Source organism: Acidobacteriaceae bacterium (assembly GCA_028283655.1).
GTDB lineage: Bacteria > Acidobacteriota > Terriglobia > Terriglobales > Acidobacteriaceae > Granulicella.
Map to the genome: position 1 here is coordinate 115,047 of JAPWKE010000001.1, position 57,671 is coordinate 172,717.

52 protein-coding genes and 1 tRNA gene (1 of these 53 only partly in view) are annotated in these 57,671 nt (G+C 60.5%); 16 read left to right on the forward strand and 37 right to left on the reverse strand.

Features of this window, described 5'->3' with window-relative positions; all coding sequences use genetic code 11:
• On the forward strand, positions 1–600 hold the 3' portion of the coding sequence (locus PW792_00505) for a carboxypeptidase regulatory-like domain-containing protein (protein MDE1160405.1). It extends 2,628 nt beyond the left edge of the window; only the last 600 of its 3,228 coding nucleotides appear in the window; the start codon falls outside the window, past its left edge; the stop codon is at positions 598–600.
• A gap of 37 nt (positions 601–637) precedes the next feature.
• Positions 638–2,143, forward strand: a complete 1,506-nt coding sequence (locus PW792_00510) for a sulfatase (protein MDE1160406.1) — start codon at positions 638–640, stop codon at positions 2,141–2,143.
• 213 nt (positions 2,144–2,356) lie between these two features.
• Here the strand turns inward: PW792_00510 and PW792_00515 are convergent.
• Positions 2,357–2,433 (reverse strand) — tRNA-Arg (locus PW792_00515).
• Between the two features lie 88 nt (positions 2,434–2,521).
• Between PW792_00515 and PW792_00520 the strand changes: the two genes are divergently transcribed.
• Positions 2,522–3,121 carry a DUF2911 domain-containing protein gene (locus PW792_00520; protein MDE1160407.1) on the forward strand — a complete coding sequence of 200 codons (600 nt, stop codon included), beginning with the start codon at positions 2,522–2,524 and terminating at the stop codon, positions 3,119–3,121.
• 138 nt (positions 3,122–3,259) lie between these two features.
• Here the strand turns inward: PW792_00520 and PW792_00525 are convergent, their stop codons facing one another.
• On the reverse strand, positions 3,260–3,667 hold the full coding sequence (locus tag PW792_00525) for a GxxExxY protein (protein ID MDE1160408.1): 408 nt from the start codon (positions 3,665–3,667) through the stop codon (positions 3,260–3,262).
• 10 nt (positions 3,668–3,677) lie between these two features.
• A complete protein-coding gene (gcvPB, locus tag PW792_00530; GenBank protein ID MDE1160409.1) occupies positions 3,678–5,222 on the reverse strand; it encodes an aminomethyl-transferring glycine dehydrogenase subunit GcvPB in 1,545 nt (514 codons plus the stop codon).
• A 362-nt stretch (positions 5,223–5,584) separates the two neighbouring features.
• On the opposite strand from gcvPB, the gene PW792_00535 reads away from it, so the two are divergent.
• Together PW792_00535 and PW792_00540 are read left to right on the forward strand one after the other, a co-directional pair.
• On the forward strand, positions 5,585–6,514 hold the full coding sequence (locus PW792_00535; GenBank protein MDE1160410.1) for a hypothetical protein: 930 nt from the start codon (positions 5,585–5,587) through the stop codon (positions 6,512–6,514).
• Positions 6,486–6,971 carry an SPOR domain-containing protein gene (locus PW792_00540; GenBank protein ID MDE1160411.1) on the forward strand — a complete coding sequence of 162 codons (486 nt, stop codon included), beginning with the start codon at positions 6,486–6,488 and terminating at the stop codon, positions 6,969–6,971. The genes PW792_00535 and PW792_00540 overlap by 29 nt, the downstream gene beginning before the upstream one ends.
• 278 nt (positions 6,972–7,249) lie before the next feature.
• Here PW792_00540 and PW792_00545 read toward each other — a convergent pair whose 3' ends face one another.
• From PW792_00545 to gcvH, 6 genes are read right to left on the reverse strand one after another with little or no spacing between them, the layout of a single operon-like run.
• Positions 7,250–7,471 (reverse strand): hypothetical protein, encoded by a 222-nt coding sequence (locus tag PW792_00545; protein ID MDE1160412.1) that lies wholly within the window; start codon positions 7,469–7,471, stop codon positions 7,250–7,252.
• Positions 7,472–7,834, reverse strand: a complete 363-nt coding sequence (locus PW792_00550; GenBank protein MDE1160413.1) for a hypothetical protein — start codon at positions 7,832–7,834, stop codon at positions 7,472–7,474. It abuts the gene before it with no gap.
• Positions 7,835–8,350, reverse strand: a complete 516-nt coding sequence (locus tag PW792_00555; protein MDE1160414.1) for a hypothetical protein — start codon at positions 8,348–8,350, stop codon at positions 7,835–7,837.
• Positions 8,350–9,705 (reverse strand): aminomethyl-transferring glycine dehydrogenase subunit GcvPA, encoded by a 1,356-nt coding sequence (gene gcvPA / locus PW792_00560; GenBank protein MDE1160415.1) that lies wholly within the window; start codon positions 9,703–9,705, stop codon positions 8,350–8,352. The genes PW792_00555 and gcvPA overlap by 1 nt, the downstream gene beginning before the upstream one ends.
• Positions 9,706–9,735: 30 nt before the next feature.
• Positions 9,736–9,948: a hypothetical protein gene (locus PW792_00565; GenBank protein MDE1160416.1), complete on the reverse strand. Its 213-nt coding sequence runs from the start codon at positions 9,946–9,948 to the stop codon at positions 9,736–9,738.
• A 9-nt stretch (positions 9,949–9,957) separates the two neighbouring features.
• Positions 9,958–10,347 (reverse strand): glycine cleavage system protein GcvH, encoded by a 390-nt coding sequence (gcvH, locus tag PW792_00570; GenBank protein MDE1160417.1) that lies wholly within the window; start codon positions 10,345–10,347, stop codon positions 9,958–9,960.
• A gap of 134 nt (positions 10,348–10,481) precedes the next feature.
• Between gcvH and PW792_00575 the strand changes: the two genes are divergently transcribed.
• From PW792_00575 to PW792_00590, 4 genes are read left to right on the forward strand one after another with little or no spacing between them, the layout of a single operon-like run.
• The gene (locus PW792_00575) at positions 10,482–11,459 is read left to right on the forward strand and encodes a ring-cleaving dioxygenase (protein ID MDE1160418.1); all 978 of its coding nucleotides are present in this window, start codon (positions 10,482–10,484) and stop codon (positions 11,457–11,459) included.
• Positions 11,459–12,103 (forward strand): dienelactone hydrolase family protein, encoded by a 645-nt coding sequence (locus PW792_00580; GenBank protein MDE1160419.1) that lies wholly within the window; start codon positions 11,459–11,461, stop codon positions 12,101–12,103. The genes PW792_00575 and PW792_00580 overlap by 1 nt, the downstream gene beginning before the upstream one ends.
• A gap of 20 nt (positions 12,104–12,123) precedes the next feature.
• A complete protein-coding gene (locus PW792_00585) occupies positions 12,124–12,588 on the forward strand; it encodes a MarR family transcriptional regulator (GenBank protein MDE1160420.1) in 465 nt (154 codons plus the stop codon).
• 15 nt (positions 12,589–12,603) lie between these two features.
• Positions 12,604–13,314 (forward strand): M17 family peptidase N-terminal domain-containing protein, encoded by a 711-nt coding sequence (locus PW792_00590; GenBank protein ID MDE1160421.1) that lies wholly within the window; start codon positions 12,604–12,606, stop codon positions 13,312–13,314.
• Positions 13,315–13,335: 21 nt separating this feature from the next.
• Here PW792_00590 and PW792_00595 read toward each other — a convergent pair whose 3' ends face one another.
• From PW792_00595 to tatA, 5 genes are all read right to left on the reverse strand, one after another.
• Positions 13,336–13,797: a hypothetical protein gene (locus PW792_00595; GenBank protein ID MDE1160422.1), complete on the reverse strand. Its 462-nt coding sequence runs from the start codon at positions 13,795–13,797 to the stop codon at positions 13,336–13,338.
• 12 nt (positions 13,798–13,809) lie between these two features.
• The gene (gene gcvT / locus PW792_00600; protein ID MDE1160423.1) at positions 13,810–14,982 is read right to left on the reverse strand and encodes a glycine cleavage system aminomethyltransferase GcvT; all 1,173 of its coding nucleotides are present in this window, start codon (positions 14,980–14,982) and stop codon (positions 13,810–13,812) included.
• A gap of 150 nt (positions 14,983–15,132) precedes the next feature.
• Positions 15,133–15,594, reverse strand: a complete 462-nt coding sequence (locus PW792_00605) for a hypothetical protein (GenBank protein MDE1160424.1) — start codon at positions 15,592–15,594, stop codon at positions 15,133–15,135.
• 24 nt (positions 15,595–15,618) lie between these two features.
• Complete coding sequence (locus PW792_00610; protein ID MDE1160425.1) at positions 15,619–16,494, reverse strand: polyphosphate kinase 2 family protein; 876 nt, start codon at positions 16,492–16,494, stop codon at positions 15,619–15,621.
• Between the two features lie 173 nt (positions 16,495–16,667).
• The gene (gene tatA, locus PW792_00615) at positions 16,668–16,895 is read right to left on the reverse strand and encodes a twin-arginine translocase TatA/TatE family subunit (GenBank protein ID MDE1160426.1); all 228 of its coding nucleotides are present in this window, start codon (positions 16,893–16,895) and stop codon (positions 16,668–16,670) included.
• Between the two features lie 153 nt (positions 16,896–17,048).
• Between tatA and PW792_00620 the strand changes: the two genes are divergently transcribed.
• Positions 17,049–17,828, forward strand: a complete 780-nt coding sequence (locus PW792_00620) for a hypothetical protein (protein MDE1160427.1) — start codon at positions 17,049–17,051, stop codon at positions 17,826–17,828.
• Positions 17,829–17,944: 116 nt separating this feature from the next.
• Here PW792_00620 and glgC read toward each other — a convergent pair whose 3' ends face one another.
• The 5 genes from glgC to PW792_00645 form a co-directional block, all read right to left on the reverse strand.
• Positions 17,945–19,201 (reverse strand): glucose-1-phosphate adenylyltransferase, encoded by a 1,257-nt coding sequence (gene glgC / locus PW792_00625; GenBank protein MDE1160428.1) that lies wholly within the window; start codon positions 19,199–19,201, stop codon positions 17,945–17,947.
• A 248-nt stretch (positions 19,202–19,449) separates the two neighbouring features.
• Positions 19,450–19,785 (reverse strand): hypothetical protein, encoded by a 336-nt coding sequence (locus PW792_00630; protein ID MDE1160429.1) that lies wholly within the window; start codon positions 19,783–19,785, stop codon positions 19,450–19,452.
• A gap of 249 nt (positions 19,786–20,034) precedes the next feature.
• Entirely contained in the window at positions 20,035–20,172 is a 138-nt protein-coding gene (locus tag PW792_00635) for a hypothetical protein (protein ID MDE1160430.1), read from the reverse strand.
• 109 nt (positions 20,173–20,281) lie between these two features.
• Complete coding sequence (locus tag PW792_00640; GenBank protein ID MDE1160431.1) at positions 20,282–21,142, reverse strand: EamA family transporter; 861 nt, start codon at positions 21,140–21,142, stop codon at positions 20,282–20,284.
• Positions 21,143–21,159: 17 nt separating this feature from the next.
• On the reverse strand, positions 21,160–22,581 hold the full coding sequence (locus PW792_00645; protein MDE1160432.1) for a VWA domain-containing protein: 1,422 nt from the start codon (positions 22,579–22,581) through the stop codon (positions 21,160–21,162).
• A 187-nt stretch (positions 22,582–22,768) separates the two neighbouring features.
• Between PW792_00645 and PW792_00650 the strand changes: the two genes are divergently transcribed.
• The gene (locus tag PW792_00650; protein MDE1160433.1) at positions 22,769–23,821 is read left to right on the forward strand and encodes a VWA domain-containing protein; all 1,053 of its coding nucleotides are present in this window, start codon (positions 22,769–22,771) and stop codon (positions 23,819–23,821) included.
• Positions 23,822–23,986: 165 nt separating this feature from the next.
• Here the strand turns inward: PW792_00650 and PW792_00655 are convergent, their stop codons facing one another.
• The 13 genes from PW792_00655 to PW792_00715 form a co-directional block, all read right to left on the reverse strand.
• The gene (locus PW792_00655) at positions 23,987–25,312 is read right to left on the reverse strand and encodes an ectonucleotide pyrophosphatase/phosphodiesterase (protein MDE1160434.1); all 1,326 of its coding nucleotides are present in this window, start codon (positions 25,310–25,312) and stop codon (positions 23,987–23,989) included.
• 146 nt (positions 25,313–25,458) lie between these two features.
• Positions 25,459–26,160, reverse strand: a complete 702-nt coding sequence (locus tag PW792_00660) for a HisA/HisF-related TIM barrel protein (GenBank protein ID MDE1160435.1) — start codon at positions 26,158–26,160, stop codon at positions 25,459–25,461.
• 153 nt (positions 26,161–26,313) lie between these two features.
• Positions 26,314–27,084 carry an imidazole glycerol phosphate synthase subunit HisF gene (hisF, locus tag PW792_00665; protein ID MDE1160436.1) on the reverse strand — a complete coding sequence of 257 codons (771 nt, stop codon included), beginning with the start codon at positions 27,082–27,084 and terminating at the stop codon, positions 26,314–26,316.
• Positions 27,085–27,196: 112 nt separating this feature from the next.
• Positions 27,197–27,808 (reverse strand): imidazole glycerol phosphate synthase subunit HisH, encoded by a 612-nt coding sequence (hisH, locus tag PW792_00670; GenBank protein MDE1160437.1) that lies wholly within the window; start codon positions 27,806–27,808, stop codon positions 27,197–27,199.
• A complete protein-coding gene (locus PW792_00675) occupies positions 27,809–28,078 on the reverse strand; it encodes a DUF2164 domain-containing protein (protein MDE1160438.1) in 270 nt (89 codons plus the stop codon).
• Positions 28,079–28,102: 24 nt separating this feature from the next.
• Positions 28,103–28,729 carry an imidazoleglycerol-phosphate dehydratase HisB gene (gene hisB / locus PW792_00680; protein MDE1160439.1) on the reverse strand — a complete coding sequence of 209 codons (627 nt, stop codon included), beginning with the start codon at positions 28,727–28,729 and terminating at the stop codon, positions 28,103–28,105.
• Positions 28,730–28,734: 5 nt separating this feature from the next.
• Positions 28,735–28,923, reverse strand: a complete 189-nt coding sequence (locus PW792_00685) for a hypothetical protein (protein MDE1160440.1) — start codon at positions 28,921–28,923, stop codon at positions 28,735–28,737.
• Positions 28,916–30,151, reverse strand: a complete 1,236-nt coding sequence (locus PW792_00690; GenBank protein ID MDE1160441.1) for a histidinol-phosphate transaminase — start codon at positions 30,149–30,151, stop codon at positions 28,916–28,918. The genes PW792_00685 and PW792_00690 overlap by 8 nt, the downstream gene beginning before the upstream one ends.
• A 2-nt stretch (positions 30,152–30,153) precedes the next feature.
• On the reverse strand, positions 30,154–31,416 hold the full coding sequence (hisD, locus tag PW792_00695; GenBank protein ID MDE1160442.1) for a histidinol dehydrogenase: 1,263 nt from the start codon (positions 31,414–31,416) through the stop codon (positions 30,154–30,156).
• Between the two features lie 18 nt (positions 31,417–31,434).
• Positions 31,435–31,932: a hypothetical protein gene (locus PW792_00700; GenBank protein ID MDE1160443.1), complete on the reverse strand. Its 498-nt coding sequence runs from the start codon at positions 31,930–31,932 to the stop codon at positions 31,435–31,437.
• A gap of 102 nt (positions 31,933–32,034) precedes the next feature.
• Entirely contained in the window at positions 32,035–32,913 is an 879-nt protein-coding gene (hisG, locus tag PW792_00705; GenBank protein ID MDE1160444.1) for an ATP phosphoribosyltransferase, read from the reverse strand.
• Between the two features lie 44 nt (positions 32,914–32,957).
• Positions 32,958–33,293 (reverse strand): phosphoribosyl-AMP cyclohydrolase, encoded by a 336-nt coding sequence (gene hisI, locus PW792_00710; GenBank protein MDE1160445.1) that lies wholly within the window; start codon positions 33,291–33,293, stop codon positions 32,958–32,960.
• Positions 33,294–33,593: 300 nt separating this feature from the next.
• Complete coding sequence (locus PW792_00715; protein ID MDE1160446.1) at positions 33,594–36,119, reverse strand: phospholipase C, phosphocholine-specific; 2,526 nt, start codon at positions 36,117–36,119, stop codon at positions 33,594–33,596.
• A 421-nt stretch (positions 36,120–36,540) separates the two neighbouring features.
• Between PW792_00715 and PW792_00720 the strand changes: the two genes are divergently transcribed.
• From PW792_00720 to PW792_00730, 3 genes are read left to right on the forward strand one after another with little or no spacing between them, the layout of a single operon-like run.
• Positions 36,541–39,189, forward strand: coding sequence for a lamin tail domain-containing protein (locus PW792_00720; GenBank protein ID MDE1160447.1), 2,649 nt, complete (start codon positions 36,541–36,543; stop codon positions 39,187–39,189).
• A 53-nt stretch (positions 39,190–39,242) separates the two neighbouring features.
• Positions 39,243–41,387: a hypothetical protein gene (locus PW792_00725; GenBank protein ID MDE1160448.1), complete on the forward strand. Its 2,145-nt coding sequence runs from the start codon at positions 39,243–39,245 to the stop codon at positions 41,385–41,387.
• A 23-nt stretch (positions 41,388–41,410) separates the two neighbouring features.
• The gene (locus PW792_00730; protein MDE1160449.1) at positions 41,411–44,893 is read left to right on the forward strand and encodes a TonB-dependent receptor; all 3,483 of its coding nucleotides are present in this window, start codon (positions 41,411–41,413) and stop codon (positions 44,891–44,893) included.
• Between the two features lie 377 nt (positions 44,894–45,270).
• Here PW792_00730 and PW792_00735 read toward each other — a convergent pair whose 3' ends face one another.
• From PW792_00735 to PW792_00755, 5 genes are all read right to left on the reverse strand, one after another.
• A complete protein-coding gene (locus PW792_00735) occupies positions 45,271–46,185 on the reverse strand; it encodes a bestrophin family ion channel (protein MDE1160450.1) in 915 nt (304 codons plus the stop codon).
• Positions 46,182–46,829, reverse strand: coding sequence for a carbonic anhydrase (locus PW792_00740; GenBank protein ID MDE1160451.1), 648 nt, complete (start codon positions 46,827–46,829; stop codon positions 46,182–46,184). The genes PW792_00735 and PW792_00740 overlap by 4 nt, the downstream gene beginning before the upstream one ends.
• Before the next feature lie 252 nt (positions 46,830–47,081).
• Positions 47,082–48,266, reverse strand: coding sequence for a DUF481 domain-containing protein (locus PW792_00745; protein ID MDE1160452.1), 1,185 nt, complete (start codon positions 48,264–48,266; stop codon positions 47,082–47,084).
• Positions 48,267–48,466: 200 nt separating this feature from the next.
• Positions 48,467–49,591, reverse strand: a complete 1,125-nt coding sequence (locus PW792_00750; GenBank protein MDE1160453.1) for a hypothetical protein — start codon at positions 49,589–49,591, stop codon at positions 48,467–48,469.
• Between the two features lie 171 nt (positions 49,592–49,762).
• Positions 49,763–50,368: a thioredoxin family protein gene (locus PW792_00755; GenBank protein MDE1160454.1), complete on the reverse strand. Its 606-nt coding sequence runs from the start codon at positions 50,366–50,368 to the stop codon at positions 49,763–49,765.
• Positions 50,369–50,504: 136 nt separating this feature from the next.
• On the opposite strand from PW792_00755, the gene PW792_00760 reads away from it, so the two are divergent.
• Together PW792_00760 and PW792_00765 are read left to right on the forward strand one after the other, a co-directional pair.
• Complete coding sequence (locus PW792_00760; protein MDE1160455.1) at positions 50,505–53,687, forward strand: protease pro-enzyme activation domain-containing protein; 3,183 nt, start codon at positions 50,505–50,507, stop codon at positions 53,685–53,687.
• 642 nt (positions 53,688–54,329) lie between these two features.
• Entirely contained in the window at positions 54,330–57,596 is a 3,267-nt protein-coding gene (locus PW792_00765) for a vitamin B12-dependent ribonucleotide reductase (GenBank protein ID MDE1160456.1), read from the forward strand.
• Positions 57,597–57,671: the final 75 nt, after the last annotated feature.

The window sequence follows — 57,671 nt, forward strand, 5'->3', positions numbered from 1 at the left end:
TGGTCGAAATCTCTGGGTGCTCTGGTCGGTCAGAACCAGTTCGTTAACGAAAGCGGACCGACAAGCTACGACCGTCGACACAGCTTCACAGCGAACTATATCTACGATCTTCCGTTCTTCCGCGGCCGTCGAGATTTGCTTGCCTACGCACTCGGTGGCTGGGAGGTAAGTGGTGTCACAAGCCTTCAGAGCGGCCTTCCCGTTACGGCAACTATCTCCGCTGATCGTGCCGGTGTTGGAAACACAAGCCAGCGCCCCAACGTTGCGGGAACGGTGACCTACAAGCATGGCAACGTGAACAATTACTTCTCCACGACAAACTTTACGCAACCCACGCTCGGCACATTTGGAAATTTAGGACTCAACACGATTCGCCTTCCAGGCCTCGATAGTACTCAGTTCAGCGTGGCGAAGAAAGGTTCTTTCAACATCACGAGCCAGCACGTGGTTACGGCGAAGTTTGAAGCGCAGCTCTTCAATGCGTTCAATCACCCGTCGTTCAACGGCGCTGGAACAACGGTTGGAGCCACTACCTTCGGCACGCTTACCTCGGCGTTGGACCCGCGCAACATTACCTTCCGTCTCAAGTTCTCTTTTTAACTCCGGCAAGCGCTGTCACCACAAGGAGAAATATCTGATGTCTAAGTTGAACGACCTTTCCCTCTCTTCCATCGAATCCTCCACGCCTACGCGACGTGAGTTTCTGCAAGGTTCACTTGCTGCAGTCGGTTCCACGCTGGCTTCGGGCAGCAGTCTTGCCGCGCTTGCTCCGCAGAGTAAGCGTAAGCGACCGAACCTCGTCTTTTTTCTCGGAGAAGGACAGCGTGCCGATGCGCTCTCCATCGCTGGCAATAAGATTCTTCAGACACCGCATCACGATCGCATCGGTCACGAGGGCATTCGTTTTGAGAATGCTTTCTGCACCAATGCGCTATGCGCTCCGGCGCGGGCTACGGCCCTCACGGGGCTCTACTCTCGCACCAACGGTGCACTCGACAACACGCGCCCGCAAGAGCCAATGGACAAGGACATTCCACTCTTTACTGAGCTTCTGCACGAAGTAGGTTACGAGGTCGCAATCCTTGGCAAGATCCACGTCCGCAATGGTGTTGAAGATCGCTACTGGGATTACTACTTCGGTCACAACAGCCCCGGTAATGACTACGCCAATCCTGTCTTCAAAGAGGGGCGCAAAGGGCAAATCGGTGAGCCGCGACGTTACAAGGGCGTCTACCCTGACGACCTTACCGTCGATCGCGCCCTCTCGTGGCTGGAAGAAGATCGCGGAGACAAACCCTTCTGCCTTCTCGTCTGGTTTGTCGCCCCGCATGAGCCGTTCTTCCGCGCACGTCGTCACTTCGATCTCTACCGCAATACCGTGATTCCTAAGCCTGCAACATTTGATGACGACCTCAAGGGATATCCCGGCAAGCCAAAGGGCTTTGTTGACGCCGAGAATAAACTCGGCACGACGTCGTCACATGTTGCCTGCGGATCACACGAGGGAGTGGTGAAGGATTACTACGCAGGCCTTGTTGCCGTGGACGAAAACATCGGACGCATCACGTCGTATCTGGAGAAGAAGAATATTCTCGACGAGACGGCGATCGTACAAACTTCGGACCACGGATACTTCCTCGGCGAGTTTCGTCTCTTTGACAAGCGCCTCATGCATGAACCGTCGATTCGTGTTCCGCTACAGATTCGTTACCCGGAGCGCATCCCTGCAGGCACGGTGCGCAGCGAGCAGGTGCTCGATATCGACCTCGCTCCTACCTTCCTCGACCTCGCAGGTGTTCCCATCCCCGCACACATGCAGGGCAAGAGCGTTTTGCCCTTGGCGAAGAGGGCAGACCCCGAGTTTCGCAAGGAGTGGTACTACGAGTACTTTGAGTGGCCTAATCCTGAGGCTGTTCGCCCTCATCGCGGCCTGCGCACAGAGCGTTACAAGCTCATCCACTACGTCTCTGACCCGCAGGAGTTTGAGCTTTACGATCTGCAGGCCGACCCGGGCGAAACCACAAACCTTTACGGAAGACCTGAACTCGCGGATCTGCAAAAGGATTTGTTCGCGCGTCTCGATGCACTGCAGAAGAAGATTCCTGCTTCCTCCAGCGTCGAGGCGCAGAAGACATCCGCATGAGCATAAACAAAGGCTGTTGCAGTCCTACGCGTATCTAGGATGGAGCGGCAAAGCCTGTCGCTCCATCCACCGTGTCTTCTTCTGTTGCCTCCACCACCGGCATGCTTTCGCTCGCCGGTGGTTCTTTTCGCATGGGGGCGATCTGACAGTGGCTCTGCTTGAAACGCAGGCTTCAGCGGCGTCTTGCTCTTTTTTGATTGTTAAAGAGGGAGATGGTGCACCCGAGAAGATTCGAACTTCTGACCTACAGCTTCGGAGGCTGCCGCTCTATCCAGCTGAGCTACGGGTGCACTTTGCAAAAATCCAGCGTCTGGCCACCTGCTACTGCGCCACACACTCAGTCTTTAGCGTAGCATGAGCCTGATGTCAGGAGCCTGTATGACCCTTCGCACGTCCCGCCTCCTTACCGTCCTCGCGACGGCCGCCCTCACCGCAACCGCCGCCGCGTACGCTCAAGATGCGGCAAAGCCTTGTCCGAATGCGCTTGTCGCTGACCATGGCAAGGCTGCTCCCGGAAAGCCGCTCGCCTCACCCGCTGGTGCGGCTGTGACGATGCTTGGCGGCAAGAAGCTGCTGATCAAGTACAACTCCCCCAGCGTGCGCTGCCGCACGGTCATGGGCGGACTTGTCCCCTACGGCAAGCCCTGGCGTCTGGGTGCGAACGCCGCGACGACCCTTGTTGCCGATGGTCCGTTGAAGATCGGTACGCTTTCGGTTCCAGCAGGAACGTACACTCTCTACGCTCTGCCCGAAGCTCCTGGCACACCGTGGCAGCTCATCGTGAACAAGCAGACCGGCCAGTGGGGAACGGTTTACGACGAGAAGCAGGACCTGGGACGTACGCCGATGAAGTACAAGGCACTTCCTGCTCCGCAGGAAGTCATGACGCTCAGCTTCGAAGGCGTCAAAGGCAAGAAGGCTGAACTCCACATGAAGTGGGAAGGTACGGATGTCTCCGTGCCGGTTGTGGCTGAGTAAGAAGTAAAAGCGAACACAGAGATCACGGTGCAGCACAGAGATACACGGAGACGTCCGTGCTTCCATCTGGCATTGAGATTTTGCGGAGTTCATTGACACGCAGTAGAGGGCCGATTTCTCCGTGCTCCACTGTGTTCCTCAGTGAACTCCGTGTTCGCTTTTATAGCCATTGATCACCCGCGCTGTACCGTCTTTCAGACGAATCGAATGAAAGTTCAGCACGTAGCCTAACTCGCGTCCAGAGAGCCGCAGATACGAGAGCAACTGAGCCCGGTGCTCATCGCAAATACCAGACACCGCTTTGATCTCCAGAATGATGGCGTCATTTACCAGCACGTCGAGGCGGTAGCCCACTTCGAGCCGAACTCCGTCATAGACGAGCGGCACCGGAACCTCAAGTTGGACGTGCATGCCTGCCTTACGCAGCTCATGAGCGAGGCACGCTTTGTAGGTGCTCTCCAGCAAACCTGGCCCTAACGCAGAATGAACTCGCAGGGCGCACTCAAGAATCCTTGTGCCCAGCGAGTTCAATTCGTTCCGATTCATTCGGGCTAGCTTACCACTCCTTCGCAGCACTCTCCGGCGTCAGCGACGTTGCCGCTACTGGAGCCTTCCAGCGCAGCACCGGCTTACGAGCAGCCGTGGTTTCATCCAGCCGCTGCAGGCGAGTCGTATGCGGCGCCGTCTTCACCAGCTCAGGATTCTCCTCGGCCTCACGCGCAATCTGCTGCAGCGCATCGATCAGAAGATCAATCTCTTCCTTCGACTCCGACTCTGTCGGCTCGATCATCATCGCGCCCTGCACGACCAGCGGGAAGCTGACGGTGTACGCGTGGAAGCCGTAGTCGATCAGGCGCTTGCCCATGTCGCCGGTCTTCACACCGTTCTTCGCCTGCAGCTTATCGCTGAAGACGACTTCGTGCATCGACGGCGCGTCATACGGCAGTTCGAACGTATCCTTCAGCTTTGCGCGAATGTAGTTCGCATTCAGCACGGCGTCTTCGGTCGTCTGGCGCAGGCCATCCGGGCCGTTGGCCAGAATGTACGCGAGAGCGCGGATGAACATGCCGAAGTTGCCGTACCACGCACGCACACGTCCCACGGTTTGTGGACGGTTGTACTCGAGGCCGAGCAGGCCGTTCTCGCGCTCAACAACTACAGGCGTCGGCAGGAACGGCTCAAGGATTTTCTTGCACGCCACAGGGCCCGAGCCCGGACCACCACCACCGTGCGGGGTAGAGAAGGTCTTGTGCAGGTTCAGGTGCATCACGTCGGCGCCGAAGTCGCCCGGACGTGTCTTGCCGCACAGCGCGTTCATGTTCGCGCCATCCATATAGAGCAACGCGCCCTTCGCGTGCAGAATGTCGGCGATCTTGTGAATGTCTTCTTCGAAGACACCGATCGTGGACGGATTCGTCAGCATCAGCGCAGCCACGTTCTCGTCGACAGCTTTCGCCAGCGCTTCGAGGTCCACCATGCCGCGTGCGTTCGACTTCAGGTTGGCGATCTGGTAGCCGCAAACCGCAGCCGTCGCCGGGTTCGTGCCGTGCGCCGAGTCCGGGATCAGGATCTTCGTCCGTGGGTTGCCGTTCGCCGTGTGGTACGCCTTCGCCAGCAGGATGCCGGTGAACTCACCATGCGCGCCGGCTGCCGGCTGCAGCGTAATCGCGTCCATGCCGGTGATCTCGATCAGTGCGTCCGAGAGCATCTTCATGATGCCCAGCGCACCCTGCGAAAGTTCTTCCGGCTGATACGGATGCGCTTCGGCCAAACCTTCCAGTCGAGCAACCAGCTCATTGATACGGCCGTTGTACTTCATCGTGCACGAGCCCAGCGGATACATGCCGAGGTCGATCGCATAGTTCCACGTTGAAAGCCGCGTGAAGTGGCGAACGATCTCAATCTCGCTCAACTCCGGCATCACGCCCAGGTCTTCACGAGCCTGCGTGCCCAGCAGGGAAGCGGCGTCCACCGCGGGAACATCCAGCTCCGCCAGGCGATAGCCCTTCTTGCCCGGGGACGACTTCTCGAAGATCAGGTCTTCGTTCTGGTTAACGTGCGTGCTTACCTTGCGGGTAGTACCGACGAACTTCTCCGACATGCAGAAAACTCCTCGCGCCCTCGGCTGCAAACACCACGATTCGCGGTGGCATTCGCGCACAGACGCTACCTCAAGCTTCTCATAGTCGACCCCGTTTTCGAGGGGCTGAGCGCGTTGGAAAACCTCACTTTGCGCGAACACCGGTGAGGAAAATTTCCATCCCATCATGCGGTTTTCCGTCTCGCTGAGTGACAAATCAGGTTCCCATAGAAATTTCCGTACGATCTTCTTCCGTTCTTCGCCATCAGCAGGCATCCACTGTCATCAGGCACACCGTCTGCCCCGCCGAGGAGATTGCGCTTTTTGCTCTCGCTCTCTTTGGGCTTTTTCTCTTCAAGACCCCACAACTCGGAGCCATTTTTATGCACCTATGGACGGAGTACGAGGGCAAAACCGTAAACGGCGACTACACCCTGGGCAGACTCCTGCGCTCAGAAGGTCGTAACGGATTTTTTGCCACCGCCGACAAGAAAGGCCAGCAGGCCGTTATCCGGCTTACTGAAGCCCACTTCGACGAAGATCAGCAACTCGCCCGCTGGCGACAGGTCTCCGTCCTCAAGCAGCCACACCTTATCGGCATCGACAACGTCGGCCGGGCAGACCTCGACGGCGTTTCGCTGACCTTCGCTCTGATGGAAAGCGACGACGCCAACCTCGAAGAAGTGTTGAAGGAGCGTCCGCTTACGACCGCTGAAGCGCTGCAGGTAGCGCGTGCCGTTACCGAGGCTCTGCAGTCACTCCACGCCAGCGGCCTCGTGCACGAACACATCGAGCCAGCCAACGTGATGGCCGTCGGTGAAGTCGTCAAGCTGCGCAGCGACTGCGTCCGCGAGTGCGTCGCCGACGGCGAGTTCCGCACACAGGAAGGCTGCGCCGAACTTCGTCGCAAGGACGTGAATGCGCTGGCCGTTCTGCTGCTGCGCTGCCTCACGCTCGACTCCGAAATCCGCCCCGGCGCCCCGCTGCCTGAGCCGTTCTATCGCATCCTCCCGGGCGCCCTCGCCGGTACACTTTCGCTCGACCAGATCAGCGCGATCCTCGGGCCGTCGGACGAGGCTAAGGCAAAGGCGGAAGCCCTCGCTGCGGAACGTGCGGCCAGCGCCAAAGCGGCACAGGAAGAGGCTCAAATCATTGCAGAAAAGACTGCCGAGCCTGTGGTCGCGAAGCCGACAGTAGCCAGTGCACCTGCGCCCAAAGCCGCAACTCCCGTTCCCGCGGCTGCCGCTGTACGCAACACCGGCAGCCGCGGAGCCCTCACCGGCTATGCCGCCGAACTTCCGCCCGCGCAATGAACATCTCGGTCGCTCGCGCGGCGAGCAGCCAGCGCAGGACAAGCGGATGATCGTTTGGGGAGCCTGCGGAGTCGCTCTTCTGGTGCTCCTCTTCGCGCTCTGGCACATGTTCTCCGGGTCCAGCAAGCCGAAGCCTGCAGCACAAACCGCTGCAGCGGTGGTTCCTGCTGCTCCGACGGCGGCAGCAGCCTCTCAGCCCGCGCCGGTCGTCGTTCCTGTCGCCCACGGCTGGCACGTCATCGCCTACACCTACAACCACGCCGGTCAGGCGCAGGCGAAAGCCGACAGCATTGCACGTAAGCACGGCAACCTCAACCCGCAGGTCTTCAGCCCCACCAGCCACGGGCCGTACCTTGTCGCGCTGGGCGGCGTGATGAGCGAAGCCGAAGCGAAGGCCACGCTGCAACGCGCACGTCGCTCCGGTATGCCGCGCGACGCGTTCATGCGCAACTACTAACCAGCGTCAAAGACCCGGCACAAGTAGCAACGAAGAAGCGGACTCTCTACAGAGAGTCCGCTTCTTCGTTGCTACCCAATCCCAAACTCAAATCTTCCGGCGTTTTGTGCTGAAGCGCTGCCATAGAGTCCATAACGAAAGCAGCGCAAGCGCAGCCTCCGACGCGCGCCGCCAGGGACTTCGATGCGGCAGATACATCGCCGCAATCCAGCAGGCAATGAGCGCAGCACCGAACAGCTGCGCGCCGACCAACCGTAACTCCGCCCTGGCTCGTCCTGTCATCGTTTCTTCTGTTGAGCGTTGTAGGCTCGTCGAATCTGAAAGTTAAAGGCCAGCGCCGTCACCGGTATCAGCACGAACGCCGCCACCAGAAACACCTTCTCCGGCACCGACTTCACCAGCACAAACAGCACGAGTAGCAATCCGCCAAAGATCGCCGCCGCATCGCGCAACATGCGCTTGCGGAAGGCGGGAGTCATCATGCGGCGAGGAGCTGCCACTTAGAACTCCTCCGCATCGTTCCCTGAACCATCTTCCGAATAGCTTCCGGCCTCTGGTCCATCGAGATCTTCTTCCCGAAGGCTGAGCGCAATCACGGTGCTCGACTCGAACTCTATGGTCAACGCCTCAAACTCTTCGAGCGAGGCCTTCGCCACCGTCTCGCCGATCTGTGCGCAGATACCGTTGCGATACTCTGGCTCACCGTAAGCGAGGGAGAAGTCGCTGAGCAGCAGATGCGGCCAGGTGTAGAGCGTCAGCATCGGGCCCTCGGAGCCGGGAGCGTCTGCAAAGCGAAGGCGCAGGTAGTCGCCGACGAACTCGACGGCGGTTAGTTCTTGCCCTTCGATAGCGCTGATGTCCATTTACTCAAACCTCTTGGGGTTGTAATAGTACGTGCGCTCGGAAGGCTGCGTCGAATCTTCTCCCGGAGCGACTACGCGATCCAGCACGCGTGTTCGATTGAATCGTAGCTTCGCGATGTAGGCCACGGACGCATCGCCGCCATGGATCGTCAAAGAGTATCCCTTGCCGACTCGCTGAAGCGAGAGCGAGACCATATCGCCGAGATCCGCATAGGCGGAGTACGGGAGCAGGATGGACTGTCCGTTGACCGCGATCTGCAGAGAATCGGTGAGCAGGCAGGGAACCCGGCCACCGGTGCAGGGCATGTTGCGCTGAAGGTCGAACTCGTCGGTCGACTCAGGAGCCTTCGTCTCATGCGTGCGAACCGTTACGGTAGCACCGTGGGACAAACTCCCAAGCGTTACGCGCGTCTCTCCATTGGCTTTCACCTGTGCGGAGGACTTCGCCTGTGCGTGAGTCAGCGCTGTTGTAGCAAGCGCGAGCATCAGCACAGGTGTCCTCAGCAGAAGTGCCACTAGAGAGCCTCCGTCACCGCATCCATCTGGGCCTTCGTCGTCAGCTCTGTGGCGCACCACAGCGAGGCGCCCTCTCCCAGCTCCGGATACCACTTCGCCAGCGACAGCCCGCCGATGATCTGCTTGTCCAGCAGCTTCGCATTCGCTGCCTCTGCAGACGAGGGAAGGGCCACGGCAAACTCATTGAAGCTCGGTCCGCTGAACAGCTTCTTCGCTCCGGCCTTCTCCAGCGCCGAACGCAGATACGCCGCCTTCGCCAGGTTCTGCTCTGCGAGTTCCTTCAGGCCTTCCTTGCCGTAGACGGTGAGGTAGATCGTCACCATCAGCGATACCAGGGCCTGGTTCGTGCAGATGTTCGAAGTCGCCTTCTCGCGGCGGATATGCTGCTCGCGCGTCGACAGCGTCAGCACAAAGCCACGCTTGCCGTTGGAATCCTTCGTCTCACCGCAAAGACGGCCCGGCATCTGGCGCAGGAACTTCTCCTTGCACGCGAGCACGCCGCAGTACGGTCCGCCGAAGCCCACCGCCACACCAAAGCTCTGCGCTTCCAGCGAAACGATGTCGGCTTCGACCGGCGGCTTCACAATGCCCAGCGAGAGCGCTTCGGCGATCGAAACGATCAGCAGCGCACCCTTCTTGTGAGCAATCTCCGCAATCGCAGCAACGTCTTCCACTGTGCCGAAGAAGTTCGGCGACTGGATCAGCACGCAGGCCGTATCGTCGCCGATAGCTGCTTCCAGCGCCGCCAGGTCAACGCGTCCGGTCTCGCGGACGTACTCCACTTCCGAAACAGGAATGCCCTGATGCTGCACCGTCGTCGTCAGCACCTCGCGGTACTCCGGGTGAACGGTACGGGCCACCACCGCGCCCGAGCGGCCGGTTACGCGCACAGCCATCATCACGGCCTCGGCGCATCCGGTCGAGCCGTCATACATCGACGCGTTGGCAATCTCCATGCCCGTCAGCTCGCAGATCATCGTCTGGAACTCGAACGTCGCCTGCAACGTTCCCTGCGCGATCTCCGGCTGATAGGGCGTATAGCTGGTCAGAAACTCACCACGCTGCACCAGCGAGTCGATCACTACCGGGCGATAGTGCCGATACGCACCTGCGCCGAGGAAGCTCGAATAGAGTGCTCCGGGCTTCGCTTCGCTGATCTCGCCGCTAGCCACATTGGCGGCAAACGCCTTAAAGCGGTCGAGCACTTCGCTCTCCGAGTGCTGGCGAGGAATATTCAGATCGCCTGTCAGGCGATACTCCGCCGGTACGCTCTCAAACAACGAATCGATCGACGGCACACCGATCGCTTCGAGCATTTCGAGACGGTCAGCAGGGGATTTGGGAAGATAGCGCATTCGAGTCTGCCTGTTCGTGTGGCGCTCTCGCTAAAGAACGCCGAAAAATTTTAGAGCTCCGCCGGCCATGAACAACAGGCCGACGGCAAAAATAATCACTCGTGCCCATGGTTCAACGGTGGGCTGTTCGACCTTGGCGTGCTCCATACCCTTGTGTCCACGGCCCCCAGCAAGCCAGCCGCAGAGGAGAAGAACCGCGCCCATCAGGATGAAGTCAACGCAGTAAAACGCGTTCTCTGTCATCGTTTCGGCTTAGTGACCGGTTTCTTCCGCTACGAACTTCTCATAGTCCTCTGCGCTCAGCAGCGCATTGGCCTCGTCCGTGTTGGTGACCGCCAGCTTGATCAGCCAGGTAGCATTCGCGTCCGTGTTGATCGTCTCCGGCGCCGAGTTCAACGCCTCGTTGATCTCCGTTACCGTGCCCGTCACCGGGGAGTACAGATCGCTGACAGCCTTCACGCTCTCCACCGAACCGAACGTCGATCCGGCCTCAATCTCCTGGCCAACCTTGGGCAGTTCGACAAAAACAATGTCGCCCAGCGAGCTCTGAGCGTAGTCAGTGATACCGATGGTTCCGGTCTCGCCCTCGAGGGCAAGCCACTCGTGCGACTTGGCATAACGATAGTTTGCGGGATAGCTCATTCGCCCATTCTATTCTGGCCGCCGGGGGAGAAAAATGTCGGTTCGGCGATTACCGCTGAATCTTTTGCTTCGATATCGAATCATACGTAGTGAAAGCATTCGGGCCGACCGCCCACCAAGGAGGCATCACCGCCATGAAACCCATCGTTGGACTCCACCACGTCACCGCCATTGCATCTGATCCGCAGCAGAACCTCGACTTCTACACCGAAGTTCTCGGACTCCGCCTGGTCAAGCGCACCGTCAACTTCGACGACCCCGGCACCTACCACTTTTACTTTGGCGACGACATTGGAACCCCCGGCACGGTGCTGACCTTCTTCCCCTGGCCGCACGCTCGCCGCGGCTCGGCAGGCGCTGGCGAGGTCACGCACACCGCCTTCAGCATTCCCGCAGCTTCGGTCGACTACTGGCATGAGCGCCTGACGGAGAAGGGAATCCTCGTCGAACGCACAGGCAAGCGCTTCAACGGAGCCGAAGAGGTGTTGACGCTGGCTGACCCCGACGGCATGAAGCTAGAGCTCGTCGCTCACAACGACGTGCCGAACCTCACACCGCCACGCTACGCCGACGTCCCGGCCGAGCACGCGATCCGTGGTTTCTTCGGCGTCACCATGCTTGAACGCGAACTTCCGGCGACGGAAAAAGCGCTCAACCTGCTCGGTCTGACGAAGACCGCAGAGGAGGGAAGCCGCATCCGCTTCCGTTCTCCTGACGGCACCGTTCTGGGCAACCAGATCGACGTCGTCGTCGACCCCAACGCAGGCTACGGACACTCCGGCGCAGGCAGCGTGCACCACATCGCTTTCCGCGCTTCGGACGACTCCTCCGAGGCCGAGTGGCAGCAGAAGATCGGCACCGAGCTGAGCGTCACGCCCATTCTCGACCGCCAGTACTTCCACTCGATCTACTTCCGCGAGCCCGGCGGCGTGCTCTTTGAGCTTGCCACCGACACGCCCGGCTTCCTCTACGACGAGCCCGTCGAAAAGCTCGGCGAAGCGCTCAAGCTGCCCTCGTGGATCGAGCCGCAGCGCGAGCTGGTCGAGGCCCGCGTACTTCCGATCACCATGTCGCAGTCCAGCGCGACCGTTACCGAGAAAGCAGGCGAGTAATGACGAACCAGAACCCTCACGCCAGCACGCCGGTCCTCCACGCCGGCGTGCCCCTGGCCGAAGCTCGCGGTGCGGTCGTGCTGTTGCACGGTCGCGGCGGCTCCGCGCAGGACATCCTCTCGCTCAGCTCGCCGCTGCATCGCGAAGGCCTCGCTTATCTTGCGCCACAGGCTGCCGGAAGCACCTGGTATCCGACGTCCTTCATGGCGCCACGGGAAGCGAACGAGCCGTTCGTCACCTCGGCGCTGGCGAAGGTCGAAAGCGTCGTCGCGGAAATGGAAGCTGCAGGCATCAGCCGCGACCGCATTGTGATCGCAGGCTTCTCGCAGGGAGCCTGCCTGACGACGGAGTTCGTCGCCTCGCATCCTGCTCGCTACGCTGGGCTGATCGCTTTCACTGGCGGCCTCATCGGCCCCCCGGAAGCGGACCTAACTCACGCGGGCTCGCTCGTCGGCACGCCTGCGCTGTTGCTCTCCGGCGACCCCGACCCGCACGTCCCCTGGACGCGTGTGGAGGCCTCCGCTGCCGAACTCCGCCGCATGGGGGCTGATGTGTTGACGCGTCGCTACCCCGGCCGTCCGCACACCATCACGGGCGAAGAGATCGACCACGCGCGCCGTCTGCTCGAAGCGGCCTTCGCATGAGTGCAGATAGGATGACGAGCATGGCGAACGAACCTGCAAACGAAGCAACCAGCGCGGCCCTCTGGCTGGTCATGGCGCGAGCCTATCGCGCCATGGCCTCCTTCGTGGAGCACTCCGTCGCTGCGCTCGGCATCGGCCTCTCGGACTTCATGATCCTCGAAGCCCTGCTGCACAAAGGCCCGATGACGATGTCCGCACTCTGCGACGCCGTGCTGCTCGCCCGCCCGTCGATGACCTCGGCGATCGACCGGCTCGAAGAACTGAAGCTCGTCCAGCGCATCTTCTCCAAGGAAGATCGGCGTGCCCGCACGGTCGAACTCACCGTCGCAGGCGCGGCGCAGATCAAGCGCCTCTACGCTCGGCACCTCCGCGACCTCGATGAAGTGATGAAGGACACCACAGCTGCCGAGCGCGCCGAAGTCCGCCGCGTGCTCAAGACCGTCGGCCTGGCTGCACAAGCCAGCACCCCAACGACGTCCCGCTAACCCTCAGGAGATCCCATGCGCCCGTTCCGCTCTGCAGCTCTGCTTGCTGCTGTTTTCGTGTCTCTCTCGCTGACCACGTCCGCGCAAACGCCGAAAGGCGCACGCCTCCCAGTGAAGGGCTCGGCGATCCCCGTTGATGTCCTCGTCGAAAGCCCGGCGGACGCTCCCGGCGATCTGCAGATCATCTGCCTCTTCGAAGCAGGCGGCGAAGAGCCGTTTCAGGCCTCGCTTGCCGAACTCGACACCAGGCTCGGCGGCGTCCTTTCTTCTCTGCGTTACGGCAACGCGTTCCGTGGCACGTTTGGCGAAACGCTCCTGATCACGCCCAAACCCGGCGCGATGGCCGCAAAGCGTCTCCTGCTCGTCGGGCTCGGCGATCGTGACGGCTTCACCGCCGCTCGCGAAGACTTCATCGGTGAGGTGGTCTATACCGAAAGCAATCGCCTCGGCGCGACCGCCCCAACCTTCGCTCCAACGGTGCTCGACGGCGGGAAGAAGGGCATCCACACCGGCGACGTCGCCAAGGCTTTCCTGCAAGGCTTCGAACGCACACGCGCCCTTCAGGAAGATCTCTACAACGCTGGCCACACCGTCAAGCCGGTGGTCGCGAAGCTCACCTTCCTTGCAGGTACTGCGCACGCGGTCGACACGCAACACGGCCTTGAAGCTGCGCTGCAGTATGACGTCCGCATGATCAAGATGGAGCACGCAAAGGCCAGCAAGTAGTAATCCTTCGCGGCGGCTTTGCTATGGCCTCAGTCGTCGGCGCGAAAACACATCGTCGAAGTGGAACGAGTACTGGCTGACAGGTATTTTTCGCTCCGCACCAGATGTATCGCGCACGGTAAAGCTGCCGGTGACACTCAGGTCGCTCGTCGTAGATGTAGTTCGCTCCACATGCAAAGCAATGGCCCGAACAGAAGCTTCGTCCAGGCCATTGCACTTTGCGAGACATTGAAGTTCGACGCTTGCCGTCGTCGCGTTGGGGCTGTCGACGGTCGCTGTCCATCCCAGTGGAAGGTTTGCCAGCGATTGAAAGTGCGCGCCATGCACCTCAAGATGCGCAGCGATCATGCGGTCGCCTTTGGCGAACTGGTTCTTCTCCAGCACCACCTCTGCTTGATTCCTTGAAACAATCTGAGCTCTCGACTCAGAAAGCGAACCAGCAAGCAGCAATGCAACGACCGCAATCCTCTGTGCGTAGCGCAAGCACCACCTCGTTTAGCTCAGCGGAGCCGTTACAACCGGCGCAGCCGCCTTCGGCTTCTTGTAGAACGGCGTCGGCACCACCACCGCCTTCACCGGCTGATTGCGAATCTCGACAAACACTTCCTTGCCGACCTCCGCGAACTCCACCGGAACATACGCCAGCGCGATGTTCTTCTTCAGGAAGACCGCAGGCGATCCGCTCGTCACTTCGCCGATCACCAGCCCTTCAGCCGATTTCACCGGGTAGCCATCACGGGCGATACCGCGCTCGACTACTTCGAGCCCAACCAGTTTGCGCTTCGGCCCGCCCTCCTCCTGCACCTTCAGCAGCGCCTCGCGGCCCACAAAGTCCGTGCCCTTGTCGAGCTTGCAGTAGCGTCCCAGGTTGGCCTCGAAGACGTTGATCGTGTCCGAAATCTCGTGGCCGTAGAGCGCCATCGCAGACTCCAGGCGCAGTGTGTTGCGCGCGCCCAGACCGCACGGCTGAATGCCGAACTCCGCACCAGCGGCCAGCACTTCCTGCCACACGCGGGCCGAGGTCGGCTCATCGCTCGGCACATAAATCTCGAAGCCGTCTTCACCTGTGTAGCCCGTGCGTGCAATCAGCGTGTTGTGGCAGCCGCACACCGTGCCCCAGGTGAACCAGTAGTTCTTGATCTCGCTCAGATCCTTGCCGGTCAGCTTCTGCAGCGTGTCCTTGGCGCGGGGTCCCTGAATCGCAATCTGCGTGTAGTAGTCGCTCACGTCGGTGACGTGTACACCGCTCATGCCGCCGATCACCGACCGCACCCACTTCACGTCCTTCTCGCGCGTGCCGGCGTTGATGACGATCAGAAAGTCGTTCTCGCCCAGCTTGTGCAGCACCACGTCGTCGACGAAAGTGCCGTCCGGCGTCAGCATCGCGGAGTAATGCGCCTGCCCGATCTGCAGCTTGCTGGCATCGTTCATCAGCAGCTTCTGCACGGCGGCCAGCGAGTTCGGTCCACGCAGTTGAATGTCGCCCATGTGCGACACATCGAAGATGCCCACGCGTTCACGCACGGCCATATGTTCTTCAATCAGGCCGCTGTACTGCACCGGCATGTCCCAGCCGCCGAAGTCGACCATGCGGGCCTTGTGCCCGAGGTGCGTCGAGTGAAGGGAAGTCTTACGAAGCGGAAGGGCGTTTGCGAGCGTAGTGTCCATAACGCTTTCAGTGTATCCGGCAATGCGCATCGCGCCGTACCTTCGCCAAAACGGGGAAGAATGCCATGGAAGAAGGAACGGTAGGTCAGGGCTTAGCCCTGACAGAAAAGAGCCGGTACGCTCGGGCTCTAGCCCCTGCGGTATTTGGAGTCAGCCGCGCCGCGCCCGTACGAAACTCGACACTGCAAAGTACGCAAACAACGCGAACAGAGCGACGTGCAGCACCAGTCGTCCGCGATCACCGGCCAGCCCACTGCCTCCGGCCCACGCGCCGCGCAGCTTCCATGCCCCTTGCACGATGAAGACAGCCACCACGGCGAAGAAGGTTCCGGTCACTTCCAGCCACAGGCCTCGCGAAAATTTCTTCACCGGCGCGAACATGCCCTTCGCCGCACCCTTGCCTCCGGCAATTGCGGCCTGCCGCACCTGCGCTTTGGCCTCGTTCACCGCACGATGAGCATCCGCAGCTTTCGCCACCACTTCCTGCACGCGCGGCCCGGCATTTTTCGTCCGGGGATCGGGAGACGCCGCAGCGTCGGCCGCGTCCATCAGCGACTTCGCTGCGGCACGCGCTCCACTGCCTATCGCCCGTCCAAATCGAACCTTGTCCATCGGCTCAAGTGTAAGCCAGTCGGCCTACTTGCCGGACGACGCCTTTGCCGCGCGCAGCTTCACTTCCTGCGCTACCTTCTCCGGTTTCTGCTTCTTCAGATCCAGCCCCTCGGGGTTGAACTCCGGCGCGGGCATCTGCATCTTCAACCCGTCCAGGGCGTCCACCAGCACCGTGGAGATCGCCATATCGCGATACCACTTGTGATCTGCGGGGATAACGAACCACGGCGCATGTTTTTTCGACGTCTGGCGCAGGAGGTCCTGATACGCCTCCTGGTAGTCGTCCCAGAAAAGACGCTCCGCAAAGTCCGATGGTGAAAGCTTCCAATGTTTGCTCGGCGTGTCAATTCTGGCCTGCAAGCGCTCCGTCTGTTCCTTCTGCGAGATGTGCAGGAAAAACTTCAAAACGACCGTGCCATTGTCTGCCAGCATCTTCTCCCAGTCGTTGATCGCGTTCATCCGCTCGTGGACCGTGCTTTTGTCGATCGCGCCGTGCACGCGCGGTGACAGAACATCCTCATAGTGCGAGCGATTGAAGATCTCGATCATGCCGCGCGGGGGCGTCTGCAGATGGCAGCGCCACAGGAAGTCATGCCGTAACTCCAGCGATGTCGGCACTTTAAAGGAAGCCACATTGCATCCCTGCGGATTGATGCCTGAAAAGATGTGGCGAATCGTGCCGTCTTTGCCCGCCGTATCCATGCCCTGCAGCACAATCAGCACCGACTTATGTTGCGTGGCGTAGAGCTTTTCCTGAAGGTCTTCAAGCTTGTCGCGGTTCTTTGCCGTCAACAACTTGGCCGCAGCCTCGTCTTTTACGCCGTGATGCGTTTTTGTCTGCACATCCGCAAGCTTCAGTTTGCTGCCAGGCTGCACGAGGAACGGAGATTTCAGTTTCATGAATCTTGAGATGCCAAATCCGAGAGCCACGATGCGATTGTGAAACGATTCAAGAGCGTATTTGAAGCCCGGATTTTTTCTCTTTCCGAGCCTCCAAACGAAAAGAGGCGAGCCACGCCTGACAGAACGTCAGTCGCATCTCGCCTCGTTAAATCTTTTCCGTGCCGTTGCGGTTAGGCTACGGGCTTGGTGGTCTCGTCTGCTTTGGGCGTCACGGTGTGCGCGCTTTCGGCGGGCTTCGCGGCGTTTACTTCATCGCTGACGCCTTTGACGCCTTCCTTGAAGCCGCGCAGGCCTTCGCCGAGTCCCTTGCCCAGTTCCGGCAGTTTCTTGCCGCCAAACAGCACGATGGCCACGATGGCCAGAACGATCAGATGTGTGGGCGTGAAAAGTTCACCCATGGTGAAGCCTCCTGCGGCCGGAACTCCGACCATCAACGTCTAATATTGTCGCACGTTCCCCTCGTATGATGCGCCCAACGCCCCAATCGGCGTTATATCCTGAAAGCAGAAGAGGCGGGCCGTTCCTCCAGGGCGAGCGCGCATTAGAGGACGATGGGTTTTTCACGTTTTGCGTTTCGATTTGCAGCCGGTGTACTCGCCGCTGCTGCCAGCTTCTCTGCCGCTACCGCTCACGCGCAGGTAGCCGCTCCCGGCACTGCTCCCATGCGGGCCAAGACCGTAGCTCCGCTCACGGCCTATACCGGTCCGCGCTACGACAATCGCTGGGAAGCCTACGGCGGTCTGCTGTACATGAACGGCCAGGCTGGTCAGAACCTTCCGCGTAAGTATTCGATGGGCGGCATGGAACTGATGGGCACCTACTGGCTTGGTTCCGCTCCGGTGAAGAAGTGGGGCGTCATTGCTGACTACCGCTTCGGCGCAGGCACCACGCAGACTGGTCTTGCCGGTGCGACGTATGGCTTGAACCGCGTTCTCGTCATGCAGCACATCGTCTCTGGCGGCGTGCAGTGGCGTGGACCGCGTAACCGTTATGCGGCGATTGATTTGCACGCACTCGCAGGCGCCGCGCACGGCATCTACGACTACGCGCCGACGCACTTCCCGGGCTACCCGACTACTCTGCCTCTGGCAACCTGCCCGGCGCAGATTTCGTCTACGAAGACCGCCAGCCTCGGCATGTACTGCAACAGCACCACGCCGTGGGGCGCTGCAGGCGGTTCTATCGACTTCAACCAAAGTGGCAAGGTCGCTATCCGCGTTCAGCCCGACATCACTTTTGAGCACTACGGCACCGAAACCCGCGAGTTCTTCTCGGTTTCGGTCGGTGCGATTTACCGCTTTGGCGGGAAGTCGGACGCGAAGAAGAAGTAAAGGCGAGGGGGCGGGTACAGGGTTCAGTAGACCTGTACCCTACTACCGCGAAATGATTACGGCCACCTCACACGAGGTGGCCGTTCGTTATTCGCTACACCCTAAGCCATGCACGCCTAGAAGTTCTGCGAGAGGAACTCAGGGCTTACGGGGTTTTCATAGACCGAGTAATCGCGCGTGACTACGGTGAGGCCGGATTCGGTGACGAAGTAGTTCTTGCGGTCTTCTACCGGGTCGTAGCCGATCACCGTGCCGTCCGGGATGTGAACGTCGCGGTCGATGATTGCGTGGCGAATACGGCAGTGACGACCGATGTTCACATGCGAGAAGATGACCGAGCTGTCTACGTCGGCGTAGCTGTTCACGCGGACATCATGGTTCAGCACCGAGTTCCGCACGACTGCGCCCGAAACAATCGAACCTGCACTCACAATCGAGTTGATCGCCATGCCCGTACGTCCCGGTTCACCGAAGACGAACTTCGCCGGAGGATACTGGTACGCGCGTGAGCGCATCGGCCATGCCTTGTCGTAGAGGTTGAAGACGGGAGCTACGGCTGCGACGTCCATATTCGCTTCGTAGTACGCATCGAGCGTACCCACGTCGCGCCAGTAGAGCGCGTGCTGCTTGTTCTCGTCCACGAAGTTGTACGCCTGCAGCTTGTAGCGGCCCAGCAGGTTTGGCAGAATGTTGTGGCCGAAGTCGTGCTTCGAGTTCGGGTCTTCCGCGTCCTTCATCAACTCGGGCAGCAGCACGTCCGTATTGAAGAGGTAGATGCCCATCGACACGTCCACCATGTCAGGGTTGAAGGGCGAGCGGATCTTGGTCTCCTTCGGCTTTTCGACAAAGCCGCGGACCTCGCCATTCTTCGCTACGTCCACTACGCCGAAGGCGGAAACCTCGTCCGGCGTTACGGGCAGCGTGGCGATCGTCACGTCTGCGCCGGTCTGGATGTGCTGCTCCAGCATGAGAGCGTAGTTCATCTTGTAGATGTGGTCGCCGGAGAGAATCAGAACGTACTTCGGCTCTTCGGAACCGATCGAGTAGATGTTCTGAAAGACAGCGTCGGCCGTGCCCTGGTACCAGCTCTTGGAGACGCGCTGCATCGGCGGAATGATCTCGATGAACTCGCCCAACTCACCGGCAACGACCGTTCCCCAGCCTTCGCGGATGTGCCGGTTCAGGCTCAGCGCCTTGTATTGCGTCAGGATGTATACATGGCGCAGATCGCTGTTGATGCAGTTCGAAAGCGTAATGTCGATGATGCGATATTGACCGGCAAACGGGACGGCGGGCTTGGCGCGATCGCGTGTCAGTGGGAAAAGTCTTTCGCCGGCTCCGCCAGCAAGCAGCACGCCAAGTGTATCTCTCATAGTTGCCACAACCTGCACTTCCAGAATTTCAAAACCTGTTTGATAGGACGCAGAATACTCCAGTGACGGTGCCTCTGTTTGTGAGGCTTGTCACAAAAACTTTCGGGCCTATTGCTTCATCAGTAATCAATGCTTGCGTGAATGAATGCATCACGTTTCGTGACGCCATCAAGACACGCATCTGCGCTTCAGTACAGCACGAAAAATCAAAGAGGCCCTCGAAAGGGCCTCTTTGGAAAACTTGTCAGCTACGCCTGCGGTGAGTCGTCATCCGGCTCTGCGTTGTCCGTGTCGCTCTTGCCTGTGTTCTCTTCGGTCGTAATCCGAAGACTTTTCAGGAACGTGATGTCGTTACGCGTGAACGGACCATCTTCGGCAGGCACATTGCCTTCTTCGCCATCGACTTCCGAGGCGTCCTCTTCTTCCACTTCGTTCAGACCGATCGTGGCTTCCAGCATCAGGAGGACATCGAATCCCTGCTCCCGAATTTCCTTCACCACGCCTGCGATGTCTTCGCTCTCTGCCACCGATTCGTGGATCGCTTCGCCAAGCTTCTGGATGAGATCTTTGACCTGTTGATTCACTCGCACCTCCGTCTCCGAGACCTTGCGCTTTATGGGCCGCTTGTCGGGTCTTCTCTCCCAGCGGTTACAAAGCAACAGCGAACAGCGGAGAGAACGGCAACTGCGGTGACTCTGCTTCATAGACTACGCCCGGCCACCTTTCGGCTCAAGCCCCTAACGGTCTTTCGTGCCTGTGCAAAAGGCGGAGGAAATTCGGTGCGGATCGCCGTGGAATCCTGCCGGGCTTGCGCTGGGCGAGCCCATGTGTGGCTAAACGCTTGTATGGTGGTCGGCCCATGCGGCCTCCAACTGATGCGCCATTTCAATCACCGGGCGCTTGCGGTTGGTCAGCAAAAGTACACCGGCTGCTGCGGCAAACACTCCTACAATGCTCCAAACTGTCTTCACGGGTGGATCTCCTTTGAGCGTCTGGGACGAGTCCTCACGTCCTTGAAGTTGATTGGATGCAAGGGGCTCCTGACAGGTGGTCGGGGCTGCGTACGCTCACGCGGAGGCGTTAAAGGCTGACTAGTACGACCGCTGCCAGCGCGACCAGCATGCCCAGCCACTGCTTGCGCGCGGGACGCTCTTTGAGCACCGCCGCTGCGAGCAGAATCGTCCCGGCAGGGTAGAGCGATCCCAGCACCGCGGTGACGTCCAGCCTGCCCAGGCGAGTGGCTTCGACGAAGCAAAGATTGCCGGTGGTGTCGAGTACAGCGACGCCTGCGACCCATCCCCACGCGGCCCCGGAGAGCTTGGGAAGCACAGCCTGTCCCGGCTGCTTTGCGCGTACGAGCAGCCAGAGTATGCCGCAGGTGAGGATGCTGGCGGCGCGGGCCAGTGCCATCGACTCCCAGACTCCGAGCGGGTTCGATAGTCGAAGCGCGGTGAAGTAGAGCCCGAAGCCCAGGCCTCCCACGACGGCGAGCGGCATGGTTCCGGGTGCGTCATGGTGATTGCCGGTGGCGATGGTCCAGATGGCGATGGCTGCCAGAGCGAAGCCCGCGAGTCGGAGAACGCCCGGCGCGCCGTCGAGCACGGCGGAGACGGCGGCAGGGATTGCGGCGGCAAGAAGGCCGCTCACGGCGGCGGAAGGACCCATCTCTCCACGCGCCAGCGCCATGTAAAACGCCGTGACCGAGACGCCTGCGAGAACGCCCGCAGCGATCGCCCAGAGAGCGGCGGCTCCCGTTGGCCGGGGGGCGCCGGTGAGCCAGCTGACGAGTACGAGAAGCACGAGGCTGCTGAGGTTTGCCAGCATAATGACGCGCAGCGCCGCGGCGACGGAGCCGCCCGAGCCTTTGGTGCCCATGCCGCCGGAGAAATCGCCTCCGCCCCAAGCAACAGCGGCCGCCAGGGCGACCGCTGCGCATTGCATTGTTTGTGTTTCTGCGATCAACGCTTTGGTGCTGGAGCGGTGCTCTGGATAGCGCGGGCCTGTTCGTCCGCCGAAGGGTAGTAGCCGTCCTTGGCGATGACGGTCAGGTTCGGGCGCATGACGCGAACTTCCACCTTGCGGAAGCGGCCGTCGAGCACAGGCTCATGCGAGTAGTAGCCCACGGTGTACTGTGTGCGAACCTGCTCGGTGATCTTGGCGAAGCTTTGTTGAATGCCGCGTGGGCGGAACTCGGGGTCGACCTGACCGCCGGTCGCTGCAGCGTAGCGGGGAAGCACGTCGTCCCGCATGGTCAGGGGCAGATGCACGCGGTCGAGGAAGCCCATGCCCGGAAGGGAGGCGTCGCCCACCAGCGTGCCGTAGACGGCAACCTTGTTGGTCTGCAGGTACTTGATGACGTCCTTTTCCTTGGCCTGCGAACCGTACTCCTTACCGTCGGAGATCACGAAGACGATGCGGCGGCGACCACGGCCTGCTGTGGCGGTCTGCTTGGCTGCGGTCAGGATGGCGTCGTTCAGGGTGTGGAACTCGCGCTCGGGCTTGTCAAAGCCGTGGCGCATGGCCGAGCTGTCGGTGTTGGGGTCAACGCCGTGATTGTTCTTCACGGTGGTCTGCGCCATGGGGCCGCCGAGCGGCATGATGGGGTCGCGGCCCTTGGCCTTGGCCTGCTCCAGCATCTGGCCCAGACGAGCGCTCTGTGCGGCGGTGAACTTGCCGTTGCCGAGCAGCTTCACGTTGTTGTTGTAGGTGAAGACGGCGACTTCATCGTAGGGGGTGAAGGATTCCTGCAATGCGCGGAGAGAGTCGTTGATCTTCTCCATCGTCTGCTGCGGAACGCTCTGGTCGACGACGACGGCGACCGAAAGCGGGAACGGGTCGGTCGTGAAGACCTTCATCTGCTGGCGGAGGCCGTTCTCATAGACACGAACGTCGCGCCAGGTGAGGCCCGGGACCAACTGGCCGTGCGAGTCCTTGACTGTGAACGGGATTTCGACGAAGTTGACCTGAATGCGCAGGGGCTTGAACGCTTCTTCGCCCTGTCCGGCTGCAGGAAGTTCGGGTTTGGGACCGTCGTCCTGGGTCTGTGCGGTGGGGGTGGGGGCTGCGGGCACCGGCTGCTGCATGTCCGCGGTTACGGGCTCGCCGTCTGCGGGCATCGCGTCGGCGAGGGGTTTTGCAGGCTGTACCGGTGCTGGTGGAGCGTCCGGCAGCGCAGAGGCGGTCGGCACGATCGTGTTGAGCTTCGGAAGCGTCTGGGGCTTCGGCCCATCCGGCAACGGCTGCTGTTGCGTGCTTGCCGCCGGAACTGTGGTGGAGGTCTGCTGTCCGTCCTGCATACCCTGGCTGAACGCCGCGCTCGCCACCATACCCGCCGCGATCATCGCCGCGCTTACACCCAATGTTTTGCTGCCCAACCGCATTCGTTCCTCTTCCCTGGCCTTGGCAGAACTTCGCCACAACTAGCCCATTTGAGACTATCAGCCGCGCATCTCCTGCACCAGCATAGTTTGCCGCTGGCAGATGCCTCACACTCTGTCAGACGCATCTGCCCCACCGACCGTTGCGCTGGGCGTCGCCTAAACATGCTCTGACGTCGTCTAATACGGTATGCGCCTCCGCAGCCTCTTTCTTGCCTCCGTCCTGCTTCCCGCCGCCGCGCTGGCCGCGCACGCCCAGGAATCGACCTCGCCGGACGCCCCGCCGCCGCCTTCGAACGTGAAGGCTCCTGACGTGGTCGAACTGCCCGAAGGTCAGACGCTGCAGGTGAACGTCAACCTGGTGAACGTGTACTTCTCCGCCCGGGACAAGAACGGCTTCGTCTCCGGGTTGACGATGAACGACTGCCAGATCGCGGAAGACAACGCTCCGCAAACGCTGAAACGGCTGACGCAGGAGAAGAACCTGCCGCTGACCATCGGGATTCTGCTCGACACTTCCGGCTCGCAGGAGCACGTTCTGCCGCTGGAGCAGGACTCGGGAGCGCGCTTTCTGCGCGAGGTGCTGCAGAAGAAGGACGAGGCGTTCCTGATCTCCTTCGACGTGAACGTAGACCTGCTGGCGGACTTCACCAACAGCCCGAATGAGTTGAAGCGCGCCATCGACAAGGCGAGCATCAACTCGGCGAGTTCGTCGGCGGGCATTCCGGGCATTGGCGGTGGGCCGTTCCCCACCGGAAACCCGCGCGGTACGCTGCTCTACGACGCGGTATATCTGGGTGCGCATGACAAGCTGCAGGCGCAGACCGGCCGCAAGGTCATGATCATTCTCACCGACGGGCAGGACCAGGGCTCGCAGGAGACGATCAAGACCGCGATTGAAGCCGCGCAGAAGTCGAACACGATCGTTTATCCGATCCTGATCGCTGACCGCGCCGGTTATGCTGCTGCGGGGATGATCTACACCGGCTCCGGCCAGATGGACCAGCTCGCCCGGGAAACAGGTGGACGCGTGATCAACGTGGGCAACAATGGCCGCAAACTGGAAGATGCTTTCGACCAGATCCAGGACGAACTCCGCACGCAGTACCTCGCCAGCTATACGCCGACAAACAAGAAGGCCGACGGCAAGTTCCGCAAGGTGGAGATGGATTGCGGCAAGGGCATCAAGGTGCAGGCCCGCAAAGGGTATTATGCGATCGCTGGGGATGGAGCTGAGGAGTAGGGAGCTTCAGTTGTCAGTTGTCAGTTGTCAGTGAGAAGTGAGAGGCCCGGATTTAGTCCGGGCCTCTTGCTGTATGCGATTCACTAACCACTAACCACTAACCACTAACCACTAACCACTAACGACTAACGACTAACGACTAACGACTCGCAACTCTCAACACCACTACTTCACATTCACCGGCTTCAGCTTCGCGTCCGGCAGCTTCACGCCGATGAGTTCGGCGAGCGTGGGAGCGATCTGGCGCATGTCGATGACGCCGACGTCCTTGCCCTTGGCGATGCCGTCGCCCTTGACCATGAACGTCGAGCGCAGAGCAGGACGGTCCGACAGGTAACCGTGCGTTCCCGTGTGCGGAGCAGGGGTGACGAGGGGGCCGAAGAAGTTTGCGCCCTCCGAGTAGGTGTCCTTGAAGTCGATGAGGAAGGATGCGGGCGGGAAGCCGCCACGCTTGGCGATCTCATCCTGCGTGAGCACGCGCTCGATACCGTTCGCGGGGTCTGCCTTCAGCTTTGCGAGCATCGCAGCAACCTGCGCCGTCACAGCCGGATCGTTGTTCTTCACGACGATGGTGGCGATGCCGCCCGAAGGCCACATGGCAGCGGTCCAGCTCTCGACCTTCGGATGCTTGCGCTGCTTCTTCGCAGGTGCGAGCTTTACGAAGCCGTTTTCTACCATGGCCACGTTCAGGTTGACGTGGTGCTCGACCGGCAGGAAGCCGTGGTCGCTGACGATGACGATGCGCGTGTGCGGATTCGCTTTGCGGGCTGCCTCTTCAATCTCGCGAACGTCGCCGTCGATCTTCTCCAGCTCGGCGTTGGCTTCGGCGCTGAACGGACCATGCTCATGCTCCTGATGGTCGAGCAGGACGAGGTGCACCATCATCAGTTGCGGATGCCACTTGCTAAGGATGCCGACGGCCTCGCGTGTGCGGAACTCGTCGGTGTTTTCCGGTGCAGGCAGGCCGAGCTGCGCGAGGATGTCGCTGGGGTTGTAGGGCGACTGGGGCGACAGGTCGGTGCGTTCAGACTGTGCGCCTTCTGCGATGTTGTAGTCGATCGGAGCGCCGATCGTTACCGGCCAGCTCACGCTGCCGGTCTTCAGGCCAGCGGCGTCGGCGGCGGTGTAGAGCGTGGGCACCTTGATGTCGTGGAAGTCCCAGTACCACTGCCCCGGATGCTCTTCCATGGGGTCGAAAGTGGTGTTGTTGAAGACGCCGTGCTGCGCGGGCCAGACGCCGGTGACGATGGTCGTGTGGCTGGGGTAGGTGACGGTGGGAACGACACCCTGCACGCCATCGGCGTAGGTACCCTGCTTGAGGAACGAGCGCAGCTCAGGAATTTTGAGGCCGTGGTCATCGGCCTTCGTTACATACTCCGGCTTCATGCCGTCAATCGAGATTAGAACCAGCGACTCCGGCTTCTGCGCGACACCCGAAAGCGTGGCGAGACCGAGACCGCACGTTACAAATGCGCGCAGAAATGTCTTCATACCGGTGATCCTCGCATAGCATTTTTGCATTTCCGTGAATGCTCGGGCTATTGGCGTTTTGCCGCGGTGTCACGTTCTGTTTATCGCGCAGACACGAATGCCTCGGGGGTGTCCCGAGGCATTTGCCTTGTTCTGTTGGTGGCTGCTTAGGCGTCCATCGCGCCTGAGTACACCGCCATGCCGGCAACGGCATCGACGCCCATCGCGTCCAGCGAGTCCACTTCGGCCTGCTCCTTGATGCCACCGGCGACGATCAACTGCTTCGCCGTGGTGGAGCGCAGGATGGCCGCTACGTCCATGGGGAAACCGCTCATCGTGCCTTCGGTGTCGACGTGGGTGTAGAGGAACGCTGCGCAGGAGTCTTCCAGCCAGGTGACGGCCTCTTCGGGCGTCAGCGAGACGGTTTCCTTCCATCCGCGAACGGCGACGTTGCCGCCCTTGGTGTCCACGGAGAAGCAGAGCACGTCTTCGCCAAGCTCCTTCTTCAGGCTCTCGGCAAACTCCAGCTTGATGAGCTTGTGGCGACGCTTCTCGCCTTCTTCGGCAGCACCGAAGAGCGAGGAGCCAAAGATCACGCGCTTTGCGCCAGCATCGAGCAGCTTCTTCGCGTCGTCTGCAGTCTTCAGGCCGCCGCCCACCTGCACGGGCAGGCGCTTGGCGATCATCTCGACGAGTTCGCGGTTGTCACCCTGCCGCATCGCGGCGTCTAGGTCGATCAACTGCACCATCGGGTACTTCGAGAAACGCTCGATCCAGTAATCAAAATCATCAAACGAGAGCTTGAGCTTTTCGCCCTGCACCAACTGGACGATCTTCCCGCCCATCAAATCAATCGAAGGAATCAGCATGGCTTTAGTATCTCAGGCGTCGCTTACTTTTCGTGTCTGGGCAAAATACAAAAGGAGCACATTCTCTGTGCTCCTCTGTGTTTCACCGTGGCCGCGGTGTTCGCTACTTTCGTGGCGAGCCTTAGCGTAGTGGCGTTTTCTTTTTGCCTGCGCTCAGCAAGGCAGCCTCATCGGCACACCGCTCTTGGCTACTTCAGCCTTCAACGCGCGTGAGTCCGTAATGCCGAAGTGGAAGATGCTCGCCGCCAGAGCGGCATCGGCCTTGCCGCGCGTGAACACATCGGCAAAGTGCGCTGCATTTCCCGCACCGCCAGAGGCGATTACGGGAATCTGCACCGCTTCGCTGACCGCTGCGGTGAGTTCGCAGTCGAAGCCGTTGCGCATGCCGTCGGTGTCCATGCTCGTCAGAAGAATCTCGCCAGCGCCACGTTGCTCGGCCTCCTGGGCCCACTCGACGACGCGCCGTCCGGTTGGTTTGCGTCCGCCGCTTACGAAGACTTCCGCTTCATGCGGATCTTTGCCTTCGCGCCGCGCATCGATTGCCACGATCACGGCCTGCGCACCAAAACTGCCGCCGATCTCGCCGATTAGCTCCGGCCGCACAATCGCGCTGGAGTTGATCGAGACCTTGTCCGCACCTGCGTTGAAGACCGCCGCAGCATCCTCTGCAGAGCGAATGCCTCCGCCCACGGTGAACGGCACGAATAGCTTCTCTGCCGTGCGCTTCACTGTGTCGAGCAGTGTTCCGCGGCCTTCATGCGTTGCGGTAATGTCGAGCAGCACGATCTCGTCGGCTCCGGCAGCGGCATGGCGGTGTGCTAACTCCGCCGGATCACCCGCGTCGATGATGTCCACAAACTGGATGCCTTTGACGACGCGTCCACCACGCACGTCCAGGCAAGCGATCACTCGTTTCGTCAGCAAAGTTCTTCTCCGCGTTTCTCTGTGCGCCTCAGCGTCCACCGTGTTCGCTTTTCGTGGCGAATCCTGGTGTCTTTAGCGTCGTGGCGTTCTCTTTTCGTGACGCCAAGTTTACTTACAACTCAAGAAAGTTCTTCAGTACTTTCAGCCCGGTCTCTGCGCTCTTCTCCGGATGAAACTGGACGCCCATTACGTTGTCGCGTTCGACTGCAGCCGTAAACTCGCCACCGTAAGAAGTCGTCGCCGCAGTATCAGCGCTCACCGGAGCGCGCCACGAGTGCGTGTAGTACACAAAGCTCCCCGACTCAACGCCCTTGAACAGCTTAGAGTCTGGGTGAATATTCTCCAGAGAGTTCCATCCCACGTGCGGGGACTTCAGCTCCGCGCCCTCGAAGGTGGCAGGGAAGTGCTCGCACTTCGCGCTGAAGTGGCATAAGCCTTCCGTGGCTTCGGCCTCGGTCGAGCCTTCGTAGAGCCACTGCAGTCCCACGCAAATGCCGAGAAACGGCGTGGCTTTGGCGATCGCCTCGCGCGTCGCTTCGGTCAGCTTCAGATCGTGCAGCAACTGCGTCGCCCGAAAGTGTCCTACGCCAGGCAGCACAATCTTGTCCGCGCGCAGCACGTCTTCCGGAGCCTGCGTGACGACGATGTCCTCTGCGCCGAGAAACTTCAGCGTCTTCACCACGCTGGTCAGATTGCCCGCTTTGTAATCAATGACTGCGATCATCTACCGTCGCCTCTTCTGCTTTGCCCAGTATCCAAACTCATCCACATAGAGTTCCCCGTCGAGATCGGCAACTCTCTGCTGTATGCGCGTCGAGGCATCCGAGACCGCCTTGTTGTACACCGCAGGCGCAATTTCTTCGAGAAAGAAATCCAGTAGCATGCCAGCAGGTAAATCACCGATCGGCTCCGGCATATGTTCTTCGAAGTAACGCTTCAGCGAAGCAATCGCTTCTGTCCGCTTCGCTTTATCCAGTTCAATCTCTGCCATCATCGCCTCACTAACTTCTAACCAGAGCTACAGCAAGCCCTTCGTGCTCGGCAGCAGATCCTTCATGCGCTCATCCTTTGAGCAGGCACCGCGCATCGCGCGTGCAAACGCCTTGAAGATTGCCTCGATCTTGTGATGGTTGTTGCGGCCGTACATCGTCTTCACATGCACGTTCGCTTTCGCGCCGCGGGCAAAGCCGTCGAAGAAGTCCGGCACAAGCTCTGTGACTAGATCGCCGACCACGGGAGCGGTGAGCTGGTCGTCGACCACACAAGCCACGCGGCCCGAAAGGTCTACAGCAGAAACTGCCAGGGTCTCATCCATCGTCATGACGAAGTAGCCCGCGCGCATGATGCCACGCTTGTCGCCCAGAGCTTCGGCAAACGCCTCGCCCAGCGCGATACCGACGTCTTCGACCGTGTGGTGTTGGTCGACATCGAGGTCGCCAATGCACTTCAACTCGAGGTCGAAGCCGCCATGCTTGGCGAAGCTTTCGAGCATGTGGTCGAAGAAGCGGATGCCCGTGGAGACCTTGTACGTGCCCAGGCCATCTACATTGAGACGCAGGTTGATGTCGGTCTCGAGTGTCTTGCGGTTGACTATTCCTACACGCTCTCCATCATTGGTCTGCGTGGTGCCGATCTCTTCGAGCATGTCGCTCATCGTTCTGTCTCCTTCAACTTAGTGAACAATACAATCGCGTAGATAAGTGTGCAGAGCATGACGGCTATCCAGAGTGCTACCAGTATGTGATGCCCGCGCAGCAGCACCGGGCCACCGCTCATGCAGGCCACTCCTGCGCAGAGCAGGACGACTTTGCGGCGCTGTGGCGTCAGTTGCTTACTCATACTCGCGCTCTTCGCCGCTTGCGCGGCCCTGCGAACTCACGCTCTCTGCCGTGGTCCACTGCATCTCATCGAAGACTGCGCGTAAAGCGTTCAAGCCCTTCGTGACCTGCTCGCTGATGCCGACGGTGATGCGCACGTAACCATCGCAGCCGGGATCGGCGGAGCGGTCGCGCAGCAGTACGCCGTGTTCGCGCATGCGCGTCACGACTTCCTTGTGGCGTGGGCCGATGTCCATCAGCACGAAGTTCGACGCGCTCGGCCAGGTATGCACACCCCACGACTGTAACGATTGCTGGATGCGCTCGCGGCCTGCGTGGATCTCCTTCACATACCAGTTGAGGTACTCCTCATCAGCCAGCGCCTCGGGCAGCACTTCGAGTGCGACGCCGTTGACGTTATATGGCGAGGCAACTTTCTTCAGGAAGTTGATCAGGCGAGCGTCGCCGACCATCATGCCGAGGCGAAGGTTCGCGAGGCCGTAGGCTTTCGAGAACGTGCGGCCGATGATGATGTTCTTGACGCGTGGCACGTCAGCCATGACGGTCTCGCCGAAGAAGTGGAAGTACGCTTCGTCGACGAAGATGACCGCTTGCGGTGCGGCGGCAGCGATGGCGAGGATGTGCTCGCGGCTGACGGTGGCACCGGTAGGGTTGTTCGGTGTGGCGAGCAGCACCATCTTGGTCTTCGGTGTGATCGCGGCCATCATGCGCTCGAACGGGAAGCTGAGGTCGTCGCCCGACTGCACGCGCACGATGTTCTGGGTCTGTATGCTGCAACTCACGTCGTACATGAAGAAGCTTGGTGTGTTGATCACCACTTCATCGTTGGCTTCAAGAAACGCGCAGGCCAGCAGGTGAATGCCTTCGTCCACGCCGTTGGTCAGCAGGACCTCGTCTGGCTGCAACCCGAAATGCTTCGCCGCTTCGGCTTCGCCATGCCCACGCTCGGGGTAGATGGTGAGGCCTTCTGCGGTGAGTTTCTGCAGGCGAGCGAAGACACGCGGGCTGGGCGCGACAGTGTTCTCGTTGAAGTCGAGGCGCAGCAGGTCGCGGCTCGCCAGCGGCGGATGATACTCCGGCATGGAGAGCACGTTGGGGCGCGGCTGTACTTCCGCAGCGCGGGGCAGGTGGCTCAGGCTATGCAGCAACTCGTGCGCATCGTGACCGCCTTCGGCACGAAGTTCATCGAGCAACGATTGCGGGATTCCGCCCGCCAGCTTCGACGCCACACTCATCGCATCTTCACCCGCACGCTCTCGGCGTGTCCCTTCAAGCCTTCTGCTTCAGCCAGCGCGATCGTGTGCGGGCCGACCTCGCGCAATCCGTCGCGCGTGTACTGCTGCACGGTGATCACCTTGACGAAGTCCATCACGCTCAACCCGCCGCGCAGACGCCCGTTGCGTCCGGTGGGCAGCACGTGGTTTGGACCGGAAATGTAATCACCCATCGATTGCGGGGTGAAGTGTCCGATAAACACCGAGCCTGCGTTCTTCACCCAGCGCAGATCGCTTCCAGCATCGACGGTGAGATGCTCGGGTGCGAGACGGTTGGTCAGAGACTGCGCTTCTTCCACTGTTCCGGTCACAAAGGCATAGCCTTGTGCGGCCAGCGAAATCTTCGCGAGCTCATTGTCTGCAGCCTGCTTGTCCGTTTCTGCAGCGACTGCTTCTGCGAGTTCAAGCTTGCTCGTAATCAAGATCGGCAACGCTTCGGGATCATGCTCTGCCTGCGCCACGAGATCGGCAGCGATGCCGGCAGCATCGCCCACTTCGCTCGTTACAACGATCTCGGTGGGGCCTGCAGGCATGTCGATGCCCGTGTCTTCACGAGACACAGCCTGCTTGGCCGCTGTCACGTACAGATTGCCAGGCCCAACGATCTTGTCCACGGCCGCAATAGTTGCCGTGCCATAGGCCATCGCCGCAATCGCCTGCGCTCCGCCCACACGATAGAACTCGGTCACGCCTGCAAGATAGCCAGCCGCAAGCGTCTCCTTCGCAGGCTTGGGCGAGCACACCACGATGCGCTCCACGCCAGCCACCTGCGCCGGAGTGGTCGTCATCAGCAGCGTCGAGGGCAGGGGATAGCGTCCACCCGGAACGTAACAACCCACCGCGCCCAGCGGACGAATGACCTGTCCGACTTCCATGCCGTCGCTCGGCTTGAAGCTCCATGCGCGCGGCAACTGCCGCTCGGCAAAGGCGCGAATGTTGGCCTGAGCCAGCTTCATCGCCGCCTTCAGCTCTTCGCTGGTCTCGTCCCACGCCGCCTGCATCTCTTCGCGAGTCACCAGCAACGGCTGCTCGTCGGTCAAGCCATCAAACTTCGCCGCATACTCGCGCGTCGCTTCATCGCCGCGTGTGCGTACCGCTTCCAGGATTTCGCGCACAACGCCATCGACCTTCGCCGTGTTCGTTGCGCCGCGCATCTCCAACTCGCGAATCACCGCTTCAGTCGCCGCTGCACTTTCGCCGGTCGTCTTCAGAATCTTCATTGCTTTCTCTCGCTTCGTTTAGAACCGGCGCTTGCCCTTGTTTGCACCCGGGGGCATATAGCCCGTCGGCATCTGCATTCCCTGGCGGCCTGGCGAACGCATCTGCGCGTCCATCGCACGGCGCTCAATGCGTGAGCCTGTCACGACAGCACGCTTTGCGGACTCCTGACTGGCCGGATAAATTTTCTTCGGGTTCTTCGGATCGATCACCACAGGGATGCGCGAGCCTGCACTCATCCGCGAGCGTGCATCCACACGCGTTCGCAGCGAGACTTCTCGCGGCGCAGGATCACCCGGCGCCTGCAGGCGCAGCGTCACCTTGTTCAGGTCGCCCTGGGCCTTGCCAAACATCTTTACCGGCTCGATCGATACCAGCGTGGCGTAGACCACGACACCCGTCGCATCCACTTGCTTCTGACGACCGCGCTCCCACAGAAAGCGCAGGATGGTAATCAGCGCCCCCACGACAACAACCGCCAGAATGACGTACCCAACAATCGCAAACGTCAGCTTCATTGATTCACCTTCAAAAACGAGATACAAACTTCGAAACACAGGATGCGAATGTGGTTCGAGAGGCGCTCTTTCGAATCATGCCTCTCGAGCCTCGCCTCTTCTTTACAGAACAACCTTGCTCAGCGGGAACTCAACAATTCCCGTGCCGCCCGCTTCCTTCAGCTTCGGCACAATGTCGCGCACCGTGCTCTGCTCCAGAATCGTGTTTACGGCCACCCAATTCTTGTCGCGCAGTTCGGAGACGGTCGGCGAGTTCAACGCCGGCAGCACGTCGAGCACGGCATCGAGGTTCGCCTTCTCGACGTTCAGCATCAGGCCTACCTGGTCCTGAGCGGCCATCGCGCCGTTCAACATCAGGCTCAGCGTCTCAATCTTCTTGCGCTTCCAATCGTCCTGCCATGCGGTCTTGTTCGCGATGAGCTGCGTCTCGGACTCCATCAGCACTTCGATAATGCGCAGGCGGTTCGCACGCAGCGAGCTTCCTGTTTCGGTCACTTCGACGATTGCATCTGCGAGCATCGGGGGCTTTACTTCGGTCGCGCCCCAGCTGAACTCCACCGTCACGGGAATATTGCGCTCGGCGAAGTAGCGCTTCGAGAACTCCACGAGCTCCGTAGCAATCGTCTTGCCTGCCAGGTCTTCCGGCTTCTGGTAGGGAGAATCTTCCGGCACCGCCAGCACCCACTTCACCTTGGTGCGGCTCGCCTTGGAGTACGTCAACGACGTGACTCGCTCAACGTCTGCAAGGTTCTCGAGAACCCAGTCGTTGCCCGTCAGGCCAGCGTCCAGTGCGCCATGCTCCACGTAGCGAGCCATCTCCTGCGCGCGTACCAGCATGCACTCGATCTCGGTATCGTCGATCGTCGGGAAGTACGAGCGTCCGCTCGCATAAATGTTCCAGCCTGCGCGTGCGAACAGCGCCAGCGTCGCTTCCTGCAGACTGCCCTTCGGAATTCCCAGCTTCAGCTTCTTCGTTGCCATCTCTCGTCCTTTATCTCTACTCGTTACGTTCCAATGTCTACGCTCTAACGAGCGATCGGCTTCGTGAAGCAGCTCACGGTACCTTCGTGGCATACCAGCCCATCGCCTTCCACGTCCACGCGGAAGAGCAGGGCATCGTTGTCGCAGTCGGTCGCTGCGGAGACGATCTTCAGCCGGTTGCCGCTGGTCTCGCCCTTCATCCACAGCTTCGAACGGGTACGCGACCAGAACGTTACAAACCCGGTCTCCAGCGTCTTCTTCCAGCTCTCTTCGTTCAGAAAGCCCAGCATCAGCACTTCGCCGGTCTTGGCATCCTGTACGATCCCTGCCACCATGCCGCCATCTTTTTCAAAGTTGATTGTCGGTACTGCCGTCGTCATCATTTGTCCTTTTGCCGCCACCGTTTTTGAACCCATCCCGCCGCGCAGCAAAAAGCCCGCTCGCTTAGGATTCGCGGAGGCGGGCTGCTCGGTGTGTGTTGCTAAACCTGTCGGGAGCTCTGCATTTACTTTGCCGTGCCGGACAGGACCGATCGCCCACTCATATGGTGGTGATGGAGATGACCGTGATGGCGCTGCACAAAGCTCATATATCTACCTTCTACGCTACGTTCTAAGGCCGGATTATGTCAACGTCTGTCGGCCGGGAGCGATCCGCCGCTCCCGGCCGCTTTCGCGAACTTAGACCGTAACGCCGCCCATGACCGGATCCGTAAAGCTCGAGCGCCCGGTTTCCACGCGGCCTGCAAAGCGCGTGCTGACCGTCTCGCCCTTTACGCTGACGGTGTAGTCATACCAGCCGTGATGTCTGGAGGCGTTCAGAGGGACCGCCAGCTTCGCGCCCGGCTCCAGCTTCAGCTCATGCCGCTGCTTGCTGTAAGCGTTCTCTGCCACCACGACGTTCACCGCCCTGGTGGAGTCGTTGCGCAACTGCGCCAGTACGTTGCCGGTAATCGTGCCGCTTGTGCGTTCGTATACGCAGTGCGCTACCACGGGGGAGAGCGTTCCCTGCGCCTGGAACGAGCGGAAGAATCCGTTTGGCGCGTGGACTTCGATGTCCACCTTGCCGTCGCGGAACATCTCGACGGGGATACCTTCCTGCATGGTGTCTCCCGGCTTCACGACAAACGTTGCCACCGCCATGTTCTGGTTGTTCGCGCCGCGCTCGATCACACCGGCCGCGCGCTTGGTGTTGCGGATGTACACGTTGAACGGAGCGCCGTTGCTGCGCTCACCATGCACGCCTCCGCCAGCGCGGAAGGCCAGCCGGAAGATCTTGCCGTCCGGCGAAAGGCCGCCCTCGCAGTAAAGCTCATACGGCAGAGCGTTCGAAGGACGAATGCCCGGCTCCTGCCGCGAAGCGTTCGGATACGTCGCGCGGTTCGCATTGTAGGCAGACATCTGCTGCGGCGTCAGCTTCAGATAATTCGACGGCACTTCCTTGTAACGCGCCTTCTGAATGCTTTCGACATACTCGTTGCGGTCCAGGAACGGCAGCTTGGCTTCGGTGTTGTCCGCGGGGCGGAAGCACGAGGTCAGATCGCCGCAGATCGCTCGGCGGAACTGGCTCATGTTCTCCTCATGCACCTTTTTGCCGAACTTCTTCTCCACGAACGCCTCAATCAACTGCAGTGAAGACGTGTGATCGCAAAGCTCCGAGTTGACCCAGCCACCGCGACTCCACGGAGACGCCACGACCATCGGCACGCGAAAACCCAGGCCGATCGGCCCGCTGCGCGCGTTGTGCTTCGGTACGCCCTGCGCTAGCTCATCCGGCGAGTAGGAGTACTCCAGCGCTACGTCGATCCCTTCGGACGCGCGTCCGGTCGCCTTGTTCTGCGGGTCCGGCGCCACGTAGGACGGGCCATGGTCAAAGTAGCCGTCATTCTCGTCGTACGTCAGGATGAAGATCGTCTTCTTCCAGACCTCAGCGTTGCTGGTCAGAATATCCATCGCCTCTGAGACGAACCACGCGCCGTACCAGGGGTGCGCCGGGTGGTCGGAGAACTTGCCCGGCGGCACCAGCCAGGAAACCGTTGGCAGCGTGCCTTCCTTCACATCCTCGCGGAACTGATAGAGCACGTCACCCTTGGGTACATTCATGCTGCGATTGTGTCCGTCGTCTTCAAACGCAATCGGCTCCAGCGAGTGGTAGTTCTCGTCGCCCACGTTTGTTACAAATGCGCGCATGTGCAGTTCCTGCTGCGCTTCGGGCAACTGCGTCAGCGATCCGCCGTGCTCCAACTGGTCCTGCAGAGCCTTCAATGCATCGTGCTTCTGACTTAGCGCGGCTTCGTGATCGCTCTTCATCGTTGCGTCCACGGTCTCGCCTTGAAGCTGCGCAATGTCTGCCTTCAACGCGTCGATCTGTGACTGCAGCTTCTTCGTGCTGGCGTTGGTCAGATTCACGTTGTAGCAACCAAAGTGCTCCAGCACATTGCCCACGTTGCAAAGCCACTCATGCTCTTCATGCGGCAGCGCGGCGACGTTTACTTCGTTCTGGTACACGTTCCAGGTCACGCCTGCTTCGCTCAGCCGCTCAGGAAAGGTCTTCCACTTCAGCTTGCTGTGGTACTGGTCGTTTCGCATGAAGACGGCCGAGTTTGCCTTCTGTTCATCGCGAATCGTCCCGGTCCACAGCATCGAGCGGTTCGGTGTCGTGCTCGACATTACGGAACAGTAATGTTGATCGCAGACCGTAAACGCATCGGCCATCGCAAAGTAGAACGGAATGTCCTCGCGTGTGTAGTGGCCCATTGTGATCGGCACATCGTGATAGTCCACGTTGCTCGAACGCTTCGCATCGATCCACGCATTGTGGTGCCCGTGGTTCCAGGCGTCGACCTGGGAGTTGCGCGAGTGGGGAATCGACCCCATCCACGTAATCTTGGTGTCGCGAATATCCAGACGCCACGGGATATAGGTGTCGCCGTTCGCGTTCGTCTGCATAAAGATGGAGTTGTCGTTCGCCTGCCGGATCGCACGCGGGTCGTTGAAGCCGCGCACTCCCTGGAGTGTTCCGAACGCATGGTCGAACGAGCGGTTCTCCTGCATCAACACCACGATATGTTCGGCATCGGCCCACGTTGTTCCGGGGTCTGGCGCAATCGCGAACGCCTTGCGCACTGAGAGCGGAATGCCGCCTGCAAAGCCTGTGGCTCCTGCGATCATTGCTGCCGATTTAAGAAAATTACGCCGTGATTGCATCTTTCGTTCCGCCCTGTTCCCGCATTCGTTGCGAAGTGTCGATGCCCCCAACGGTAGCGCGTGATTATTACAGTCAAGCTACACCGCACCGTGTATCACCCGTGTCGTGTTCGCATATCACCCGTGTTTTCCCCACAAAATCGCACTCTGTCATAGATTATTCGCATTCCATTTACTGTCCTGTTGCGATTACGGAGACGCCTCTCCCATAAGCTTCAGGCATCGCAATCTGAATCGCGGGACGAGAATCGCACCAGGCCTTCAGCCTGCTGACACTATCGACCGTCTGCGAAAAATTACACGCGCCTGGTTTTGCTGAGTAACAAAAGGCCACCTGCTGCTTCCGCAGCGGGCACGCCCTTGCTCGGCCTTGGCCCGGCGAATCTACGCGCTGCGCAAACCCGCGCAGAGGAGTCTGTACGTGAAGCGTTTCAAGCTCAGCCCTGTCGACCTCGTGCACCGATTTATCGGTCTCGCACTCTTCGCTCTCATTGCGCTTCTCCCGCTCGTGGCGCACGCCTCTGCCGGCAACAACAACCTCAAGATCGTCGCTTACTATGGCGCGGGCAACCTCTCCAAGTCGGAGTACGGCCGCGATACGATCCTCCTCTTCAATCCAACGCAGGCCCCCATCGCGATGAACGGCTGGAGCATCCAGACCGGCAGCACCAGCGGCGCGTTCACCTCCGCGATCTATCAGCTACCCAATGTCACAATTCCTGCGGGCGGTTATTACGCTATTGCTGCCAGCGGCGCCAGCTATACCTCGGGCTCGGCCTGCACGGGCGTGAACTGCAATACGAACTACGCCTACGACTACGAACTCAAGACGATCGAAGGCACCGCCACCGCGACAGACAATATCCTCGCCAGCACGGCGACGACCATCGCACTGGCGAATACAACTTCGCCGCTCGGTAGCTGCCCCACCACCTCCACGGGACTCGTCGACATGCTCGGCGTCGGTGCGGTCGATGGCAGCGCGGTTGTTACCTGCTGGGCAGGTGGCGGTTCCGCTCCTTACACACCTTCTTCGCTTAACGGTGCGACCACCAGCATTCACAGCGTGGTCTACGCTTACGGCACGGTCCGCAAAAACCGTTGCATCGATACGTTCAACAATGCAGCGGACTACCAGCTCGGCTACATCGACTTCGAGAACTCCGCGTCGACACCGAAGCCTTGCCCCACAGGCAATCAGCTTACGGTTTCTGCAGCGCAGGCTGTCCCAAGCAAACTTACGCTGAACACTGCCTCCTTGATCACGGCAAACGTAACGCCTGCTACCTCGCCCGCAAGCACAGGGCTGACGGTCACCGCCGACCTCACGAACCTCGGCCTCTCGGCCACCACGCAGCTCTACGACGACGGCACACACGGCGACATCACCGCCAACGACGGCGTCTACTCTGCCACGATCACGCCGACCAAAGGCACTGGTGAAGTCCTCGGCCTCATCGTCACCGCGACCGACACCCAGGGTGACACCGCTACCAGCAGCATCCCGGCTTCCGTTGGTGGCAACGTCCCCGGCCCTGGCAACAATAACCTGCGCATCGTGGCCTGGTACGGTGCGGGCAACCTCTCCGGCTCGCAGTACGCTCGCGATACGGTCATCCTCTTCAACCCCACGCAGGCGGCTATCGCGATGAATAGCTGGTCGCTGCAGACGGGCAGCACCACTGGTTCTTTCACCACCGTCTACCAGTTACCCAACACAACGATCCCTGCGGGCGGATACTACGCCATTGCAGGTAGTGGTACGGGCTATATCTCCAGCAGCGGTTGCAGCTCCACGGACTGCCAGGCAGCCTATGCCTACGACTATCAGCTCAAGACGCAGGAGGGCACCGCGACCACCACCGACAACGATCTTTCGAGCACCGCTGTCAGCGTTGCCCTGGTCGATCAGCAGACCGCTCTCGGCTCCGGCTGCCCCTGGGGCTCGCCACACATGATCGACATGGTCGGTATCGGCGCGTATGACGGCAGCGCCGTCACCACCTGCTACGCCGGGACAAACTTCGCTCCGTACACCCCGGCCACGCTCAACGGCGCAGCCACCAGCATCAACGGCGTCAAGTACGCGTACGCCACTGTCCGTAACAGCCGTTGCCTCAATACCTATGACAACGGCGCGGACTTCTCGCTCAACTACATTGACTTCAAGAACTCCACCTCCACCCCGGAGCCTTGCTCAGGTGGCACACAGTTCGGCCTGGCCGCTTCGGCTACACCGAACTCTCTCGGCGTCACGGAGTCTTTCACCATCAGTGCCGCCGTCACACCAGCCACAAGTCCTCAAAGCACTGGTGTTGCCGTAACCGCAGACCTTACCAACATCGGCCTCGCTGCTGGTACGCCGCTCTATGACGATGGCACGCACGGCGACGCTGTTGCAGGCGACAACGTTTACTCGCTTACCACGGCAGTCTCCAGCGCCTCCGTCGGAACCACCGAAGGGCTCAGCGTTACGGCGGCCGACTCGCAGGGCAACAAGGCCAGCCGTACCTTCCCGCTCACCATCGAAGCCGGCACCATCAGCATGACGTCGAACACCTACACCGCCACGGTCAACTCCGGCGACGTCGCCAAATTCCTTCTCACGGTGGTTGGTGCACACGGCTACGGTGGAACACTCGGCATCACCTGCGTGGGTTCGCCGAACGCAAACAATAACGGCATCCCGGTCAGCACGCAGTGCGTTCCTACGCCGGGTGAGCTTGTGCTCACCAACAATGGCACGGGGACCATCTCGCTCGCCATCGCCACCGGCCTCACCGTGCAGGCACAGAACGAATCGCATCGCCGCGATCGCAATACGTTGCTTGCAGTCTCCTTCGGCACGCTGCTGCTCGTGGGCTTTGCCCGTCGCCGCCGTCGTCTCCCGGCACTGATGCTCATCGCCATCGCTGGCATTAGCACGCTTGGTCTCAGCGGTTGCGGTAAGAACGCAGGCCTCGGCAACGTAAACGCCGCGAAGGGGACGTACACCTTCACGCTCACGGCCACGGACTCCGCTGTCAGCACCATTACCAGCGCTGTCACGCTCACCGTCAACGTCCAGTAGCAATGCCCGCTGCGCTCTCTCACGAGCCTTTGAACAGCATGGAGTTTTTTCCGATGAAGCCGAATCACTCTCGTCCCTGGCTGCCCTGTGTTGCTGCCTTTGCTTCTGCTCTCAGCCTGCTTGCCCTTACTGGTTGCGGCGTCAGTGGCTCACTGGCTGACAACAGCGTCACCCCCATCACGTTGCAGGGCCAGGTCTTTGCTGGCCGCAACTACATGGCTGGTGCAACCGTAAAGATCTACGCGACGCAACCTACCGGTGTCGCCACCAATGGCACCTACGTTGGCAAGGCGAAGCTTCTGCAGACCATCACCGCAAACACAACGGGAACCTGGTCCACGCAGGGCGTTTCCTGTAGCAGCCCTGACCAGCTTTACGTCACGGCAGAAGCGGGTACGCCGTATCCTTCGAACAATACTGGCACCACGCTCGCAAACAATCCCAACTCGCTCATGATGACGGCGATTGGTGATTGCAGCATCCTCGGCGCAGCGTCGGGCACACGCAACGTCACCTCTATCGTCACGAATGAGGCCAGTACTGTCGCTGCTGTCTGGGCGTTGCGCCCCTTTATCTCGCTCGACGGCACCACCGTCAACATCACGAGTTCGGCCATGAACTACGCGGGTACAAACGGCGTCGGCACCACGGCGAACTTCGCTGGTCTCACCCACGCGTTCCTCAACGCCAACAACCTCAACCCCTACAAGCTTGGCGCGTTCAACCAGTACACCAACCAGCAGGACAGCTCTACCACCGGCGGCCTCGTCCCCGTGCAGGAGCTCAACTCTCTGGCCTATGCGCAGTATCTCTGCACCATCGGTACGGCTGATGCGACAGACACCAGCTTCCCGCTCTGCCAGCAGCTTTACACGCTTGCCACGCCTCCCGGCGGCACTGCTCCGAAGAACTCGCTGCAGGCTATGCTGAACATCGCCACCGAACCCGCGAACAATGCTGCAGACATTCTCACCTTCACGCTCACTCCTGCGCCCTTCGGTACCGCGACGTCCTCGCAGCCCATCAGCACCGGCGGTGTCTACGTGCCTGCGCTCACCTCGCTGGGTACGCTGACTAACGACTGGAGCGTAGCGATCTACTACCTGCCAGGCTACGCAGGCACCGCGACCGGCCAGGCCTCTGTTACGCCGGAGTATGTCGCGCTCGACGCCAACGACGATGTCTTCTTCTCCAACCCCAACGCCTCCACCGGCGTGCAGGGCAACATCGTCGCGCTCACCTCGGCGGGTGTGCCTTACTGGACCTCGGACACAGACACGACGCTCACGCAGCCACGTCAGCTCCAGGTCGACACCCTCGGCAACCTCTGGGTCGCTAACGGCGGCAGCGGCTCCACCGCCTTCGTGCAGCAGATGAACGCGAGCACCGGGGAGCTGCTCAACCGCTACCCGTCTACGGTGAGCGCTCCTTACGCTCTCGCCGTCGATACCGCTGGCAACGTCTGGTACTCCACACAGACGACAAGCGGTCAGAACCTCTTCGAGATTCAGCGCAGCGGTTCAACCTTTGCGGCCGCCACGCTGGATCCCGCGCCGGGCATGGCGTACCAGCCCTTCCAGATTCGCCCTGACACCAACGGAAACATCTGGGCTGCTGGGTACTCCTCGGCGACTGGCGCAGCGATGTTGCTGCCGAACACTGGCACCGCGGCAGCGCCGACCTACACCACCACCGCCAAGCTCTTCCAGATGACGGCCGATAGCTTCGGCGGTGGCATCACGATCGACTCTGCGAATAACGCGTATACGAACGCCAACGGAACCGGTAACGCCTTCTATCAACTGTCGGTCACGGGCAGCGGATCTTCTGCGGCGATCACCAGCACACCGCTCGCAGTCAACGCCGCCACTCTCGCCGTCATGATGGACACCGACGGCGCAGGCAATGTCTGGTACGCCGACCACACCACGGGCACGGACTTCTACAAGTACTCGCCTGTCGACAACTCGATCACCTCGTTCTATCCCTGCTACGTGGTCGCGACCATCACCTCCAGCGGCTACCAGACCTGCGTCACCGGCATCAGCACACGCTGGGACTTCTCCATCGACTCGTCCGGTGCCATGTGGGTCGCCAGCTACGGCAACTCCGGCGGCGGTCGCATCGCCCAGATCCTTGGCCTCGCTGCGCCCACTGTGCCTCTGCGTGCCCTCGGCAAAGCCGGCATCATGCCGTAACCCGAAGCGCCCAGCCGATGCCCATGACTCCTCAACCATCCAGCGACCTCGCCCTCGGAGATACCGCCCCCATGCGACTCAAGCACCTCATCCTCATCGCTGCCGCCGTTTGCACTCTGTGCCTCGGCAGCCTTCGCGCCTTCGCGCAGTTCGATACCGCCTCCATCGTGGGTCGCGTCACGGACTCCACCGGCGCTCTCGTCAAGAACGCCAAAGTGACTGCGACGAACGACGACACCAACGTCTCTATCTCGCGCGTCTCAAACGGCGCTGGCGAGTACAACATCCCTGCACTCAAGCCCGGTACGTACCATATTGAGATCGAAGAGCCGGGCTTCTCCACGGCCATTCGCAAAAACATCAAGCTTGAGATTGGCACCAATCAGCGCGTCGATATGGCGATCGCTGCTGGTGATACGCAGACCGTTTCGGTAGACGAGAACCAGCTCGAGCTGGAGACAGCCACCAGCCAGAAGCAGCAGGTCATCACCGCGGAACAGGTCGAGTCCTTCCCGCTGCAGAACATGGACTATACGGATCTCCTGACCCTGTCCGCTGGCGTCACGCAGGACGCGGCCGGTCAGGACCTCGGCACCTCCAGCGTCGTTCGCGAAGGCTCGTACAACGTCAACGGTATGCGTTCGACGTACAACAACTACCTGCTCGACGGCCTCGACAACAACGCACACGGCACCTCGAACCAGGGCTTCTCCAACCAGGTTATCCAGCCCTCGCAGTACAACCTCAGCGAGTTCGCCATCGTTACCACGCTGCCCGCAGCCGAGTACGGTCGCTCCGCTGGTGGCACCTTCAACGTGGCGTTCAAGACGGGCACCAACAAGTTCCACGCGCAGATCTACGAGTCGCTGCGCAACACGGTGCTGAACTCCAACGGTTACTTCCGTGCCGCAGAAAACGCGGGTGCTTCTTCACGCACCACTGTTATCCGCAACCAGTTTGGCGGCAGCGCTGGCGGTCCTCTGCTCAAGAACCGCGCCTTCTTCTTCGTTGATTACGAAGGTCTCCGCCAGTCGCGTCAGGTTGTCAATCAGTCCAACGTTTTCAATCTCACCGACCACCAGCTCATCGCTTCGCCGAATGCAACGGCGAACACCACCTATGTACTGAACCCGTTTACCGGCGCGACCTACGCCGCCGATCGTCCGCTGCCTCGCAACGTTCTTTCGCCCATCGCGCTCAGCATCCTGGACGCCTATCCTCTGCCCAATAACAACGGCGCCGGTGCGAACTCCATCTCGTCGGATTACTCGGCGCTGCAGCGCTTCGTCAACAGCTACGACAAGGAAGATGCTCGCTTCGACATGCAATTCAACCCGCGTACGGCGGGCTTCCTGCGCGTTTCGCAGTCTAAGGAGCACGACCTCGACGGTTCCGTGCTTCCCGCACCTCTGGCTACCGGCAATGGATACTTTCGCATCATCAACCAGCAGGTTGCGCTTGGCCTCACTCGCCAGATCGGCCACACGCAGCTTCTCGAAGCCCGACTCGGCGCGTCGTATACCAAGGGCGGCAAGATGCCCGGCGTGCTCGGCAACCCGAATACCTTCGGCGTGCAGGGCCTGCCGACTGACCCCACTGTTTACGGTGGGCTTACCAGCCTCTCCATCGACGGCTACTCGGCTATCGGTCGTCAGTCCACCAACCCTCAGTGGCAGTACCCCTTCTTCCTCAACCCCAAGCTCACGTACTCCTGGCTGCTTGGCCGTCATAACCTGAAGGCTGGTTACGAGTTCAGCTATCTTCGCGAGATCGTGCAGGACGTCAACCCGATCTACGGTCAGATGAGCTTCTCCTCTTCCTTCACCGGCTATGACATCTCCGACTTTCTCTTCGGCGTGCCGAACGAAATCGATATGACGAATCTCCTCGTCGCGCACGTCCGCCAGGGTGGCCACTCCGCCTTCCTGCAGGATGACTGGAAGATCGCCTCGCGCCTCACGCTCAACATCGGCGTGCGCTATGAGTACGCCTCGCACTTCTACGAGAAGGACTCACGTCTCACCAACTTCGATCCCACCATTACCCCGCAGACCGGCCAGATGATCCGCGCCGCAGCCTCAGGCTCGGCGTACCAGAAGCAGCTCATCGATCCCGATCTGAATGACTTCATGCCGCGCATCGGCCTCGCCTACGCGCCGACTTCTAACCTGGTTGTGCATGCTGGTTACGGCATCGGTTATGTCCACTACACGCGCTCCGGCGAAGACGATAACCTTGCCGTCAACGGTCCGCAGATGAACGCCGCCGTCTTCAACCAGGCTCCCGTCTACAACAAGCCCGGCATCACCCCGACCTCGACGTTCTACTCGCTCGACAACGGCTACCCGCAGGGCATGAGCTCGCCAGCCAACTTCAACCTCTTTACTTCGGCGGTCAAGTACATCCCGCGTAACTACCGTGATCCTTACGTCGAGAGCTGGTTCGTTGGTTTCCAGTCGCGCCTCAGCAAGACGATGCTCTTCGACCTCGCTTACGTTGGCAACCACGGCGTCAAGCTGCAGGAAGCAGGCAACTGGAACCAGCGGAACCCGGCCCTGGGTAAGGACCCGGTTACCGGCTACTTCAAGCGTCCGTACAACAACCTCGGCGACGTGCTCATCACCTACAACGGCGGCATGAGTAACTACAACGGCTTACAGGCACGCTTCCAGGCCAAGGGCTTCCACGGTCTCTGGTTGCTCAACGCCTTTACCTGGTCGCGCACCCTCGGTAACGTCTCCGATCCGCTCACCGCAACGCATGGCTTCTCTGGTAGCCCGCAGGATTACTTCGCTCCTGCGAGCAATGACTACGGTCCGCTGCAATACGATATCCCGCTGCTCAACAATACAGCTCTCTCGTGGAAGCTCCCCATTGGCCGCGGTCAGCTTATCGGCCGTCACATGGGAAGCGCCATGAACCAGGCTCTCGGCGGTTGGCAGATTACCTTCTACAACCAGTTCCACTCCGGCCCAGCTCTTACGCCAAACTTCACCCCGGCTGGTACGCAGGAGCTCTCGAACTCTGGTGGCATTCAGTATCGTCCGTTCTTCGCAGCGGGTGCTACTCGCCAGTCAGCGCGCCAGCGCCTGCACATCGCGGGCCGTCCTGAAGAAGCGTTCTGCGACAGCGTCTACGCCAGCAGTACGCAGGCGAATTACAACGGCTGCACCGTGCAGTTTGCTACGGCCAATCCCAACCCGAAGCCGAACCCCACCAGCAATGATGCTGACTGGAGCGGAACCGCAAACGACCCTCGCGGCAACGTCCCCAACGGGTTCCTCCGTGGCGACAACTTCGACCAGCTCGACGCGGGCATCAACAAGTACTTCAACCTGCCCTGGAATCGTTCGCGCTTCGAGTTCCGCCTGCAGTTCTACAACATTCTCAACAAGACCAACTTCACCGTCCCTGGCATGACCTGCTGCTCCACGAGCTTCGGTCGGATCACCAGTTCCTACGGCCCCGGCCGAATCGGGCAGGTGCAGGGAAGGCTTTGGTTCTAACGCTCTCTCCAGAAGCTGTACAGTCTTCTCCTTTTGAAGTTGTGCATTCTCTCCACTCAATTCATTGCATTTCTTTGCAGAGGCGGGCTCACAAGCCCGCCTTTTTCTGTCCCAATATCTCGCGAGCAATCTCATCCGGTATCCCGGCCTCTTGGATGCATGAGACGTAGCTTTGCAGGTTGTTAGCAAACGCGAACGTCTACCTGTCAGCAAGTATTCTTCGCGTAGCTTTGCGCACGTAACGCTCTTTGCGTCGAAGCGTTCACTCTCCTGAGCACAAAGCCCACAACAGCAAGCAGCAAAAAGGGCATGACCCGAAGGCCACACCCCTTTCTCTACACTCTACTGTTTACTCTCTATCCTTCTGCTCCTCTGTCTTACCAGAGCACGCCACGAATCGGCTTCTCTGGCTCCGGCACGTTCGCGTCCCCGATCAACTGCCGCAGATTGATCTCGATCGTCTTGCAGATCGCGGTCATCGGCACATCGAAGATCGTGTTGTCGAAGGGATCTTCCAGGTCGCGGCCAATCTTATCCAGCGCCAGGAACATGAAGCCCACGAGCGTCGACCCCAGCGGAGTAAACCAGCCAAGGTTCTGCACCATGCCCATCGGCAGGACCAGACAGTAAAGGTGGACGAACAGCCGCGGGAAGTAGTCGTACTGCTTCGGCATCGGTGTGTTCTTGATGCGTTCCAGACCACCCTGAGCATCGGCCAGATCATCCAGGTTGCGATCCATTGCCTGCCAACCCATTTGGTCGGTCCAGCCATTCTGCTTCGCATCCTGCAGCATCTGTCCCATGCGGAGTTGCAGCTCCAGCGGCACGTTCGATCGCGTCTTCAGGTATTCGATCTCATCATGCGGCAGAATCCGCTCCAGCTCGTCCCACGGCGGCAACTGGCGCAGGTGCTGACGCAGCGCATGAACGTACGCCACCTGGTGATGCACCAGCCCTACCTTCAGCGTCTCCACGGCGGAAGCCTCTTCCGACCTCGTCGGTCGAATGCTCGCGGTTACCTGTCGTGCCAATGACCGCGAGTTGTTCACCACGGAGCCCCAGAGCTGCCGTCCTTCCCACCACCGGCCGTAAGCCGAGTTATTACGGAAGCCCACCACCACGCCAATCGCCGAGCCATAAAGCCCCAGCGGCACATGCGGTGAGCCCACCCACGTCCAGTGCATTACCTTGAATGCGATCACAATTGCCAGATCCCACATCGCCAGCAGCAGCACCGGGAACCCGACGTACGCGATCATCCGCCGCACCTGCGGCTCGCGAGGAACGATCATGCTGTTACTCCGGCCGTAACTGCCACGAACTCGTCCTGTCCATCTTCAGCGATGCGGACCTCGCCTGAGCCCAGCTCATACACCCAGCCTGAAACGGTCAGCTCGCGCTTGGCAATGGCTCCGGCCACCGAAGGATGCGTCTTCAGATGCTGCAACTGCAGCAACACATTGCGCTCGGTCAGCCGCTTCAGCTTACTCATCGGCTCTTCCTGCTCAGGCGCCATCATCTCTGCCACCACGCTTGCCGCATGGGCGTTGCGCAGCCACTGCTTCACCGTCGGCAGCGCCTCCAGCGACGCAGGGTTCTGCAGCGCCTTCATCGCTCCGCAGTCCGAGTGTCCGCAGACGACGATGTGCTGCACGCCCAGCGCGCTTACTGCATACTCGATCACCGCGGAAACGCCACCCAGCATCTCGCCATACGCAGGGACCAGGTTGCCGACGTTACGCGTCGTGAACAGCACGCCCGGTACAGAACTCGTCACCGTCTCAATGTCGATGCGCGAATCCGCGCACGTAATCATCAACGTATGCGGCTTCTGCGGAGTCGTTGCAGCCAGCTTGTACTTCTCTGCATTCTCGGTATAGGGCCCGGCCTGGAACTTCCGTACGCCTTCTTTCAGTCGTTCAAGAATCTCGCTCATCTCGTTTACGTCCTTTCGTAAAACGCCACGGGTACAGGTTTCAAAAGCGCGCTCGTCTTTATCTGCGAGCTAGGCGCGCAGGAGATCACCCACAGTGATCTCTTCATTGTCTGGAAGGGTATCCCATGTTCATCCTGTTGGTTTGATTCTGCCGCAGTCATTTCGGTAGCGGTAGATATCGAAAGATAGCTCGCCCTGCATCGCTCGTCCTACCGTTGGGTAGGGAGCAGCGGACCTCGCAAGCTTTCCTCTCTATCGGAACAGCAGATTGGTCGAAAACCGCAGCGTATTCCGGTGATATCCAGGCAGGGCATTGTTGATGTAGTTATCGGTTACCGAAAGCGAAACGTTCACCCGCCACATCACCGGGAGGATCAACTGCGTCGAAATATTCGCGCCATACTTATGCGGATCGCTGTACGCCGCCAGGTAATCACCCGAGTTCCGCAACCGGGTCCGCCCCAGCGCGCGCTCGTAGTCCACCTGGAACCGTTCGCCGAAGACGGTGTTGTTGTAATCGGGATTCGTGAATCCCTGTGACTTCCGATGGAAGTCCGTCTTCACATCCAGCGTTTGCTTCAGCGTCTCGATCCACAGATACCCAATGCCGCCGCCGACGACATGCTGCGCCATGATGCCGCTCGTAATGTTGCGGTCAAACGTATAGTCGGCCAGAAAGTAAATCTTGTTCGGCAGATACTCATTCCGAATCGCACCTGCGTGCAGTGTGTGCGTCGTCGCATGAGTCGCCGCAGCGGTCTTGGTCGCCTGCGTCTCTACCTGTTCGTACGAGTCTTTGATCGCAATCTGCGTCAGGCTGCGGCGCGGCAAAAACTCCACTCCCGGGATCGACCGCATCAGCGTTCCGCCGGTATTCATCGCCACGCCATCCTGCGTTGACCGGAGCAGCGACAACCCGCCAAACGCCTCCATGTCCCAGCCCTCGCGGAAGTCGCGCTTGCGCCTGTACTCCTGCTCGAACGTCGCATCTTCCACTGCATAGGCCATCTCACCATACTTCAGCTCGCGGGCGGGGCTGCTCTTTGCGGTGATGATGACCTTGCCGTCCTTCAACTCCATTTGCCCGATGATCGCCGTCGCTGGCGTCAGCTTCACCTTCTGGCGGAAAACGGCAAACGGGCGCGCCGACTTCAGATCTTTGAGCTGCTCCAGACCGACACGTACCTGCCCCACTTTGGGGTTGCGAAAGACCACGGCACCGTCTTCAATGCGCAGAATCTCACCACTCAGGACGTCGCCGTCCTTGAACTCGATAATGTCTCGGGACTGTCCTTTTTCATGGTGCGGTTCCAGCACCGTCGCATCGTCTGCATCGGAAAGCATCGCCGGGGCCTGGGCTCTCGCCACCGACACAGCACACACCACCATCAACAACGCCCACGCCTGCGGGCGAACCTTTTTCCAAAACCGCTTCATAAGAGAACAACCGCAGTTTCGCACATTTGCGCGGGCGTTTCGATTACCCAGACGTATACGTTGGCCGCATATCACCCATATCTCTTCAACCGCCGGCCGGGCGCTCGCAGAACACCGCCGGGGCAGGCCTGCTTGTCTGCGCGGATGTGTTTGATCTGGAGGGGAATAGAAGGGGAGTGCTTCTCTGTAGGAGAGGCCGATCAGGGCCCCACAACAAGAAAGTTGTAGTCGAGCGTACCGGGAGAGTTCGGAGTCGTGGGAGGAGTAGCCGGGGTCTGGGCGATGGAGATCGGCGTTGCCGCGCCACTGGCTCCGGGGGCGAACTTCAGGTATTGGCCGTTGCCGCTATCGTCGTTAGCTTCTAAATAGAGTGCGCCCGTGGTGTCCAAGGCAAGGAAAAATCCCAGACAGTGATTGATCGGAGTGATGGTGGAGATCGGAGAAGCGTTGCCGTCAGCTCCCGGAGCGTACTCGTAGATGCTGGTGGTGAAGACGTCTGCGCCCGAAGGAGTGGGGTTATCTGAGGTATCGACAACAAAGAGGTCGCCGATGGAATCCAGCGCAATGGTCTCCAGTCCGCCCACCAGCTTAGGAGTCAGAGTGTGAATCGGCGTTGCTGCACCGTTGGCGGTCGGTGAATAAACCAGCACTTGCCCGCTAGTTCCAAGCGAATCACGGACGTAGAGGTTACCGGAGGGATCGAAAGCCAGTTGAAGGATCGTGCCGGGAATGCCGGTGATACTGCGCGTGGGCGTTACCGTGCCATTTGCCGTAGCAGCGTAAATGTAAACAGCATTGCTTCCTGCTACAGCGACATTGCCTGCCGCATCCGCCGCCAGAGTGCCGCTGCTCAGGCTGGGAAAGCTCGGTTGGGAGATGCGCTGCAGGGGGGTGAAAACACCGGCAGCGGTAAAGCCAAACTTGAGAACGTCCAGATAGGGATATTGGTAGGAGCCATACGGTGTGCCGTACTCAATCGCGTAGAAGTTGCCGTCACCGCTGGGAACGATGGTGGTGAGCGAGAAGGTAGTGCTTGACTCGACCGTAGTGAGGCTGCCTACGCCGTTTGTGTCCAACGGCATGGAGAGCAGCAGCGAATTTGAGAGGGACTGGATATCCGTGAGGTAGATGCCATTCGCTGGCTTCACGGTGGCTGGCGTCGGCTGGGGGACAGCGCCAGGGTAGCTGGCCGTAGGAGGCGGAGTTGTCGTAGGTGGCGCGGTGTTACAGGATGTGCCCGTGCAGGAAGGGGCGGTCGCGCAACCAGTGAGCAAAACGGCAAAAAGGCAGGCAACGGCGGATGCGGAGAGAGCTCTGCAGTGCATCTGAAATATATCTCCTGAAGACACATCCACTGTATGCGAAGAGAGGGACGTACTGGAAACGTTTTCGATGAATTTCTGTCCTCATCGCCAACAAGACCTGCCCCCAATAGAAAAGCCCCGCAATTGCGGGGCTTTTCGTCTACATACTGCGTTCGAAGCCTTCATGCAGCCTTACTTCCATTTGATATTGCAACCAATGCTCGCCCGCTGCTCCGTGTCGGGGCGCTTGCCGGCAACCACCGCATCCATCGCCTCGCGCAGGTCCTTGCCGCTCACGAGCATGTCGTTGCCGAAGCCGTCGGAGCGTCGCGGCCTGCTCTCGTCCATCTGCCCGCGGTAGACCAGTTCCATATTTGCGTCGAAGAGGAAGAAGTCCGGCGTGCACTCGGCCTCATAGCTCCGCGCCACTTCCTGTGCCTCGTCCAGCAGGTAGGGGAACTGCCAGCCGTACCGCTCGGCCTGTTCCTTCATCTGCGCCGGGCCATCCTGCGGATACTCCACGACATCGTTGGACTGGATCGCCACCATTGCAATCTTCCCGGCATAATCCCGGCTGATGTTGCCGATCTCCGCCTCCAGATGCTTCACATAGGGGCAGTGCGGGCACACGAACATCACCAGCAGACCGGCATGGATCTTCGGATCTCCAGCAGCCTCATCCGAGGTGGCGATAAAGATGTCGTCCCGGCCCATGGCCTTCCCGCTCATCACGTCCATCAGCTCAAACGCGGGGGCCGTCGTCCCCAGTTGCACCATTCTTGATTCAGTTCTCGACATCGCTCACCCACTTTCCACGTCTACTATAGCGACGCCAAATCGAAGTTCAATGGATGGCTGGAAGTTATTGCTCCGGTGTTTGATTTCGCGTACTCTCAAGGCCAGTTTCCACAAGTATTTCTGAGGTCAGAACCCCATGCCTTCTCTTGCCGTTCGCCGCCCGCTGCGTTCTTTGTTTGCGGCATTTGCCGCCTTTAGCCTTTTGCCTCTTTCTTTGTCTGCCAGCGCGCAGACCGCCGATCTGGTGGCCCGCTCGGCTCGTGTGAAGGGAAGCGTGAATGACGCCCAGCGTTCCCCTCTGGCGAACCACGTCCCTGGGTACGCCAAGAGCGAGGCTTTGCCCTCCACGACGCTTAGTGGCACGAAGAACTTCACGCACCTGACCGTTGTTCTCTCGCGCTCGGCCGATGTTCAGGCGGCCTTTGAGCAGCTTCTGGCGGATCAGGCAAACCCTTCCTCGCCGCGTTATCACCAGTGGCTTACACCGCAGCAGGTTGGCACGCTCTATGGTCCGGCCCAGGTCGATGTGGATGCGGTTACGGAATGGCTGAAGGCTGAAGGACTTACGGTCGAAAGCGTCGCTCCGAACCGTCTCTTTATCAGCTTCGGTGGTTCGGTCACGGCGGTTTCCAAGGCTTTCTCTACCTCGTTCCGCACCTTTGCGCTGGCGAACGGTGAGTCTCGCTACTCGCTCGTCAGTGAGCCGACTGTGCCCACGGCCATCGCTGGCGTTGTACAGAATGTGGCTGGCCTCTCGCAGTCCATTCATCACCCCAATGTGCACCGCTCTGACCTCATTCAGGCTGACAGCAGCTCGAGCAGCGCTGGGACTGGCTCCCACTTGCCCAGCCTGAACAGCTCCACGGGAGCGCACTATCTTGTCTCCGGCGACTTCGCTGTGGCCTATGACCTCAACTCGGTTTATAACTCCGGCTACACCGGCACCGGTCAGCGCGTCGCTATCGTTGGCGAGTCGCGTGTCGACACCACCGACATCAAGGCTCTCCAGTCGATCCAGGGCTTCACGACGTACAACCTGCCCAACGTTGTGATCCCGCCCACTGGCGTTGATCCTGGCTATGGTGGCGGTTCGACCGCCTGCACGTCCAATTGCACTATCGACAGCGGTGTGCAGGATGAAGCCACCCTCGATGTGAATCGCGTTACTGGCACAGCCCCCGGCGCGACCGTCGACCTCGTCATCTCCGGCGACGTGGGAAGCGGCAGTACCGTCGCTACCGACGGTCTCTTCATCGCGATCAATCACGAGATCAATACGCTCGCTGACCCCATCATGAGCATCAGCTTCGGTGGCTGCGAAAACCTCAATGGCTCTTCGCTGACGAACTACGAAGCCAGCATCTTCTCAACCGCCGCTGCCGAAGGCATCTCCACTTTCGTCTCTTCCGGAGACTCCGGCGCGGCTGGTTGCAACGCCTTTGCGAACTCGGACCAAAGTATCCCGGCCTCTGGTCAGGTTCTCAGCATCAACGACTTCTGCTCCAGCCAGTACGTCACTTGCATCGGTGGTACGCAGTTCGCCGATACCGCCAGTCCCACCACCTACTGGAGCACCTCCAGCGGCACCAACTACGTCTCTCTCAAGTCCTACATCCCGGAAGGTGCCTGGAACGAACCCTCGGTCACTAAGAGCATCTATTACCAGGGAGCGACCGGCGGCGGGCTCAGCGTCTACATCGCCAAGCCCTCATGGCAGACCGGAACGGGCGTTCTTGCAGGCAACTTCCGTGAGGTCCCCGACCTCGCCTTTACCGCTTCCGTGCATGACGGCTTCGTCACCTGCCTTGAGTACCTGGGCGCGACCTGCGGCAGTTTCTACGGCTTCGGTGGCACCTCGGCGGCTGCGCCTTCCATGGCGGGTATCCAGGCCCTGGTCAACCAACGCCTCACCAAGGCTCAGGGCAACATCAACCCTCAGCTCTACACGCTGGCCAATGGTACTTCGGCTTCCACCGTCTTCCATGACGCCACTGTCACCTCCTCGGGTGTCTCGGGTTGCGTGGTGACAACGCCGTCGCTCTGCAACAACTCCACCCCCTCGCGCACAGCACTCACCGGCGGCCTCTCCGGCTACCTGCTCACGGCGGGCTGGGACGGCTCCACGGGCTGGGGCTCGCTCGATGTCGCCAACTACATCAGCGCTCTGGCTGCTTCGGCAGGCATCACGACGACGACTGCGCTTACCGCAGCCCCCACCACGCTCACCCTTGGCGGATCGACGGTTCTGACGGCAACCATCACGCCGTCAACCACATCTTCCTCTACCCTCAGCGGCACGGTCACCTTCTCCAACGGTTCCACGACCCTTGGTACTGGCACGGTCACCAATAACGTGGCGACGTACACCTATACCCCGGCCGCAACTGGAACCTACTCCATCACGGCAACCTATGGTGGCGATACCACCTTCAGCTCTTCCACGTCGTCGGCAGCCTCGGTCGTCGTCTCCGGTCCGTACCTCATCACCCCGGCATCCACCAGCGTCTCGGTCGCAGCCGGTGTCACCACAACCGATGCCATCACCGTTACCTCGATCGCTCCCTTTGCCGGGTCGGTTCCCCTCAGCTGCGCGGTGTCCACGTCCTCCACGTCGACAGGCGGTTCCTGCTCCGTCACCAGTCCGGTGACGCTCACCTCCGGCGGCACTGCGGCGGCGACCCTCTCCATCAAAGGTGGAACAACCGGTTCGATGACTGTCACAGTCTCCGGTACCTCGACCGCAGGCACCATCACTTCCACGCCGATCACCGTTACGGTGACCCCTGCACTCACCCTCACGGCCTCGCCCTCGTCGCTCTCCTTCACTTCAGGCGCGACCACGGGTAATACCAGCACGATCACCTTGACCCCGGCCTCTGGAGTTGCTGCTGGAACGGCAACCCTGCAGTGCTCCATTACCACAAGCACTGCGGCCTATCCGGCTTCCTGCGCTCTCTCCAGCACCTCGGTTGCACTTGCAGCAGGCGGCACGGGCACCACGGTCCTCACCATCGGTTCGCAGACTGCCACCACCTCGGCCAGCAAGTCGGCGACAACCGCAACGGCAGGCTTCTCCGGCTTCCGCTTCGCGGCTCTCGGCCTGCTCTTCGCTTCGCTGCTTGCCTTCCGCAAGCGCCGCGGCCTGGCTTCGCTGGCAGTCTTCGGTCTGCTGGCTCTCGGCCTCTCCACCCTCACCGGTTGCGGTGGCGACAACGCCCCCAAGACCACCAAATCCTCCGCAGGCAGCTACACCGCAACGGTCACTGCCACATTCGGCGGCCAAACCGCCAGCACCACGGTAGCGGTCACCATTCAGTAGCTTTCCGGCATCACCAACTAAAGCGGCCCGCGCTTCCCAGCGCGGGCCGTTTTCCATTTCCCGCAGCGTCCCCGGCACCATTCTCTTTGCGAAACCTTTACGTTCTTCGTGCTCTTTGCGTCGAGGCTTTCTTCCTCCCAGTCACACCTCTCCCGCATCCTCTTTTCCACTTCTCCACGTCCGAAAAACGCCGTTTGCACAACTCTTGCGCCTTGTGTCGGCCTGCTGGGAGAGCTACCCTGAAATAGTCCTGTAACAAGCAGTCGCGAAAAGCCAGCAAAGACGCAGGTTCCCGGCACTTTCCACAGAAAAACCCCAGCAAAACCGAACTTCGGAAGCCCGAAACCCGCGCTGGGGGAGTATCTACAACGACACCACAATATCTAGTTGCTTTATACTTGACTCGTACCAGATGCGGCGTTAGTTTCAGTTTTACCGCAGCTCTCTGGTGCAGCGCCTGTTGTCCGGGCCACATCGCTGAAGTCCTTGGCCGAGATCCCCATTTCCGGGTCTGAAAGCGGCCCCAGCGTGTTCCCGAAATCCGCCGCGCCAGTCGGCCTATAAAGCTTTCGTTTTCTTACGCGCATCCTCCGAGCAGCCGCCCGGACCAGACTTTCAGCTCCAAGAAGAGGTCCCCCGCCCATGGCCGAATCCGTTCGTACCGCCCCCGCCGTCTCCGCTCCCAAAGCCCCCGCAGCCAAGATGAGCTCCGCTCCCGGCCTCCGCTTCGAGCGCCACTTCTCCAAACCCGGCGTCCACCCCTTCGAGGAAGTCGCCTGGGAGCTCCGCGACGCCGTCATTCAGGACTTCAAGGGCAAGCTCATCTTCGAGCAGAAGAACGTCGAAGTCCCCGCCGACTGGTCCATGACCGCGACCAACATCGTCGCGTCCAAGTATCTGCACGGTCAGGTCGGTACTCCCGAGCGCGAAAAGGGCGTCCGTGACCTCATCAGCCGCGTGGCTGAGTCCATCCGCGACTGGGGCATGCGTGACGGCTACTTCGCCGACGCCGAAGCGGCAGACATCTTCTTCAACGAGCTCACCAGCCTGCTCGTCAACCAGCGCGTGGCCTTTAACTCGCCCGTCTGGTTCAACGTCGGCTGCGATCGCCTTGAGCCGAACTCCGACGCGCACAACTGGCACTGGGAAGCCGCCAAGGGCGAGACTGTCTTCTCGAAGACCGGTTACACCCGCCCGCAGTGCTCGGCCTGCTTCATCAACTCCGTCGATGACTCGCTCGACTCCATCCTGACCCTCGCCAAGACCGAAGGCATGCTCTTCAAATGGGGCTCGGGAGCTGGTTCGAACCTCTCCAAGATCCGCGGCTCCATGGAGACGCTCTCGGGTGGCGGCACCGCCTCCGGTCCGCTCTCGTTCATGCGTGGCTTCGACGCCTTCGCCGGCGTCATCAAGTCCGGCGGCAAGACCCGCCGCGCTGCGAAGATGGTTATCCTCGACGTTGGTCACCCCGACATCGAAGACTTCATCGAGTGCAAGGTGAACGAGGAGCGCAAGGCCTGGACGCTGATGGCCGCTGGCTACGACGGCTCCGGCCCCGACTCTGAAGCCTTCACCAGCATCTTCTTCCAGAACGCGAACAACTCCGTCCGCGTCTCCGACGAGTTCATGCAGGCTGTCGCCAACGATGACGACTTCTCCACCCGAACCGTCAAGGACGGCAAGCCGGTCAAGAGCTACAAGGCCCGCGACCTCATGGCCAAGATCGCCGAAGCCACCTGGCAATGCGGCGACCCCGGCATGCAGTACGACACCACCATTAACCGCTGGCACACGAGCAAGAATACCGACCGCATCAACGCCTCGAACCCCTGCTCCGAGTACATGTTCCTCGACGACTCGGCCTGCAACCTCGCCAGCTTTAACCTCATGAAGTTCCTCACCCCCGGCGGCCAGTTTGATGCCGCGGCGTACAAGCACGCTATCGGCATCGTCACCACCGCGATGGAAATCATCGTCGACGCCGCCGGTTATCCGACCGAGCAGATCTCGCGCAACTCGCACGACTACCGCCCGCTCGGCCTCGGCTACGCCAACCTCGGCGCGCTGCTCATGGACTTCGGTCTGCCCTACGACTCTGACGCCGGACGCGCGTTCGCAGGAACGCTCACCGCCATCCTCTGCGGCGAAGCTTACGCGCAGTCCGCGCGTATCGCGGCCGACTGCCCCCCGCTCGGTACTGCTACCCCGATCACGCAGTCCGTTGGTGTACAGGGCGGCGCCTGCCCCGGCTTTTACGTCAACCGCGAGCCGTTCCTCGATGTCATCCGCATGCACCGCGCCGAGGTCAACAACATCGGCAAGGGGCTGAAGCCCAGCGCCAAGGGCGCACAGGACGCTGAAGGCTTCATCACTCCGCAGCTCGAAGAGCTCAAGGCCGTCTCCCAGCAGTCGTGGGACGAAGCTCTCGTCCTCGGCGAAAAGTTTGGCTTCCGTAACTCGCAGGTCACCGTGCTCGCGCCCACCGGCACCATCGGCTTCATGATGGACTGCGACACCACCGGCGTCGAGCCCGACCTCGCTCTCGTCAAGTACAAGAAGCTCGTCGGCGGCGGCATGATCAAGATCGTCAACAACACCGTCCCCGGCGCTCTCTTCAAGCTTGGCTACAAGCAGGAAGAGGTCGAAGGCATCGTCAACTACATCGACGCCACCGGCACCATCGAAGGCGCACCCGGCATCAAGCCCGAACACCTCGCTGTGTTTGACTGCTCCTTCAAGCCCGCCAAGGGAACCCGCAGCATCTCGTGGATGGGCCATGTCAAGATGATGGCCGCCGCCCAGCCTTTCCTCTCAGGAGCCATCTCCAAGACCGTCAACCTGCCCAACGACTGCACCGCGCAGGACATCGCTGATGCATACACCGAGAGCTGGAAGCTCGGCCTCAAGGCCGTGGCCATCTACCGCGACGGCTCCAAGGGCACCCAGCCCCTCAACGTCACCGCGACCGACAAGAAGGACGAGAAGGCCGTCGCTCCTGCCGCCGCTGGCAGCACGGAGATCGCCGAACTCCTCGTCGCAGAAAAGGCAGCCACCCAGGCCGCGCAGCAGGAAGCCCTCACCGCCCAGCAGAAGCTCGCCGCGGCTGAAGCTCACCTCGCTCAGCTCCTCTCCAACGTCTCCGACCCCACCAAGTCGTTCGACGCCGAGGACTCCATTGCTCCGCCGCGCGCCGTTCGCCACCGCCTCCCGGCCGAACGCGCTTCGGTCACCCACAAGTTCGGCATCGCGGGCCACGAAGGTTACGTCACGGTCGGCCTCTACCCCAACGGCCAACCCGGCGAAATCTTCATCCGCATGGCCAAGGAAGGCAGCACCATCTCGGGCCTCATGGATAGCTTCGCTACGGCGGCGTCCATGTGCCTCCAGCACGGCGTCCCGCTCAAGCTCCTCGTCGAGAAGTTCGCTCACACCCGCTTCGAGCCCTCTGGCTGGACCGGCAACGAGCAGATCGGCTTTGCCAAGTCGATCATGGACTACCTCTTCCGCTGGATGCAGCTTCGCTTCCTCAGCGGTCAGCAGCTCGACCTCTTCGCCGGCATGAAGCCAGCAGCCACCGCTACCCCGGCAGCGGCTGGAGTCCAACCCACGCTCACCGACCTGGTCGCCGCGCAGGAGCCTTCCTCCTCCCTCGCCGACCCATCGCAGCTCATCGACCGCCGCCCCCCGCAGCAGGGAATCGCCCCTGACCTGACGGCCCACGACGGCCTCTCCTCCAGCGTCGACCTCTCCAAGGTCGAAGACCGCGGCCTGTATCATGCCTCGGACGCGATGAAGGGCATGTACGACATGGGCGATGCCCCGTCGTGCAGCACCTGCGGAGCCATCATGGTCCGCAACGGAGCCTGCCACCGTTGCATGGAATGCGGAAGCACCAGCGGCTGCAGCTAGGGCTTAGTTACAACAACCTTAGCTCGTAAATTGAAGGCCTCTTCCTCCGTGAAGAGGCCTTTCATCTTGGCGAAC

Excerpts from the sequence above, each read along its gene's own strand:
- PW792_00510 (MDE1160406.1), top strand. The coding sequence starts at position 638 with ATGTCTAAGTTGAACGACCTTTCCCTCTCTTCCATCGAATCCTCCACG.
- PW792_00520 (MDE1160407.1), top strand. The coding sequence starts at position 2,522 with ATGACCCTTCGCACGTCCCGCCTCCTTACCGTCCTCGCGACGGCCGCC.
- PW792_00525 (MDE1160408.1), bottom strand. The coding sequence starts at position 3,667 with ATGAATCGGAACGAATTGAACTCGCTGGGCACAAGGATTCTTGAGTGC.
- gcvPB (MDE1160409.1), bottom strand. The coding sequence starts at position 5,222 with ATGTCGGAGAAGTTCGTCGGTACTACCCGCAAGGTAAGCACGCACGTT.
- PW792_00535 (MDE1160410.1), top strand. The coding sequence starts at position 5,585 with ATGCACCTATGGACGGAGTACGAGGGCAAAACCGTAAACGGCGACTAC.
- PW792_00540 (MDE1160411.1), top strand. The coding sequence starts at position 6,486 with ATGCCGCCGAACTTCCGCCCGCGCAATGAACATCTCGGTCGCTCGCGC.
- PW792_00550 (MDE1160413.1), bottom strand. The coding sequence starts at position 7,834 with ATGGACATCAGCGCTATCGAAGGGCAAGAACTAACCGCCGTCGAGTTC.
- gcvPA (MDE1160415.1), bottom strand. The coding sequence starts at position 9,705 with ATGCGCTATCTTCCCAAATCCCCTGCTGACCGTCTCGAAATGCTCGAA.
- PW792_00565 (MDE1160416.1), bottom strand. The coding sequence starts at position 9,948 with ATGACAGAGAACGCGTTTTACTGCGTTGACTTCATCCTGATGGGCGCG.
- gcvH (MDE1160417.1), bottom strand. The coding sequence starts at position 10,347 with ATGAGCTATCCCGCAAACTATCGTTATGCCAAGTCGCACGAGTGGCTT.
- PW792_00575 (MDE1160418.1), top strand. The coding sequence starts at position 10,482 with ATGAAACCCATCGTTGGACTCCACCACGTCACCGCCATTGCATCTGAT.
- PW792_00580 (MDE1160419.1), top strand. The coding sequence starts at position 11,459 with ATGACGAACCAGAACCCTCACGCCAGCACGCCGGTCCTCCACGCCGGC.
- PW792_00585 (MDE1160420.1), top strand. The coding sequence starts at position 12,124 with ATGGCGAACGAACCTGCAAACGAAGCAACCAGCGCGGCCCTCTGGCTG.
- PW792_00590 (MDE1160421.1), top strand. The coding sequence starts at position 12,604 with ATGCGCCCGTTCCGCTCTGCAGCTCTGCTTGCTGCTGTTTTCGTGTCT.
- gcvT (MDE1160423.1), bottom strand. The coding sequence starts at position 14,982 with ATGGACACTACGCTCGCAAACGCCCTTCCGCTTCGTAAGACTTCCCTT.
- PW792_00605 (MDE1160424.1), bottom strand. The coding sequence starts at position 15,594 with ATGGACAAGGTTCGATTTGGACGGGCGATAGGCAGTGGAGCGCGTGCC.
- PW792_00610 (MDE1160425.1), bottom strand. The coding sequence starts at position 16,494 with ATGAAACTGAAATCTCCGTTCCTCGTGCAGCCTGGCAGCAAACTGAAG.
- tatA (MDE1160426.1), bottom strand. The coding sequence starts at position 16,895 with ATGGGTGAACTTTTCACGCCCACACATCTGATCGTTCTGGCCATCGTG.
- PW792_00620 (MDE1160427.1), top strand. The coding sequence starts at position 17,049 with ATGGGTTTTTCACGTTTTGCGTTTCGATTTGCAGCCGGTGTACTCGCC.
- glgC (MDE1160428.1), bottom strand. The coding sequence starts at position 19,201 with ATGAGAGATACACTTGGCGTGCTGCTTGCTGGCGGAGCCGGCGAAAGA.
- PW792_00640 (MDE1160431.1), bottom strand. The coding sequence starts at position 21,142 with ATGCAATGCGCAGCGGTCGCCCTGGCGGCCGCTGTTGCTTGGGGCGGA.
- PW792_00645 (MDE1160432.1), bottom strand. The coding sequence starts at position 22,581 with ATGCGGTTGGGCAGCAAAACATTGGGTGTAAGCGCGGCGATGATCGCG.
- PW792_00650 (MDE1160433.1), top strand. The coding sequence starts at position 22,769 with ATGCGCCTCCGCAGCCTCTTTCTTGCCTCCGTCCTGCTTCCCGCCGCC.
- PW792_00655 (MDE1160434.1), bottom strand. The coding sequence starts at position 25,312 with ATGAAGACATTTCTGCGCGCATTTGTAACGTGCGGTCTCGGTCTCGCC.
- PW792_00660 (MDE1160435.1), bottom strand. The coding sequence starts at position 26,160 with ATGCTGATTCCTTCGATTGATTTGATGGGCGGGAAGATCGTCCAGTTG.
- hisH (MDE1160437.1), bottom strand. The coding sequence starts at position 27,808 with ATGATCGCAGTCATTGATTACAAAGCGGGCAATCTGACCAGCGTGGTG.
- PW792_00675 (MDE1160438.1), bottom strand. The coding sequence starts at position 28,078 with ATGATGGCAGAGATTGAACTGGATAAAGCGAAGCGGACAGAAGCGATT.
- hisB (MDE1160439.1), bottom strand. The coding sequence starts at position 28,729 with ATGCTCGAAGAGATCGGCACCACGCAGACCAATGATGGAGAGCGTGTA.
- PW792_00685 (MDE1160440.1), bottom strand. The coding sequence starts at position 28,923 with ATGAGTAAGCAACTGACGCCACAGCGCCGCAAAGTCGTCCTGCTCTGC.
- hisD (MDE1160442.1), bottom strand. The coding sequence starts at position 31,416 with ATGAAGATTCTGAAGACGACCGGCGAAAGTGCAGCGGCGACTGAAGCG.
- PW792_00700 (MDE1160443.1), bottom strand. The coding sequence starts at position 31,932 with ATGAAGCTGACGTTTGCGATTGTTGGGTACGTCATTCTGGCGGTTGTT.
- hisG (MDE1160444.1), bottom strand. The coding sequence starts at position 32,913 with ATGGCAACGAAGAAGCTGAAGCTGGGAATTCCGAAGGGCAGTCTGCAG.
- hisI (MDE1160445.1), bottom strand. The coding sequence starts at position 33,293 with ATGACGACGGCAGTACCGACAATCAACTTTGAAAAAGATGGCGGCATG.
- PW792_00715 (MDE1160446.1), bottom strand. The coding sequence starts at position 36,119 with ATGCAATCACGGCGTAATTTTCTTAAATCGGCAGCAATGATCGCAGGA.
- PW792_00725 (MDE1160448.1), top strand. The coding sequence starts at position 39,243 with ATGAAGCCGAATCACTCTCGTCCCTGGCTGCCCTGTGTTGCTGCCTTT.
- PW792_00730 (MDE1160449.1), top strand. The coding sequence starts at position 41,411 with ATGACTCCTCAACCATCCAGCGACCTCGCCCTCGGAGATACCGCCCCC.
- PW792_00735 (MDE1160450.1), bottom strand. The coding sequence starts at position 46,185 with ATGATCGTTCCTCGCGAGCCGCAGGTGCGGCGGATGATCGCGTACGTC.
- PW792_00740 (MDE1160451.1), bottom strand. The coding sequence starts at position 46,829 with ATGAGCGAGATTCTTGAACGACTGAAAGAAGGCGTACGGAAGTTCCAG.
- PW792_00745 (MDE1160452.1), bottom strand. The coding sequence starts at position 48,266 with ATGAAGCGGTTTTGGAAAAAGGTTCGCCCGCAGGCGTGGGCGTTGTTG.
- PW792_00750 (MDE1160453.1), bottom strand. The coding sequence starts at position 49,591 with ATGCACTGCAGAGCTCTCTCCGCATCCGCCGTTGCCTGCCTTTTTGCC.
- PW792_00755 (MDE1160454.1), bottom strand. The coding sequence starts at position 50,368 with ATGTCGAGAACTGAATCAAGAATGGTGCAACTGGGGACGACGGCCCCC.
- PW792_00760 (MDE1160455.1), top strand. The coding sequence starts at position 50,505 with ATGCCTTCTCTTGCCGTTCGCCGCCCGCTGCGTTCTTTGTTTGCGGCA.
- PW792_00765 (MDE1160456.1), top strand. The coding sequence starts at position 54,330 with ATGGCCGAATCCGTTCGTACCGCCCCCGCCGTCTCCGCTCCCAAAGCC.